The sequence below is a fragment of the Streptomyces sp. NPDC050433 genome (assembly GCF_044458565.1).
GTDB lineage: Bacteria > Actinomycetota > Actinomycetes > Streptomycetales > Streptomycetaceae > Streptomyces.
The window spans coordinates 1-57,450 of sequence record NZ_JBITIB010000038.1; the positions used below are offsets into that span (position 1 = coordinate 1).

48 protein-coding genes, 2 pseudogenes and 1 riboswitch (1 of these 51 only partly in view) are annotated in these 57,450 nt (G+C 69.6%); of the genes and pseudogenes, 12 read left to right on the forward strand and 38 right to left on the reverse strand.

The features are described from left to right. From ACIBLA_RS33145 to ACIBLA_RS33160, 4 genes and pseudogenes are all read right to left on the reverse strand, one after another. Window positions 1–116, reverse strand: a pseudogene (locus ACIBLA_RS33145) (4-hydroxy-3-methylbut-2-en-1-yl diphosphate synthase); the annotation flags it as partial. Between the two features lie 253 nt (window positions 117–369). Further along, window positions 370–1,671, reverse strand: coding sequence for a site-2 protease family protein (locus ACIBLA_RS33150; protein ID WP_363246353.1), 1,302 nt, complete (start codon window positions 1,669–1,671; stop codon window positions 370–372). Next, a complete protein-coding gene (dxr, locus tag ACIBLA_RS33155) occupies window positions 1,668–2,930 on the reverse strand; it encodes a 1-deoxy-D-xylulose-5-phosphate reductoisomerase (RefSeq protein WP_399200777.1) in 1,263 nt (420 codons plus the stop codon). The genes ACIBLA_RS33150 and dxr overlap by 4 nt, the downstream gene beginning before the upstream one ends. A gap of 95 nt (window positions 2,931–3,025) precedes the next feature. Then, on the reverse strand, window positions 3,026–3,823 hold the full coding sequence (locus tag ACIBLA_RS33160) for a hypothetical protein (RefSeq protein WP_399200778.1): 798 nt from the start codon (window positions 3,821–3,823) through the stop codon (window positions 3,026–3,028). 479 nt (window positions 3,824–4,302) lie between these two features. On the opposite strand from ACIBLA_RS33160, the gene ACIBLA_RS33165 reads away from it, so the two are divergent. Continuing rightward, a complete protein-coding gene (locus tag ACIBLA_RS33165) occupies window positions 4,303–5,499 on the forward strand; it encodes a glycoside hydrolase family 64 protein (RefSeq protein ID WP_399200779.1) in 1,197 nt (398 codons plus the stop codon). Window positions 5,500–5,639: 140 nt separating this feature from the next. On the opposite strand, the gene ACIBLA_RS33170 is transcribed toward ACIBLA_RS33165, so the two are convergent. The 4 genes from ACIBLA_RS33170 to ACIBLA_RS33185 all read right to left on the reverse strand — a co-directional run bounded on the left by ACIBLA_RS33170 (window position 5,640) and on the right by ACIBLA_RS33185 (window position 13,754). Next, a complete protein-coding gene (locus tag ACIBLA_RS33170) occupies window positions 5,640–7,601 on the reverse strand; it encodes an acyl-CoA dehydrogenase family protein (RefSeq protein WP_399200780.1) in 1,962 nt (653 codons plus the stop codon). A gap of 251 nt (window positions 7,602–7,852) precedes the next feature. Beyond that, window positions 7,853–9,298 carry an aldehyde dehydrogenase family protein gene (locus ACIBLA_RS33175; protein ID WP_363246358.1) on the reverse strand — a complete coding sequence of 482 codons (1,446 nt, stop codon included), beginning with the start codon at window positions 9,296–9,298 and terminating at the stop codon, window positions 7,853–7,855. Between the two features lie 292 nt (window positions 9,299–9,590). Beyond that, window positions 9,591–11,165, reverse strand: a complete 1,575-nt coding sequence (locus tag ACIBLA_RS33180) for a PucR family transcriptional regulator (protein WP_399200781.1) — start codon at window positions 11,163–11,165, stop codon at window positions 9,591–9,593. A 180-nt stretch (window positions 11,166–11,345) separates the two neighbouring features. Next, on the reverse strand, window positions 11,346–13,754 hold the full coding sequence (locus ACIBLA_RS33185) for an ATP/GTP-binding protein (RefSeq protein ID WP_399200782.1): 2,409 nt from the start codon (window positions 13,752–13,754) through the stop codon (window positions 11,346–11,348). A 282-nt stretch (window positions 13,755–14,036) separates the two neighbouring features. On the opposite strand from ACIBLA_RS33185, the gene gabT reads away from it, so the two are divergent. Together gabT and ACIBLA_RS33195 are read left to right on the forward strand one after the other, a co-directional pair. Then, the gene (gene gabT / locus ACIBLA_RS33190) at window positions 14,037–15,371 is read left to right on the forward strand and encodes a 4-aminobutyrate--2-oxoglutarate transaminase (protein ID WP_363246348.1); all 1,335 of its coding nucleotides are present in this window, start codon (window positions 14,037–14,039) and stop codon (window positions 15,369–15,371) included. Between the two features lie 534 nt (window positions 15,372–15,905). Then, complete coding sequence (locus ACIBLA_RS33195) at window positions 15,906–16,346, forward strand: phosphatase PAP2 family protein (protein ID WP_363246347.1); 441 nt, start codon at window positions 15,906–15,908, stop codon at window positions 16,344–16,346. A 21-nt stretch (window positions 16,347–16,367) separates the two neighbouring features. Here the strand turns inward: ACIBLA_RS33195 and ACIBLA_RS33200 are convergent, their stop codons facing one another. The 8 genes from ACIBLA_RS33200 to ACIBLA_RS33235 all read right to left on the reverse strand — a co-directional run bounded on the left by ACIBLA_RS33200 (window position 16,368) and on the right by ACIBLA_RS33235 (window position 26,172). After that, on the reverse strand, window positions 16,368–18,191 hold the full coding sequence (locus tag ACIBLA_RS33200; RefSeq protein ID WP_399200783.1) for a chitinase: 1,824 nt from the start codon (window positions 18,189–18,191) through the stop codon (window positions 16,368–16,370). A gap of 88 nt (window positions 18,192–18,279) precedes the next feature. After that, the gene (locus ACIBLA_RS33205) at window positions 18,280–18,819 is read right to left on the reverse strand and encodes a hypothetical protein (RefSeq protein ID WP_399200784.1); all 540 of its coding nucleotides are present in this window, start codon (window positions 18,817–18,819) and stop codon (window positions 18,280–18,282) included. Between the two features lie 130 nt (window positions 18,820–18,949). After that, complete coding sequence (locus tag ACIBLA_RS33210; protein WP_399200785.1) at window positions 18,950–20,365, reverse strand: NAD(P)/FAD-dependent oxidoreductase; 1,416 nt, start codon at window positions 20,363–20,365, stop codon at window positions 18,950–18,952. Window positions 20,366–20,390: 25 nt separating this feature from the next. After that, window positions 20,391–21,185 carry an ABC transporter permease gene (locus ACIBLA_RS33215; protein WP_363246344.1) on the reverse strand — a complete coding sequence of 265 codons (795 nt, stop codon included), beginning with the start codon at window positions 21,183–21,185 and terminating at the stop codon, window positions 20,391–20,393. Beyond that, window positions 21,185–22,120 carry an ABC transporter permease gene (locus tag ACIBLA_RS33220; protein ID WP_399200786.1) on the reverse strand — a complete coding sequence of 312 codons (936 nt, stop codon included), beginning with the start codon at window positions 22,118–22,120 and terminating at the stop codon, window positions 21,185–21,187. The genes ACIBLA_RS33215 and ACIBLA_RS33220 overlap by 1 nt, the downstream gene beginning before the upstream one ends. Continuing rightward, window positions 22,117–23,283 (reverse strand): ABC transporter ATP-binding protein, encoded by a 1,167-nt coding sequence (locus ACIBLA_RS33225; protein WP_399200787.1) that lies wholly within the window; start codon window positions 23,281–23,283, stop codon window positions 22,117–22,119. The genes ACIBLA_RS33220 and ACIBLA_RS33225 overlap by 4 nt, the downstream gene beginning before the upstream one ends. 81 nt (window positions 23,284–23,364) lie before the next feature. After that, on the reverse strand, window positions 23,365–24,612 hold the full coding sequence (locus ACIBLA_RS33230; RefSeq protein ID WP_363246341.1) for a spermidine/putrescine ABC transporter substrate-binding protein: 1,248 nt from the start codon (window positions 24,610–24,612) through the stop codon (window positions 23,365–23,367). Between the two features lie 39 nt (window positions 24,613–24,651). Then, window positions 24,652–26,172 carry a gamma-aminobutyraldehyde dehydrogenase gene (locus tag ACIBLA_RS33235; protein WP_363246339.1) on the reverse strand — a complete coding sequence of 507 codons (1,521 nt, stop codon included), beginning with the start codon at window positions 26,170–26,172 and terminating at the stop codon, window positions 24,652–24,654. 233 nt (window positions 26,173–26,405) lie between these two features. Here ACIBLA_RS33235 and ACIBLA_RS33240 point away from each other — a divergent pair, with 233 nt between their 5' ends. Continuing rightward, window positions 26,406–26,966: an NADAR family protein gene (locus ACIBLA_RS33240; RefSeq protein ID WP_399200803.1), complete on the forward strand. Its 561-nt coding sequence runs from the start codon at window positions 26,406–26,408 to the stop codon at window positions 26,964–26,966. A gap of 52 nt (window positions 26,967–27,018) precedes the next feature. On the opposite strand, the gene ACIBLA_RS33245 is transcribed toward ACIBLA_RS33240, so the two are convergent. Further along, window positions 27,019–27,735: a DUF4190 domain-containing protein gene (locus ACIBLA_RS33245; RefSeq protein WP_363246338.1), complete on the reverse strand. Its 717-nt coding sequence runs from the start codon at window positions 27,733–27,735 to the stop codon at window positions 27,019–27,021. Window positions 27,736–27,896: 161 nt separating this feature from the next. Between ACIBLA_RS33245 and ACIBLA_RS33250 the strand changes: the two genes are divergently transcribed. Then, window positions 27,897–28,922 carry an adenosine deaminase gene (locus tag ACIBLA_RS33250; protein WP_363246337.1) on the forward strand — a complete coding sequence of 342 codons (1,026 nt, stop codon included), beginning with the start codon at window positions 27,897–27,899 and terminating at the stop codon, window positions 28,920–28,922. Continuing rightward, window positions 28,919–29,668, forward strand: a complete 750-nt coding sequence (locus tag ACIBLA_RS33255) for a glycerophosphodiester phosphodiesterase (protein WP_399200788.1) — start codon at window positions 28,919–28,921, stop codon at window positions 29,666–29,668. Before ACIBLA_RS33250 ends, ACIBLA_RS33255 begins: the two co-directional genes overlap by 4 nt. Before the next feature lie 589 nt (window positions 29,669–30,257). Here ACIBLA_RS33255 and ACIBLA_RS33260 read toward each other — a convergent pair. Beyond that, window positions 30,258–31,706 (reverse strand): gamma-aminobutyraldehyde dehydrogenase, encoded by a 1,449-nt coding sequence (locus ACIBLA_RS33260; RefSeq protein ID WP_363242563.1) that lies wholly within the window; start codon window positions 31,704–31,706, stop codon window positions 30,258–30,260. A 176-nt stretch (window positions 31,707–31,882) separates the two neighbouring features. On the opposite strand from ACIBLA_RS33260, the gene ACIBLA_RS33265 reads away from it, so the two are divergent. From ACIBLA_RS33265 to ACIBLA_RS33285, 5 genes are all read left to right on the forward strand, one after another. Further along, a complete protein-coding gene (locus ACIBLA_RS33265; RefSeq protein WP_399200789.1) occupies window positions 31,883–32,395 on the forward strand; it encodes an Lrp/AsnC family transcriptional regulator in 513 nt (170 codons plus the stop codon). Further along, complete coding sequence (locus tag ACIBLA_RS33270; RefSeq protein ID WP_363242458.1) at window positions 32,380–33,759, forward strand: aspartate aminotransferase family protein; 1,380 nt, start codon at window positions 32,380–32,382, stop codon at window positions 33,757–33,759. The genes ACIBLA_RS33265 and ACIBLA_RS33270 overlap by 16 nt, the downstream gene beginning before the upstream one ends. A gap of 282 nt (window positions 33,760–34,041) precedes the next feature. Further along, window positions 34,042–34,770, forward strand: a complete 729-nt coding sequence (locus ACIBLA_RS33275; protein ID WP_363242459.1) for an ATP-binding cassette domain-containing protein — start codon at window positions 34,042–34,044, stop codon at window positions 34,768–34,770. Further along, window positions 34,752–35,909 (forward strand): hypothetical protein, encoded by a 1,158-nt coding sequence (locus ACIBLA_RS33280; RefSeq protein ID WP_363242460.1) that lies wholly within the window; start codon window positions 34,752–34,754, stop codon window positions 35,907–35,909. Before ACIBLA_RS33275 ends, ACIBLA_RS33280 begins: the two co-directional genes overlap by 19 nt. Window positions 35,910–35,968: 59 nt before the next feature. After that, entirely contained in the window at window positions 35,969–37,147 is a 1,179-nt protein-coding gene (locus ACIBLA_RS33285) for a Rossmann fold nucleotide-binding protein (protein WP_363242461.1), read from the forward strand. Window positions 37,148–37,196: 49 nt separating this feature from the next. Here ACIBLA_RS33285 and ACIBLA_RS33290 read toward each other — a convergent pair whose 3' ends face one another. The 9 genes from ACIBLA_RS33290 to rpsB form a co-directional block, all read right to left on the reverse strand. Then, entirely contained in the window at window positions 37,197–38,285 is a 1,089-nt protein-coding gene (locus ACIBLA_RS33290) for an ABC transporter ATP-binding protein (RefSeq protein WP_363242462.1), read from the reverse strand. Continuing rightward, on the reverse strand, window positions 38,285–39,898 hold the full coding sequence (locus ACIBLA_RS33295) for an ABC transporter permease (protein WP_399200791.1): 1,614 nt from the start codon (window positions 39,896–39,898) through the stop codon (window positions 38,285–38,287). Before ACIBLA_RS33295 ends, ACIBLA_RS33290 begins: the two co-directional genes overlap by 1 nt. Before the next feature lie 125 nt (window positions 39,899–40,023). Further along, on the reverse strand, window positions 40,024–41,118 hold the full coding sequence (locus ACIBLA_RS33300; RefSeq protein ID WP_363242464.1) for a thiamine ABC transporter substrate-binding protein: 1,095 nt from the start codon (window positions 41,116–41,118) through the stop codon (window positions 40,024–40,026). A 79-nt stretch (window positions 41,119–41,197) separates the two neighbouring features. Beyond that, window positions 41,198–41,322: riboswitch (TPP riboswitch) on the reverse strand. A gap of 55 nt (window positions 41,323–41,377) precedes the next feature. Next, on the reverse strand, window positions 41,378–42,490 hold the full coding sequence (gene rlmN, locus ACIBLA_RS33305) for a 23S rRNA (adenine(2503)-C(2))-methyltransferase RlmN (protein ID WP_363242465.1): 1,113 nt from the start codon (window positions 42,488–42,490) through the stop codon (window positions 41,378–41,380). A 175-nt stretch (window positions 42,491–42,665) separates the two neighbouring features. After that, window positions 42,666–43,736, reverse strand: coding sequence for a phosphatidate cytidylyltransferase (locus ACIBLA_RS33310; protein ID WP_363242466.1), 1,071 nt, complete (start codon window positions 43,734–43,736; stop codon window positions 42,666–42,668). After that, window positions 43,736–44,293, reverse strand: coding sequence for a ribosome recycling factor (frr, locus tag ACIBLA_RS33315; RefSeq protein ID WP_363242467.1), 558 nt, complete (start codon window positions 44,291–44,293; stop codon window positions 43,736–43,738). Before frr ends, ACIBLA_RS33310 begins: the two co-directional genes overlap by 1 nt. Before the next feature lie 127 nt (window positions 44,294–44,420). After that, window positions 44,421–45,200, reverse strand: coding sequence for a UMP kinase (pyrH, locus tag ACIBLA_RS33320; RefSeq protein WP_399200792.1), 780 nt, complete (start codon window positions 45,198–45,200; stop codon window positions 44,421–44,423). Window positions 45,201–45,398: 198 nt separating this feature from the next. Further along, entirely contained in the window at window positions 45,399–46,259 is an 861-nt protein-coding gene (gene tsf / locus ACIBLA_RS33325; protein ID WP_399200793.1) for a translation elongation factor Ts, read from the reverse strand. Window positions 46,260–46,346: 87 nt separating this feature from the next. After that, a complete protein-coding gene (rpsB, locus tag ACIBLA_RS33330) occupies window positions 46,347–47,291 on the reverse strand; it encodes a 30S ribosomal protein S2 (RefSeq protein ID WP_399200794.1) in 945 nt (314 codons plus the stop codon). Between the two features lie 291 nt (window positions 47,292–47,582). Between rpsB and ACIBLA_RS33335 the strand changes: the two are divergent. Further along, a pseudogene (locus tag ACIBLA_RS33335) lies at window positions 47,583–48,176 on the forward strand (peptidoglycan DD-metalloendopeptidase family protein); the annotation flags it as partial. 292 nt (window positions 48,177–48,468) lie between these two features. Here the strand turns inward: ACIBLA_RS33335 and ACIBLA_RS33340 are convergent. From ACIBLA_RS33340 to lepB (ACIBLA_RS33390), 11 genes are all read right to left on the reverse strand, one after another. Then, on the reverse strand, window positions 48,469–49,029 hold the full coding sequence (locus tag ACIBLA_RS33340; RefSeq protein ID WP_363242564.1) for a helix-turn-helix domain-containing protein: 561 nt from the start codon (window positions 49,027–49,029) through the stop codon (window positions 48,469–48,471). Between the two features lie 73 nt (window positions 49,030–49,102). Continuing rightward, window positions 49,103–49,951 carry an RNA polymerase sigma factor WhiG gene (gene whiG, locus ACIBLA_RS33345; protein WP_363242473.1) on the reverse strand — a complete coding sequence of 283 codons (849 nt, stop codon included), beginning with the start codon at window positions 49,949–49,951 and terminating at the stop codon, window positions 49,103–49,105. Between the two features lie 248 nt (window positions 49,952–50,199). Continuing rightward, the gene (gene dprA / locus ACIBLA_RS33350; RefSeq protein WP_363242474.1) at window positions 50,200–51,369 is read right to left on the reverse strand and encodes a DNA-processing protein DprA; all 1,170 of its coding nucleotides are present in this window, start codon (window positions 51,367–51,369) and stop codon (window positions 50,200–50,202) included. After that, complete coding sequence (locus tag ACIBLA_RS33355) at window positions 51,366–52,994, reverse strand: YifB family Mg chelatase-like AAA ATPase (protein ID WP_399200795.1); 1,629 nt, start codon at window positions 52,992–52,994, stop codon at window positions 51,366–51,368. The genes dprA and ACIBLA_RS33355 overlap by 4 nt, the downstream gene beginning before the upstream one ends. Continuing rightward, window positions 52,994–53,356 (reverse strand): YraN family protein, encoded by a 363-nt coding sequence (locus ACIBLA_RS33360; RefSeq protein WP_363242476.1) that lies wholly within the window; start codon window positions 53,354–53,356, stop codon window positions 52,994–52,996. The genes ACIBLA_RS33355 and ACIBLA_RS33360 overlap by 1 nt, the downstream gene beginning before the upstream one ends. A 145-nt stretch (window positions 53,357–53,501) precedes the next feature. After that, a complete protein-coding gene (locus ACIBLA_RS33365) occupies window positions 53,502–53,810 on the reverse strand; it encodes a DUF2469 domain-containing protein (protein WP_003993268.1) in 309 nt (102 codons plus the stop codon). A gap of 54 nt (window positions 53,811–53,864) precedes the next feature. Next, window positions 53,865–54,356, reverse strand: coding sequence for an NUDIX hydrolase (locus ACIBLA_RS33370; protein ID WP_399200797.1), 492 nt, complete (start codon window positions 54,354–54,356; stop codon window positions 53,865–53,867). Beyond that, window positions 54,346–55,116, reverse strand: coding sequence for a signal peptidase I (gene lepB / locus ACIBLA_RS33375; protein WP_363242478.1), 771 nt, complete (start codon window positions 55,114–55,116; stop codon window positions 54,346–54,348). Before lepB (ACIBLA_RS33375) ends, ACIBLA_RS33370 begins: the two co-directional genes overlap by 11 nt. Window positions 55,117–55,176: 60 nt before the next feature. Then, window positions 55,177–56,178, reverse strand: coding sequence for a signal peptidase I (lepB, locus tag ACIBLA_RS33380; protein WP_363242565.1), 1,002 nt, complete (start codon window positions 56,176–56,178; stop codon window positions 55,177–55,179). Further along, the gene (gene lepB, locus ACIBLA_RS33385) at window positions 56,147–57,151 is read right to left on the reverse strand and encodes a signal peptidase I (RefSeq protein ID WP_399200798.1); all 1,005 of its coding nucleotides are present in this window, start codon (window positions 57,149–57,151) and stop codon (window positions 56,147–56,149) included. The genes lepB (ACIBLA_RS33380) and lepB (ACIBLA_RS33385) overlap by 32 nt, the downstream gene beginning before the upstream one ends. Next, window positions 57,144–57,450 carry the 3' end of a signal peptidase I gene (gene lepB / locus ACIBLA_RS33390; protein WP_363242480.1) on the reverse strand. Its footprint extends 470 nt past the window's final position, so only the last 307 of its 777 coding nucleotides appear in the window; the start codon falls outside the window, past its right edge; it ends in the stop codon at window positions 57,144–57,146. Before lepB (ACIBLA_RS33390) ends, lepB (ACIBLA_RS33385) begins: the two co-directional genes overlap by 8 nt.

Consider the following 57,450-nt stretch of genomic DNA (forward strand, 5'->3'; position numbering starts at 1 on the left):
ACCGACACCGGCGCATCCCCACCGACAGCCACCGAACCGACCTGGATCTGACGGCTGACCCTCCGATCGGCCAGCTTCACCGGAACATCCGGCATTCCGAGAGAAATCGCAGTCATCTGCTCAACAACCCCAAGGTGTGGATCGTGGTCCCGAGTTCGGCGGGCTCCAACCATCGAGATTACGGCACCGACTCACCGTCCGAGCACATCGCTGCGCCCAAACCACCCAACGGCTTACGGCCGGGCGCGAAGCGACACCCGGCCGTCAACCTGAAGCCGCTTGGACGGCATGTGATGTTCCACTTCCTACGAAGAGTGACGGGCGCCACCCTTCGTAGGATGCCGCGCGCCACGCTTTCCGCCGCGCCAACTAACTGATCTTGACCGGATTCACCACGTCGGCGATCAGCACCAACAGCGTGAAGCAGATGAAGATCCCCGCCACGACATAGGCGACGGGCATGAGCTTCGCGACGTCGAAAGGCCCCGGGTCCGGCCTCTTGAAGAGGCGGGCGAGTTTGCTCCGTACGGACTCCCACAGCGCCCCGGCCATGTGCCCGCCGTCGAGCGGCAGCAGCGGCAGCATGTTGAAGAGGAACAGCGAGAGATTGAATCCGGCCAGCAGGAACAGCATCATCGCGATCTGGTTCTGCGCCGGGACGTCCAGCGTCATCACCTCGCCGCCGATCCGCGCGGCGCCGACGACGCCCACGGGCGAGTCGTCCTTGCGGTCGCCGTCGGAGAAGGCGGCGTTCCAGAGATCAGGAATCTTGGAGGGCAGCGCGATGATCGACTCGACACCGGTAACGATCATGTCGCCCATGCGGTCGACGGATTCGCCGAAGGAGAGCGGAACGATCTCGGTGGCCGCGGCGAAGCCCAGGTAGCCGGCGGGCACGAACTCCTCGGGGACGACCTCCCCGTCGGCGTTCTTCTTCGCCACCATGTTCTTCGCCAGCGTCGCCTGGAGGACCTGCTCCTTGCCGTCACGTTCGACCGTGATGGTGGCGGGGCCGATCGTCTCCCGGATGAGGTTGGACAGGACGGACCACTTCTCGACGCGTTCTCCGTTGAAGGCGACGATCTTGTCGCCCTCCTTGAGACCGGCGGCGCGGGCCGGCGACACCGGGTCGCCCGCCGCGCACTTCTCGCGCGCCACGTCCTGGGAGATGACGCATTTCTGGACGCCGGCGACCTCGGTGGTCTGGGTCTGGAAGCCGAAGCTCATGGCGACGCCCATGAAGATCACGACCGCGAGGACCAGATTCATGAACGGTCCCGCGAACATCACGATCATGCGCTTCCACGGCTTGCGCGTGTAGAAGAGCCGGGTCTCGTCGCCCTCCTTCAGCTCCTCGAAGGCCGCCGAGCGAGCGTCCTCGATCATGCCGCGCCAGGGCGATGTGGACCGTGCCTCAACACGCCCGTCGGCGCCCGGCGGGAACATCCCGATCATGCGGATGTAGCCGCCGAGCGGGATCGCCTTGATCCCGTACTCGGTCTCGCCCCTGTTGCGCGACCAGATGGTGGGGCCGAAACCGACCATGTACTGGGGCACGCGGATGCCGAAGAGTTTGGCCGTCGAGAGGTGGCCCAGTTCATGCCATGCGATGGAGAAGAGCAGCCCGACGGCGAAGATCGCAATGCCGAGGACTGTCAACAGGATCGTCATGCGCGAGCCTCCGCGGGCTGTTCTTCGGCGAATTTCTCTGCCATTTCGCGGGCCCGGTTGCGTGCCCAGGTCTCCGCTTCGAGGACGTCCGCCATGGTGAGCGAGGTTCCCTTGGCGGGCTGTCCGTGCTCGGCGACGACTTCGGTGACGGTATCCATGATGCCGTTGAACGGCAGGCGTCCCGCCAGAAACGCGTCCACGCACTCCTCGTTGGCGGCGTTGAAGACCGCCGGAGCCGTACCGCCGAGCGATCCGACGTGCCGGGCGAGTCCCACGGACGGGAAGGCCTCGTTGTCGAGCGGGAAGAACTCCCAGGTCGACGCCGTGGACCAGTCGAAGGCGGGTGCGGCGTCCGGCACCCGTACCGGCCAGCCGATGCCCACGGCGATCGGACCGCTCATGTCGGGCGGCGTGGCCTGGGCGAGTGTCGAGCCGTCCGTGAATTCCACCATGGAGTGGACGTACGACTGGGGGTGGACGACGACCTCGATGCGTTCGAAGGGGATGTCGTAGAGGAGATGCGCCTCGATGACCTCCAGCCCCTTGTTGACGAGGGTCGCGGAGTTGATCGTGATGACGGGGCCCATCGCCCAGGTGGGATGCGCGAGGGCGGCGTCCGGGGTGACCTGGGCCAGCTCGGCCCTCGTACGGCCGCGGAAGGGGCCTCCGGAGGCCGTGACGACCAGCTTGCGCACATCGGCGCGGGTGCCCGCCGCGAGGGCCTGGAAGAGCGCGGCGTGCTCGGAGTCGACCGGGATGATCTGCCCCGGCTTGGCGAGCGCCTTGACCAGCGGGCCGCCGACGATCAGCGACTCCTTGTTGGCGAGGGCGAGCGTGCGGCCGGCTTCGAGGGCGGCGAGGGTCGGCGCGAGGCCGATGGATCCGGTGATGCCGTTGAGCACCGTGTGGCACGCGGACGTCGCGAGGTCGGTGGCGGCGTCCGCCCCGGCCAGGATCTCGGGGAACGGCTCGGAGCCGTACTCCGCGCCCAGCGCTTCGCGCAGCGCGGGCACGGCGTCCTCGCGGGCGACCGCGACGGTGCGGACCCGGAGCCGTCGCGCCTGCTCGGCAAGCAGCCCGACCCGCCCGCCTGCGGCGGACAGCGCGGTGACACGGAAGCGGTCGGGGTTGCGCAGGACCAGGTCGATCGCCTGGGTGCCGATGGACCCGGTGGAGCCGAGGACGACGATGTCCCGGCGGCCTTCGGACGCGTCGAAGGCGGTATGGGGGTCGGCGAGAGGGGCTGGACTGTCGCTCATGGCCCCATTCTTGCCGCATCCGGCCACGGCGCGGACAGTGACTGCCGAAAATGGGGCGCGGGGCGGCGCCTCCGGTCGTCCTCCGGGCCCGCCCGTCAGCCTTTCCCGCCCGCCTCGAACTTCTTCCACTGCGCCGCGATGACCTCTTCGGGCACCTTGCCGATGTCCTTGGTGTCCGTGATGTCGGCCCGGAAGGAGAGGGTGGTGGTGCCGGAGCGTACGACGGTGAGGTACTCGTACAGCTTCAGCGTGCCCTTCACGTCCAGGATCGTGAAGCGGTACGCCTGCGCCTCGTCGCCGAGGTCGGGTGCTTTGGCCGGCTCGACCTTCAGGTACTGGCCCTTGGCGACGGCCCGGTTCTCGACGAAGCCGCCCGCGCAGGCCTTGCCGGCGGTGCCGAGGGCCTTCATGACGGCGGTCGCGCCGTCTCCGTTGTAGGAGCGGAGCTGTACGGCGACGGTCGTGCCCACCATCTCCTCGGCGACGTCGACGTTGCGGTGGACCTCGGACGCCGGGTCGAAGGCGGTGGCGCCCTTGGCGAGGCTGACGAGCGGCTGGCAGGTGGTGGGGTCGGCGGTGTAGTCCTCGCCGAGGGGGGCGCCGAGGGTGAACTCTCCGGCGGTGTACCTGCCGATCTTCTCGCCGTCGGTGAAGGCGAGGGCCGTGAGGTCACGCTGGCTGAGGGCGCCGGAGCCGCCGGAGCCCGCGGAACCGCCGGGGTCACCGGATTCGCCTGAGCCGGCCGAGTCGGCTCCGCCTGTGGCATCTCCGGCGCCTCCGGCGGGGGTGGAGGCGGGCGGCTTGCCGTCCGTTCCCGGCTTCTTGGCGCCCTCGTCACCGTCGCTGGTCTCGTCGCCGCCGCAGGCGACCGCCCCGGTCAGTGCTGCGCCCACAAGCGCGAGCGCCGCCGCGCGGCGCAGTCGTGTGCGTCGGCCGCCGGGCCGTCCTTGGTTGCCCGCCCCGAACATGCCTGCCCCAATCGTCTGTTGATGGCGTTCTCGGTCCCGCGTCCTCGGCGGCTTCCCCCGCCGATCGCCCGGTTCACGCCGCGTGTGGTCACGTCGAGGCTCGATTGTGCTGCATGCGGGCCGCCGGGGTCACACGCGAACGGGGCGGGGATGGCGCGACGGGGTGAGACATCTTCGGCGAGTTGCGGCATCCGCATTGACACGACTCACGCGCGGCGCGATTGTGAGAGCGCTCTCAGAAAGGTCTGTACCTGAAGAGTCGCTCCCCTTCCGGTTTCCCCACTCCCGGCTACCGGTTCCGGCTCCCGGCCCTTCAGTCGCACCCGCCTCACCGGCGGCGTCCGTACGTCAGATTCCGCCCCCACTGCCCCCACTGGGATCTACCTGACGAGGAGGAAGCGCGAGTGCCTGCGATACGCAAGCTGCTGGCTTCTCTGGCCGCCGCGGTGGTCTTCACCACCGGATTCACGGCCCTGACCGCCGCGGCCCCGGCCGAGGCCGCCGTTCCCAACACCATTCCGTTCACGGTCACGAACAGCTCAGGCCGTGGCGAACAGGTCTACATCTACAACCTCGGTACGGAGCTCTCGTCCGGCCGCCAGGGCTGGGCCGACTCCAACGGCACCTTCCACGCCTGGCCCGCCGGAGGCAATCCGCCGACCCCGGCGCCCGACGCCTCCATCGCGGGGCCGCCTCCGGGCCAGAGCATGACGATCCAGCTGCCGAAGTTCTCCGGACGGGTCTACTTCTCGTACGGGCAGAAGCTCGACTTCAGACTCACCACCGGTGGCCTCGTGCAGCCCGCCGTGCAGAATCCGAACGACCCGAACAGGAACATCCTCTTCAACTGGTCGGAGTACACGCTCAACGACTCCGGTCTGTGGATCAACAGCACCCAGGTCGACATGTTCTCGGCCCCGTACGCGGTCGGCGTCAAAGGCCCCGACGGCACCACCAAGACAACGGGGCATCTGAAGGCGGGTGGCTACAACGGCTTCTTCAACGCTCTCAGGGGACAGCCGGGCGGTTGGGCCGGTCTGATCCAGACCCGTCCGGACGGCACCGTCCTGCGGGCCCTGGCGCCCGGCCACGGCATCGCGTCGGGCGCTCTGCCCGCGAGTGTCATGAACGACTACATCGACCGGGTGTGGGCGAAGTATGCCAACTCCCCACTCACGGTGACCCCGTTCGCGAATCAGCCGGCCGTCAAGTACGTCGGCAGGGTCTCCGGAAACGTCATGAACTTCACCAACACCTCGGGCGCGGTGGTCACCTCGTTCCAGAAGCCCGACGCGGACAGCATCTTCGGCTGCTACAAACTGCTCGACGCGCCCAACGACCAAGTACGGGGCCCGATTTCACGCACGCTGTGCGCGGGGTTCAACCGCTCCACGCTGCTGATCAACCCCAACCAGCCCGACGCCGGTTCGGCGGACTTCTACAAGGACTCCGTCACCAACCACTACTCCAAGAAGATCCACGAGCAGATGGTCGACGGCAAGGCGTACGGCTTCGCCTTCGACGACGTCGGGGCCCACGAGTCGCTGGTCCACGACGGCGACGCGCGGCAGGCGTACCTCACGCTCGACCCGTTCAACTGAGGCAGCGCTCCGTCACACCCCTGGGCCGCGTCTTCCATAAGGAGGACGCGGCCCTGTGGTTCTCCGTGCGGCCGATGTCCGGTGATGCTTCTTCCGCCCCGTCGGGGCCGCCGGAAGCGCCCGGCCCGGCCTGCGATCCCTCAGTGAATCGGCCGGTGGACGTTGTCCCGTTCGGAGGGCCCCGGCGTGGCGTCGGCGATCCAGGGGCCGTCGCCGCTCGGGTCGATGACGCCTTCCTCCAGCCAGGTATAGGCGCCGGCCAGCACGCCCTTCACGACCTTGCGGTCGATGTCGTCCGTGTTGGACCACAGCCGCGTGAACAGTTCCTCGACACGGATCCGGGACTGTCGGCAGAAGACATCGGCGAGCTGGTACGCCTCGCGGCCGTGCTCTCCCTCGGCGCGCAGCATCTCGGCCCGTACGCACGCCGCGCTCATCGCGAACAGTTCGGCGCCGATGTCCACGACGCGGCCCAGGAAGCCCTGTTTGGTCTCCATCCCGCCCTGCCAGCGCGACATGGCGTAGAAGGTCGAGCGGGCGAGTTTGCGCGACGTACGCTCGACGTAACGCAGGTGCGCGGAGAGATCCAGATGCCCCTTGGGGTGAAACTCCGCGTAGGAGCTCGGCAGTTGACCGGCGCCCGCGACCAGCTTCGGCAGCCAGCGCGCGTAGAAGACGCCCGCCTGCGCCCCGGCCTTCGCCTTGTCGGACAGCGTCTTGTCCGGGTCGATGATGTCGCCGGCCACCGCCAGGTGCGCGTCGACAGCCTCGCGGGCGATGAGCAGATGCATGATCTCGGTGGAGCCCTCGAAGATCCGGTTGATCCGCATGTCGCGCAGGACCTGTTCGGCGGGCACGGCTCGTTCACCGCGGGCCGCCAGCGAATCCGCCGTCTCGAAGCCCCGTCCGCCGCGGATCTGGACCAGTTCGTCGGCCATCAGCCAGCCCATCTCGGAGCCGTACAGCTTGGCCAACGCCGCCTCGATACGGATGTCGTTGCGGTCCTCGTCGGCCATCTGGGACGACAGGTCGACCACGGCCTCCAGCGCGAACGTCGTCGCCGCGATGAACGAGATCTTCTCCCCCACCGCCTCGTGGTGGGCGACGGGCTTGCCCCACTGCTCGCGTGCCGCCGTCCACTCGCGTGCGATCTTGAGGCACCACTTGCCGGCGCCGACGCACATCGCGGGCAGCGAGAGACGGCCCGTGTTGAGCGTGGTGAGAGCGATCTTGAGACCGGCGCCCTCGGGGCCGATACGGTTCGCCGCCGGAACCCGCACCTGGTGGAAACGGGTGACGCCGTTCTCCAGGCCGCGCAGGCCCATGAAGGCGTTGCGGTTCTCCACCGTGATGCCGGGCGAGTCCGCCTCGACGACGAAGGCGGTGATGCCGCCCTTGCGCCCCTCCGACTTCGGTACCCGCGCCATGACGACCAGGAGGTCGGCGACGACGCCGTTGGTCGTCCACAGCTTGACGCCGTCCAGGACGTAGTCGTCGCCGTCGCGCACCGCCGTGGTGGCGAGCCGCGCGGGGTCGGATCCGACGTCGGGCTCGGTCAGCAGGAAGGCGGAGATGTCGGTACGGGCGAGGCGCGGCAGAAAGGTGTCCTTCTGCTCCTGGGTGCCGAACATTTTGAGTGGCTGCGGTACGCCGATCGACTGATGCGCGGAGAGCAGCGCACCGATCGACGCGTTCGCCATGCCGACCAGGGCGAGTGCCTTGTTGTAGTACACCTGGGTGAGGCCGAGGCCGCCGTACTTCCTGTCGATCTTCATGCCGAAAGCGCCGAGTTCCTTGAGGCCGTTGACCACCTCGTCGGGGATGCGCGCCTCGCGCTCGATCCGGGCCCCGTCGATCTGCGTTTCGCAGAACTCGCGCAACGTGGCCAGGAAGGCCTCTCCGCGCCGTACGTCCTCGGCCGGGGGTGCGGGGTGGGGATGGATGAGATCGAGCCGGAAACGGCCGAGGAACAGCTCCTTGGCGAAGCTCGGCTTGCGCCAGCCCTGCTCACGGGCGGCCTCGGCCACCCGTCGTGCTTCACGCTCGGAGACCTTGGGCTCCGGGACCTGGGCCGTGTCGAATGAATCGGATGGAGCGGACATCGGGAACTCACCTCGCCGCGAACGTCGGGTCGATGGGCCCGACCGGCCAAGGCGTTGTCCTGTCGCCCTGGTGGGGAAGGTACCGGCCGGTACTACTCGTCCGTATCTACCCGAATACCGAGGGTGTGGCCAGTCCTGACGCGCACCGTCGGGGCGGCGGGGCGGGGCCTTTACGCATACACGCAGATGGCCGGGACCGCCGCGCGGCGGTCCCGGCCATCACTCCTCAGTACGGATGCGCGCGGCTCGTCCTAGAGGGCGAGGCCCGTGAAGACCATCACGCGCTCATACGTGTAGTCGTCCATCGCGTACTTCACGCCCTCGCGGCCGACGCCGGACTGCTTGACGCCGCCGTACGGCATCTGGTCGGCGCGGTACGACGGGACGTCGCCCACGATCACGCCGCCGACCTCAAGCGCCCGGTGGGCACGGAACGCTGCCTGCACGTCGTGGGTGAACACGCCCGCCTGGAGGCCGTACTTGGAGTCGTTCACCGTGTCGAACGCCGCGTCCTCGCCTTCGGCCTGGCTCAGAGTGAGGACGGGGCCGAATACCTCCTCGCAGGAGATCGTGACGTCCGGCGGGACGTCTGCGAGGACGGTGGGCGCGTACGAGGCACCGTCGCGCTTTCCGCCGGCCAGGAGCCGGGCGCCCGCCCGTACGGCCTCGTCCACCCAGGCCTCGACACGCTTGGCGGCGTCCTCGCTGACGAGGGGGCCGACGTCCGTGGCGTCGTCGGAGGGGTCGCCGGTGACCTGCGCCTCGACGGCGGCGACGATCTTCGGTACGAGGCGCTCGTACAGGGACGCGTCCGCGACGACGCGCTGCACCGAGATGCAGGACTGGCCGCCCTGGTAGTTGGAGAAGGTACCGATCCGGGTCGCCGCCCAGTCGAGATCCTTCTCGCTCGCGTAGTCGGCGAGGACAACTGCCGCACCGTTGCCGCCGAGTTCGAGCGTGCAGTGCTTGCGCGGCACCGAGTCCAAGATGGCGAAGCCGACCTTGTCGGAGCCGGTGAAGGAGATCACCGGCAGCCGCTCGTCCTGGACGAGGGTGGGCATCCGGTCGTTGGAGACGGGCAGCACCGACCAGGCACCGTCCGGCAGCTCGGTCTCGGCGAGCAGTTCGCCGATGAGCAGTCCGGAGAGCGGCGTCGCCGGGGCGGGCTTGAGGATGATCGGCGCGCCAACGGCGATGGCCGGGGCGATCTTGTGGGCGCAGAGATTCAGCGGGAAGTTGAACGGCGCGATGCCGAGGACGACGCCGCGCGGGAAGCGGCGGGTCAGTGCGAGGCGACCGGCACCGCCGAGGTCGGTGTCGAGTCGCTGGGCCTCGCCGCCGTTGAACCTGCGGGACTCCTCGGCCGCGAACCGGAAGACCGAGACGGCGCGGCCCACCTCGCCGCGTGCCCACTTCATGGGCTTGCCGTTCTCGGCGGAGATCAGGCGGGCGATCTCCTCGGTGCGCTCGACGAGACGCCGCGAGACGTGGTCGAGGGCGGCGGCCCTGACGTGCGCGGGCGTCGCGGCGAACTCGTCGCGCACCGCGTACGCGGCGGCGACGGCCTCCTCGACCTGAGCCTCTGTCGGGACGGCGACCTTGCCGACGATCCGGCCGTCCCACGGGGACGTGACGTCGAAGGTCTCCTCACCGGTGGCCCGGCGTCCGGCGAGCCAGAAGGCATGGGTGGCTGCCACAGTTTCGTTCGGCATTGCGAGTCCCGGCCCTTCCGAAGTGGTGGATGTCTCGTCCCACCGTAGGGGCGCGAGGCGTGCACGAGATTTGTCCGAGGTGGAGTGGTGGCAGGCACGGGCTGTGACGCTTTGGCAGACACCACGCGGGTACACCCCCGGACCGACGGGACGGCGCGGACCACCCGCACGTCGACCAGGAGCGGGCATGCGCGGTAAGTGCCGAACACGTCGCGGCAGTTGAGGCGGACAGCGTCGGACCGGCTGATCCTCAGAGCCGGACCACAGGGCAGTACAGCTACGGTCCCGGCGGCGGCGCAGAAGTGGTCTTCAGCGCCAGCCAGAGCTCCATCCGGACGTCCGGGTCGTCGAGCGTGCGGCCCAGGATCTCTTCCACACGGCGCATGCGGTAACGCAGCGTATGCCGGTGAACGCCCAGATCCGCCGCCGCGGCGTCCCATTGGCCGTGGCGGGAGAGCCAGGCCCTGAGAGAGTCCACCAGGTCGCCCCGCCCCTTGGCGTCGTGTTCGTACAGAGCTCGCAGCATGCCGTCGGCGAAGGCGCGCACAGCGTCGTCGGCGAGGAGCGGCAGTAGCGAGCCCGCGGCCATTTCCTCGTGCTCCACCAGCGCGCGGCCCCGACGGCGCGCGACGGACAGCGACTGTTCGGCCTGCTTGTACGCACCCGCCGCCGCGATCGGCCCCGTCGGGGCGGAGAGTCCGATGACGACCCCGGCGGCGTCCGCCTCCTGTTCCTTGTACGACTCACAGGCGGCGGTGACCGCGCCGGCGTCCGCCGCGAGCACGACGAGCCGTTCCTCGCCGTCGGGCACGGCGAGGACCGCCTCCCCGCCATGAGCCGCCGACGCCTCCAGCGAGTCGGTCAGCGACTGGAGCGGATGGTCGGTGGCAGGGTCACGGGGCTCGGACGGCGCCTCGGCCGGTTCCGCGATGAACAGCCGGAACGGGGCGTCCAGCAGCCCCCCGTACAGATCCCCCGCCACCGCCCGCGCGTGGTCGGGCTGTCCTGAGAGCAGCATCCGCAGCACCGCGGAGCCGAGCCGTTGCTCGGCCTCCTGGAGCGCGCGCGACCGCTCCGTCGTGAGGGTCAGGAGGGCCACCGCCGAGTGCACGGCGTACCGCTCCGCCGTGCCCAGCGCCGCCCCTGTACCGACGGCGAGCGCGCCCCGTACGCGCCGACCGGTGCCCAGCGACTGCAACTCGACCCGGTCGTCCGAATCGCCGACCACGGCGCTGGCCGGCGCGGGGCGCTCCCTCAACCGTTCCACTTCGGGCGTGAGGCGGGCGGCGCGGCGTGCGGCCCAGTCGGGCGCGGCGGCGACCACGGCGCCGGTCGCGTCATACAGCGCGGCCCAGCCGTCCACGTACGCGGCAAGGCGGGCGAGCAGCACGGCGGGGCCCTCGGAGAGCGCCGCGCGGGTCAGCTCCCGCTGCGCCTCGAAGCCCGCCGTGACGGCCCGGTACTGATCCGCGGCGATCGCCGCGGAGACAGCCTTGCTGATGGCGAGGAAGGGGGTAGGGCGCGGCACTGCGAGCAGCGGCAGTCCCTCCGCGCGCGCGGCGTCGACCAGGGCGTCCGGAATGTCCTCGTAGTTGACGCCGACGGCGAAGCCGAGCCCGACGACACCGGCGCCCACGAGGCGTCGTACGTAGCGCCGCATGGCCTCGGGGTCCTCGGCGCGCAGCGATACGGCGGTGACGAGCAGCAGTTCGCCGCCGTCCATGTACGGCACGGGGTCCTCCAGCTCGCTGACATGCGCCCAGCGCACCGGCGTATCGAGTCGGTCCTCCCCCGCGCGCACGGTGAGCTTGAGCGCCGAATGCTGGAGGAGCGAGGCGAGCGTGGGCGGCATGGCGGAACGTCGGACCTTCGTGAAGAGGACGAGCGGATGTTTTCGCCGTCCCGTAGTAACGGCGTACTCCAATTCTGCCAGGGTGTACGAGAAGAGGGGATGGGTCCGGAGGCCGGTTTCGCGGGCCGCACGGCCCCGTCCCCCACTCAGGCACCCCGGTGGCTCAGGCACTGCGCTCGCTCAGGTACGAAGGTCCACCAGCATGGGCGGCGTGTGTTCCCCGCCGACCGTGGTCAGTGAGAGCACCGCGTGTCCCGCAGGCAGGGAGTGGGCCAGCTCGGAGGCTGACCAGCGTTCGCGCTCGACCTCCCGCACCGTGACGGCCTGGGCGGTGGCGGCCTTGCCCGTCACCAGCCGCCGCATGAAGTGCAGCGCCTTGGTGAGCGGCTCGTCGGAGATGATCTGCCGGTCGGTGACGTCGCGGGTCTGGACCCACTCGGTGCCCCAGCTCTCCGCGAAGCGCCCGCCGTCCCACGGACCGAGGCCGGAGAACGCCATGCGGCAGCCCACGGCGCCGAGGAGCGGGCCCCGCAGCGGGTCGGGGACGTCTTCCAAGGTGCGCAGCGGGAGGACCACGCCGGCGTTCACCGAGCGCAGTCGCTGGATGGCGCGGACGGAATCGCCCGTCACGGTGTACGTCGCGTCGTCCAGGACGAGGCAGGCGAAGAGCGACCGGTCCGTGCGCGTATGCGCGGCGTCGGTGAACTGGGCGAGGAGGAGCCGGGCGATGATCCGGGATGCCTCGGCGTGGCCCCGTTCGGGCAGGTCGATCCTGACCCTCAGCGGATGCTCGATGGCGCGCAGCGAGAAGGACCGGCCACCGCTGCCATCCGTACGGAAGAAGTCGGCGAAGGCGGGCCGGTCGAGAAAGGCGAGGCGTTCGGCCAGGAGCACGCCGATGTCGTCGCCGCGCGTCGACTGCCGCTCACGGGCGTCGAGCTCGCGCAGTTGGGCGGCTGCGCCGGGGGCGTCGGACTCCTCCAGCGAGGTACGCAGGGCCTGGACGGCCTCAGGGGAACCACCGATCAGCTCCCGCAGTTCCGGGACGGCGGGGAAGTGGCCGTGGACGCTGCGGTACGGACCGATGAGCTGGGCGAGCGCGGTCGCGGCCCTGCGCCTGTCGCCGCCGGGGAGACCGGCCGCCAGATCCCCCACGAGGGCCTCCGACAGCGTCCTGGCGGCCTCGTCGGGGTCGTCGGCGCTCCCGTAGAGGTCGAGGTCGTGGGTGGCGCCTGGGCGGCCGACAGCGATCACGAGGTCGAAGGAGTCGTCAGGGGCGAGCGCCGCCCCGTAGGCGGTGACGGCGACGACGGCGGCGCGGTTGGCGAGCGCCTGGAGGCAGAGCGACTCGACGACGGGGCGGACCAGCCGGACCGTCTTGCCGGAGCCCGCAGGGCCGACGGCGAGCAGCGATGTGCCGAGCAGCCCCGGCTCCAGGGCGACGCCGGTGGTGCGGCGTGCGTACGGGTTGCGGGGATGGTCTGCCGCGGTGCCGATCCTGACCTGCCCGGTGGCGAGGTCATGGTTCGCGGTGCGCAGCGGCAGGTCACGCACACCCGAAGGGTGGGCGCAGGCGGCCGCGCCGTGGGCTCGGACGGTGTCGGTGAAGGCGGGCAGCCGTTCGGGCCGGGCACGGACGCCCTGCCAGGCGCGGCGGATCCGCGCGTAGTCGACATCGCTGAGGGTGCCTCGGTGTACGGCTTCGGCGAGTTTGGCGGCGGCTTCGGTGAGTCCCGCGGCGCGGAGTTCGGGCCACTCCGCAGGGTCGGCCTCGGCAGGGGGTGGCGGGGGCGGTTCGTCCGCGACGGCCATTCCGAGGCGCCTTCGTACGGATGGCCAGGTACCGACGCGCCCGACGACCGCGATCACGGCGGCGGCGAGGAGCACGTAGTAGACGTTAGACAGCCAGGTCAGTCTTTCGTCGTCCGACAACGTGCGCCAAAAGCACACCAGCACGAAGAGCGGCCACAGGGGCACCCCGTAGCGCCGCCAGACCTCGTTCCAGTTGCCGATACGGCCGAAGCCAACGGCGAGCAGGCCGATGACAAGGCCGTAGTAGAGATAGGTAGCCGCGGTGTACAGCCCGATATTCGAGCCATCCCCCCAGCTGTCGGGTGTCAGCCACTGCAGCGGCAGCAGCCACCAATTCTCGCCGAAGAGCCACCACCCTTCCAGGTAGCCGTTCCAGAGCAGTGACCAGACGAGCCAGCCGCACAGGTACGCGACGAGAGCACCGCTGAACAGCTGGCGGGCCGGCACCTGCTCCGGCTCCTCCGGCGGGCGTGGGCGGTGACCGAGGCGCCAGACGCCCGGTTCGGCCTGCGGACGGGGGATCCGCAGCCAGTCGGCCACGGACGCGCCGATGCCCGGCGCGGGCGCGTGCGTCGGCGAGGGTGGCAGCGCCGGGGGAACGGCCGAGACGGGGTGCCCCGACGGGGCCGCGTCCTTGGGCGGGGCGACCGGCGATTCCGAGTGGGCGGCGGGCGGCGGGGCCGGCGGCGGCGTGGGAGGCTCGGGCGGTGGCCCTGCCGGACGTGGCACGGGATTGGCTCGTGTGCCGCGTGAGTCGTGCGTGCCGTCGGTGTTCATGAACCCCTGTCCCCTGACCAGCCAGGTCCGCTCTGTACACGCCTCAATCTAGTGCCCACGTAGGGGGAGTTCACCGTTACGGCCGTACGGAGTGTTGATCGCCCGCCCCCGGCGTGCGCGGGGAGGTACGGCGCGCTCTATGTCCGTGGCGGACAACGACACGCCGTCGACACTCCCGAACGGCGCATGCCCGGCGCCCTCCTCCGCCCCTAGCCTGCGAAGTGAAGGCAGATGCGAGAACGCGAGACACGTAGCGTCCGGAACCACCCCCAGGAGCCCCTCATGACCGCAATCCCGCAGGAGCGGCGCGTCGTCACCGCCATCCCCGGTCCCAAGTCGCTGGAGCTGCAGAACCGCCGTACCGCCACGGTCGCCACCGGCGTGGGGTCCGTGATGCCCGTCTTTGCCGCCCGCGCAAGTGGCGGCGTCGTCGAGGACGTGGACGGCAACAGCTTCATCGACTTCGGGTCCGGCATCGCGGTGACGTCCGTCGGTTCCTCCGCCGAGGCCGTCGTGCGCCGCGCCACTGCCCAGCTCGCCGACTTCACCCACACCTGTTTCATGGTCACCCCGTACGAGGGCTACGTGGAGGTCTGTGAACAGCTCGCCGAGCTGACGCCGGGCGACCACGCCAAGAAGTCCGCGCTGTTCAACTCGGGCGCCGAGGCGGTCGAGAACGCGGTGAAGATCGCCCGCTCGTACACCAAGCGGCAGGCGGTCGTAGTGTTCGACCACGGCTATCACGGCCGCACGAACCTCACGATGGCGCTGACCTCGAAGAACATGCCGTACAAGAACGGCTTCGGCCCGTTCGCCCCGGAGATCTACCGCGTCCCCGTCGCGTACGGCTACCGCTGGCCGACCGGCCCGGAGAACGCGGGCGCCGAGGCCTCCGCACAGGCCATCGACGAGATCAGCAAGCAGGTCGGCGCCGAGAACGTCGCGGCGATCGTCATCGAGCCGCTGCTCGGCGAGGGCGGATTCATCGAGCCGGCGAAGGGCTTCCTGCCCGCCATCGCGAAGTTCGCCAAGGACAACGGCATCGTCTTCGTGGCCGACGAGATCCAGTCCGGTTTCTGCCGCACGGGCCAGTGGTTCGCGTGCGAGGACGAGGGCGTCGTACCCGACCTGATCACCACGGCGAAGGGCATCGCGGGTGGCCTGCCGCTCGCGGCCGTCACGGGCCGCGCCGAGATCATGGACGCCCCGCACTCGGGCGGCCTCGGCGGTACGTACGGTGGAAACCCGGTGGCCTGCGCCGCGGCGCTCGGTGCCATCGAGACGATGCGCGAACTGGATCTCGTCTCGAAGGCCAGGCGCATCGAGGAGATCATGAAGCCTCGTCTCAAGGAGATGGCCGAGAAGTTCGATGTCATCGGCGACGTACGGGGCCGTGGCGCGATGCTCGCGCTCGAACTCGTCAAGGACCGGGACACCAAGGAGCCGAACCCGGAGGCGACGGCCGCTCTCGCCAAGGCGTGCCACATGGAAGGGCTGTTGGTCCTCACCACCGGCACGTACAGCAACGTGCTCCGCTTCCTGCCGCCGCTGGTGATCGGCGAGGACCTCCTTACGGAGGGCCTGGACATCCTGGAGCAGGCGCTCGCCGGACTCTGATCTGACAGGCCCCGCCCCCGGGGCGGGGCCTGTGAAGAAGCTGTGGGAGGCCGATGGCGGGTTCACCTTCCCGCTGTCGGACCTGTCGGCCCTGACGTACGGTTTCGGCAGATGAAAGAAACACCCCGCTCGCAGGAGACTGCGGGCGAAGCCACGGCGGGGCGTCCCCAGCTCCGTCCTGGTCGCGTCATTGGGCGCACTGGAGCATCCAGCTCCGGAATTCCTCACCGATCGGACGGCCGCCCGCCCCAAACCCCCCGGGGCGCGCGGCGACCCGGTCCTGGCGGCCGTCTCGGAACTACCCCCCCTGTTCCGGGGCGGCCGACATTCCCCTCCGGGCCCTTCGGCCCAGTCGGCTCCTTCGGACCCTTCGCTCCTCTCGGGACGTTCGCTCTCTGCGCCGTCCTCTTCGCGCTCGTCACCTGGCAGGTCGCCGCCGGTGGCCCACTCCGTAACTCCGACGAGCGGCTGGGGCGTACGTCCTTCGGACGTGGCCCCGCCGGGCTGACGGAGTTCCTGGCAGATCTCGGCAGCATGGTGGTCGCCCTACCCGTCCTGGCCGTCGCGATCGTGTACGCCGCGTGGCGGGGGCACTGGGCGCGGGCGCTGGCGGTTGTGGCGGCCATGGCCGCCGTTCCGGCACTCGTGATGCCGCTCAAGCTGTGGATCGACCGTACTGGGCCGCTCACGGCGGAGTCCGGCTACTACCCGTCCGGCCACACGGCCACGGCGATGGTCGCCTACTGCGGCGCCGCGCTTCTGCTGCGGCCCCGTACGGGGCTCGGACGGGCGATGCCCGTCGCCGTGGTGCTCAGTGCGGCGACGGGCATCGGACTGGTACTACGGGGCTACCACTGGCCGCTGGACGTCCTCGGCAGCTGGCTGCTCTGCGGCATGGTGCTGGCCCTGCTGGTGGCGGCCCTGCGGTGGATCGACAACCGCGGGGCCGCCGGAACGGAGACGGACGTCCGGTAGCGCGCGGCGAGTTCCCTCGGCTCAGCTTCCGAAGTACGCGTCGAAGTTGCGCGAGAACTCCCACTGGTTGAAGCGGTCCCAGTTGATCGACCAGGTCATCAGCCCGCGCAGCGTGGGCCAGGTGCCGTGCGTCTGGTACGACCCGCAGTTGGTCTTCTTCGTCAGGCAGTCCAGGGCCTTGTTCACCTCCGACGGGGCGGTGTGCCCGTTGCCCGCCTGCGACGACGCCGGGAGACCGATCGCCACCTGGCCCGGATCGAGCGCCGGGAAGACCTTGGTGATGTCGCCGGCCACCGGGAAGCCGGTGAGCAGCATGTCGGTCATCGCGATGTGGAAATCAGCGCCGCCCATCGTGTGGTACTGGTTGTCGAGCCCCATGATCGGGCCGGAGTTGTAGTCCTGGACGTGCAGCAGGGTGAGGTCGTCGCGCAGCGCGTGGATGACGGGGAGGTACGCCCCGGCACGCGGGTCCTGGCCGCCCCAGGGGCCGGAGCCGTAGAACTGGTAGCCGAGCTGTACGAAGAACGTCTCCGGGGCCATCGTGAGCACGAAGTCCACCCCGTACTTGGCCTTGAGGCTCTTCACGGCGGAGATCAGATTGACGATCACGGGGCTCGTGGGGTTGCGGAAGTCGGTGTCGCCGGTATTGAGGGAGAGTGAGTGGCCCTCGAAGTCGATGTCGAGACCGTCGAGACCGTACTCATCGATGATCTTGGATACAGAGCTCACGAAAGCGTCTCGGGCCGCGGTCGAGGCCAGTTGGACCTGGCCGTTCTGGCCGCCGATGGAGATCAGGACCTTCTTGCCCGCGGCCTGCTTGGCCTTGATCGCGGCCTTGAACTCGGCGGTTGTTTCGACGTTCGGGCATTCGGCGACGGGGCACAGGCTGAAGCGGATCTCGCCCGAGGTGACCGATGTCGGTTCACCGAAGGCGAGGTTGATGACGTCCCACGAGGCGGGCACGTCGGACATGCGGGTGTAGCCGGAGCCGTTGGCGAAGCTGGAATGGAGGTAGCCGACGAGGGCGTTGGCGGGGAGGGCGGCCCCGTTGCCGCCGCCTGCCGCCTGGGTGGTGGCGGTGACGGCGGAGGAGAGCGGAGAGCGCCCTGCGGCGTTGGTGGCCGACACCTGGAAACGGTAGGCGGTCGCGGGGCTCAGCCCGGTGACGGTGGTCGACGTGCCGGTGACATCCAGGTCCGGGGCGCCGTCACGGTGCACCGTGTAGCCGGTCGCGCCCGCCACAGGCGACCAGGCGAGGCCGACCGATGACGCGGTGACCGTCGAGGATCTGAGGCCCGCGGGGGCGGCGGGCGGCTGCCCGGTCTCGCCGGCCGGCCCGACGAGGCTGAGGTCGTCCACGTGGTAGGCGGGTGCGCCGTACCAGCCGTTGGTGTACACGGTCACGGCCGTGGTGGCGGGACCTGTGCGGAACGAGGTGGTCAGTTTCTGCCAACTGGGCGCGGACGGGGCCCACGTTGAGACGTCGGTGGTGCCGGTGCCGGAGGCGCCGAGGTAGACGTAACTTCCCTGGACCCAGGCGCTCAGCGTGTACGCCGAGTCGGGTCGGACCGTGACGGTCTGGGTGCATTTCGCGTTGTCGCCGCCCGCCGGGGTGGCCTTCAGCGCGGCCGTGCCGCCGTGCACGGGGGCGCTGACGCTCACGCCGCTGCCGCCCGTGCAACTCCAGTCGGCGAGGCCGGATTCGAAGCCGCCGTTGGTGGCGACGTCGGCGTCGGCCGCACGCGCCGTCTCGGCGGACACGACGAGGCCGCCGGCGGTGAGCACGGCCGCCGCGAGAGCAGCCAGCAGTCTGGAGTACCGAGAAGGTCGTCTGTTGCGTTTCACAACTGCCTCCGGGCATGGCGGAATTGAGTGACCGAGCCGCGGCACAACATGGTCCAGACCAATCATGTTGTCAAGACCTCTGGCGCCCTTACGACTCGACCGCCCTCCCCCCCCCACTCCCAACGCTCCTTCCGCCCGCACCGTCGACGCCGCCGTCGCCGTCGCCGTCGCCCGCGATCCCGGCTGCCGCCTCGCGCATCGCCAGTTCCAGCAACGGCGGGTCGGTGAGCGTGCCCGAGCCGTCGGGCGGGACCAGCCAGCGGACGCCGCCCCCGGTGCGGCCCGGATAAGGGACGACGATCCAGGCGCCGCTGCCCGCGCCCCGCACCCCCGTACCGATCCAGTCGGCGACGGTGCCCGGCGGCACGAAGAATCCGAGGCGCGCGTCGCCGAAACCGGCCAGGACGGGGCCCGGCCGGTCGACGAGCCGGTTCAGCACCTCAAGCGTCGGATACCCCAGCTCAGCGGGGAGGATCAGGACGTCCCAGCGCTTCCCGGCGGGAAGGAGAGCAACCCCGTGCGGGTTCCGCTCCCACTCCCGCCGGCAGGCATCGGGATCGGGCGCCACCGACGCCAGCCACTCCAGCGCGGCCCTCGCCGCCGGGTTGACCTTCGAGTCAGTCATCATGCGGCCTCCGCTCCACGTTGCTGGACGGTGCGTCCACGGAGGGAGAGGGAGGTCATGCCGCATCATTACGCGACTTCCGACCGACGGCCGGTGGCGACGTGGAGGGAAAAAGGCACCCTCCCTACGGAGGTCAGCTGTCGAAGCCCAGCCCCACCCGGTCCATGGCCCTCAGCCACAGATTCCGCCGCCCGCCCCTGACGTCCGCGCGGGCCAGCGACCACTTGGTGAGCCCGATACCGGCCCAGGCGGCCGGCTCCGGCGGGAACGGCACGGGCTTCGTCCTGACCATCCGCAGCTCCGTACGCCCCGTACGCTCCCCGGCGAGCAGATCGAGCATCACGTCGGCGCCGAAGCGGGTCGCGCCCACGCCGAGGCCGGTGTACCCGGCGGCGTACGCGACCCGCCCGCCGTGCGCCGTACCGAAGAAGGCGGAGAACCGCGAGCAGGTGTCGATGGCACCGCCCCACGCGTGGCTGAACCGCAGGCCCTCCAACTGAGGGAAGCACCGGAAGAAGTGCGAGGCGAGCTTGAGATACGTCTCGGGGCGGTGGTCCAGGGCGGCGTCGAGGCGCCCTCCGTACGGATAGATCGCGTCGTAGCCGCCCCACAGGACGCGGTTGTCCGCGGTGATCCGGAAGTAGTGGAACCGGTTGGCGCCGTCGCTGAGCCCCTGCCGCTTCTTCCAGCCGATCGCGCCGAGTTGGTCCTCCGTAAGAGGCTCGGTCGTCAGGGCGTAGTCGTAGACGGGCACCGTGTACGGCCGCACACGCCGCACCAGCGACGGGAAGACGTTCGTGCCGAGCGCGACGTGGCGGGCCAGGACTCGCCCGTACGGCGTGCGGACGGCCATGCCGGACCCGGAGCGGACGAGTTCGAGACCGGGCGTGTTCTCGTAGATCCGTACGCCGAGGTCGAGACAGGCCCGCTTCAGCCCCCACGCCAGCCTGGCCGGGTTCAGCATGGCGACGCCGCGCCGGTCCCAGAGGCCGCCCAGGAACGTCGGTGAGTCGACCTCCGCGCGGACCGCCTCGCCGTCCAGGAGTTCCAGACCGCCGAAGCCGGCCGCGGTCACCTCGCCGTACAACTGGCGAAGGTCGTCGAGCTGGTGCGGCTCGGTGGCCACGGTGATGTCACCGGTGCGCTCGAAGTCGCAGTCGATGGCGTAGCGCTCGACGGCCGACTCGATGCCGTCGAGATTGCCCTCACCGAGGTCCTCAAGTGCCCGCAGCTCACCGGGCCAGCGGCTGAGACCGTTGGCGAGGCCGTGAGTGAGGGAGGCGGAGCAGAAGCCGCCGTTACGGCCGGAGGCGGCCCAGCCGACCTCGCGGCCCTCGACCAGGACGACATCGCGGCGCGGGTCGCGCTCCTTGGCGAGGAGCGCGGTCCACAGGCCGCTGTAGCCGCCGCCGACGACGAGCAGGTCGCAGCGTTCGTCGCCCGCGAGGGCGGGCACGGCGCCCGGCTTGCCGGGGTCGTCGAGCCAGTAGGCGACGGGCTGCGCGTCGGCGAGTGAGGCGGCTGCTGTGCGCATGGCTCCAGGGGCCATGTCTTCCAACTCCTTCAGGTTCCGCTCAGGGTGTTGCGGCCTTCTTGCGCCGGCTGCTGACCAGCTGGCCGCCGATCACCATCAGTACCGCGATGGCGAACATCGCCGTCCCGATGACGTTGATCTGCACCGGTGTGCCGCGCTGCGCCGATCCCCAGACGAACATGGGGAAGGTGACGGACGAGCCGGCGTTGAAGTTGGTGATGATGAAGTCGTCGAACGAGAGGGCGAAGGCGAGCAGCGCGCCCGCCGCGATCCCCGGTGCGGCGATCGGCAGGGTGACCCGTACGAAAGTCTGCACCGGCCCCGCGTACAGATCGCGCGCCGCCTCCTCCAGCTTCGGATCCATGGACATGACCCGCGCCTTGACGGCCGTCACGACGAAGCTGAGGCAGAACATGATGTGCGCGATGAGGACGGTCCAGAAGCCCAACTCCGCCCCCATGTTCAGGAATAGAGTCAGCAGCGAGGCGGCCATCACGACTTCGGGCATCGCCATCGGCAGGAAGATCAGCGAGTTGATCGCGCCGCGCGCCCGGAAGCGGTAGCGGACCAGGGCGAAGGCGATCATGGTGCCGAGGACGGTCGCCCCGACCGTCGCCCAGACGGCGATCTGGAACGAGAGCGTCAGCGACCCGCAGAGGTCCGCGACGCCGCACGGGTCCTTCCATGCATCGAGCGAGAACGTCTGCCAGGCGTAGTTGAAGCGCCCCTTCGGCTTGTTGAAGGAGAACACCATCACCACGAGGTTAGGCACGATCATGTACGCGAGCGTGAGCAGCCCCGCGACGACGACCACATTGCGTCGGATCCAGCGCATCAGACCAGGTCCTCCGTCCCTGAACGGCGGATGTAGACGGTGACCACGACCAGAACGACCGCCATGAGGATGAACGAGAGCGCCGCCGCCGTCGGATAGTCGAGCACGCGCAGGAACTGGCTCTGGATCACGCTGCCGACCATCTTGGTGTCGGTGGAGCCCAGCAATTCCGCGTTGACGTAGTCACCGCTCGCCGGGATGAAGGTCAGCAGCGTGCCGGAGACGATGCCCGGCATGGACAGCGGGACGGTGACCTTGCGGAAGGTCGTCGCCGGCTTCGCGTAGAGGTCCCCGGCCGCCTCGTGCAGCCGGCCGTCGATGCGCTCCAGCGAGGTGTAGAGCGGCAGGATCATGAACGGCAGGAAGTTGTACGTGAGGCCGCAGACGACGGCCATGGGCGTGGCCAGGACGCGGTCGTCGGCCGTCCAGCCGAGCCAGCTGGTCACGTCCAGCACCCGAAGGGCGTCCAACACCCCGACCACGGTGCCGTCGTCCGCGAGGATCGTCTTCCAGGCCAGCGTACGGATCAGGAAGCTCGTGAAGAACGGGGCGATGACCAGCACCAGCAGGAGGTTGCGCCAGCGGCCGGCCTTGAAGGCGATGAGGTACGCCAGCGGGTAGCCGAGCAGCAGACACAGGACGGTGGCGGTGCCCGCGTACAGCAGCGAGCGCACGAACTGCGGGTAGTACTCCTGGAGCGCGTCCCAGTAGGTCTGGAAGTGCCAGGTGACCTTGAAGCCCTCCTCCAGCGAGCCCGTCTGTACAGAGGTCGACGCCTGGTAGACCATCGGCAGCGCGAAGAACACGACGAGCCACAGAATGCCGGGCAGCAGCAGCCAGTAAGGGACGAGGCGTTTACGGTGCGGAACCTTGCGTACTGCCGCTTCGGTGACCGGTGGTGTGGGTGGCGCCGGAGGTGCTTCCGTGGCGGTCACGCCCCCTCCTCGTCCACCGTCTTGACTCCCGCGTCGATGTCCTGGGCGGCGTCGAGTCCGAAGGTGTGCGCGGGGTTCCAGTGCAGGACCACCCCGGCCCCGGGAACGAGCCGGCCGTCGCGCTCGATGTTCTGCGCGTACACCTCCAACTCCCCACATACGGGGCTGTCGATGACGTACTGCGTCGAGACGCCGATGAAGCTGGAGTCGACGATGCGCCCCGTGATCCGGTTACGGCCCGCGGGGACGGAACCCTCGTCGTCCGCGTGCGCCAGGGAGATCTTCTCGGGGCGTACGCCGACGAGCAGCCGGCCGCCGTTCGAGACCTGCGTCGTACAGCGGTCGGCGGGCAGCCTCAGCTTCACGCCCGCCGACATCACCACCACCTCGTCGCCCGTCTTCTCCGCGACATCGGCCTCGATGAGGTTGGAGGTGCCGAGGAAGTTGGCCACAAAGGTCGTCTGAGGATTCTCGTACAGCTCCGCCGGCGCGCCCAACTGCTCGACCCTCCCCGCGTTCATCACGGCGACCGCGTCGGCCATCGTCATGGCCTCCTCCTGGTCGTGCGTGACATGGACGAAGGTGATGCCGACCTCCGTCTGGATGCGCTTGAGCTCCAGCTGCATCTGGCGGCGCAACTTGAGGTCGAGTGCGCCGAGGGGCTCGTCGAGCAGCAGCACCTTCGGATGGTTGATGAGCGCGCGGGCCACGGCGACGCGCTGCTGCTGGCCGCCGGAGAGCTGGTGCGGCTTGCGCTTCGCGAAGTCGCCGAGCTGGACGAGGTCGAGCATCTCGCCGACCTGCTTCTTCACCGACTTGATGCCGCGACGGCGCAGGCCGAAGGCGACGTTCTCGTAGATGTCGAGGTGCGGGAAGAGCGCGTAACTCTGAAAGACGGTGTTGACGGGGCGCTTGTGCGGCGGCAGTCCCGTGACGTCCTTGGCACCGAGGAAGACCGACCCGGTCGTGGGGTCCTCCAGGCCGGCGATCATCCGCAGCGTGGTGGTCTTGCCGCAGCCCGAGGCGCCGAGGAGCGCGAAGAAGGAGCCCTCGGGGACGGTGAGGTCGAGGGGTTTGACGGCGTGGAAGGAGCCGTACGACTTGCTTATCCCGGTGAGGCGGACGTCGTCGCCGCCCCGGTCGGTGGATGCGGTGTCAGTCATGAGTAACGATCCCGGGGGCTTGGGAGGGGAGTGACGGGGCGGAGGGGGCCTGTGGACGGGCTCAATGGGACACGGCTAGGCCTAGGCACCGATGAGCTTGGCGAACTTCTCCTCGTACGCCGTCTCCTCCTTGCCGCTCAGCGAGCGGAAGGCATGGGACTTCGAGGCCATCGCCGCGTCCGGGAGGATCAGCGGGTTGGACGCCATCGATTTATCGATCTTCGCGAGTTCCGAGCGGACGCCTTCGACGGGGCAGACGTAGTTGATGTACGCCGCGAGCTGCGCGGCGATCGGAAGCTCGTAGTAGTGGTCGATGAGCTTCTCGGCGTTGGTCTTGTGCCGTGCCTTCGCCGGGACCAGCAGATTGTCGCTGGAGATCATGTAGCCGGCATCCGGGATGGCGAACTGGACGTCCGGGTTGTCGGCCTGGAGCTGCACGATGTCACCGGCCCACGCGATGCACGCCGCGATGTCGCCCTTGCTGAGGTCCGCCGTGTAGTCGTTGCCGGTGAAGCGGCGGATCTGCTTCTTGTCGACGGCCTTCTGGATACGGGCGACGGCACCGTCGAAGTCGTCGTCCGAGAACGACGCCGGGTCCTTGCCCATGTCGAGCAGGGTCAGCCCGATGGAGTCGCGCATCTCGGAGAGGAACGACACCCGCCCCTTGAGGTCCGGATCGTCCAGCAGCTGCGAGACCGACTCGATCTTCCGGCCCCCCGTCGCCTTCGTGTTGTAGGCGATGACGGAGGGGATCCCGGTCCACGGATACGTGTAGGCGCGCCCCGGATCCCAGTCCGGCGAACGGAACTGCTGGGACAGATTCGCGAACGCGTGGGGCAAGTTGGCTGGATCGAGCTTCTGCGCCCAGCCGAGCCGGATGATGCGGGCGGCGAGCCAGTCGGTGACGCAGATGAGGTCGCGCCCTGTGTCCTGGCCCGCCGCGAGCTGCGGCTGGATCTTGCCGAAGAACTCGACATTGTCGTTGATGTCCGCCGTGTACTTCACCTGGATCCCGGTGCGCCTCGTGAACGCCTCCAGGGTGGGATAGCTCTTCTCGTCCTCGCTGACATCCATGTACTCGGTCCAGTTGGAGAAGACGACGCGCTTCTCCTTCGCCGAGTGGTCGGTGGACGCGGGGCCCCCGCTCTCCCCCTTCGCGGGCGGAATCCCGCAGGCGCCGAGGCCTGCCACGCCTCCGATCGTGAGCGCCCCCGCGCCGGTGGCACGCAGCAGCGAACGGCGGCTGAGCGCGCCCCGTCCGTTGCGGAGGCTGCGACGCGTCGCGGCTATCTGGGCCGCGGAGAGACGGTCGGGCTCGTACTGCTCCATGGGCGGTGCCCTTTCGGGAGAGGAGAGGGGTGAGGCGAGTTAGTGACGGTCCCCGAAAATCGTGCGGTGCCAGTCCTTCCTGGCGACCGCGGTGTTGTCGTACATCACATGCTTGACCTGTGTGTACTCCTCGAACGAGTACGCCGACATGTCTTTTCCGTAACCACTGGCCTTGTAGCCGCCGTGCGGCATCTCGCTGATGATCGGGATGTGGTCGTTCACCCACACACAACCGGCCTTGATCTCGCGAGTGGCGCGCCCCGTGCGGTACACGTCGCGGCTCCAGACGGACGCGGCGAGGCCGTACGGGGTGTCGTTGGCGAGGCGGATGCCCTCGTCATCGGAGTCGAAGGGGAGCACCACCAGGACGGGGCCGAAGATCTCCGACTGGACGATCTCGCTGTCCTGGGCGGCGTCCACGACGAGCGTGGGGCGGTAGTACGCGCCGTCGGCGAGCCCGGCACCGTCCGGCGCGGTGCCGCCGGTGACGACGCGGGCGTATCCACGGGCCCGGTCGACGATGCCGGCGACTCGGTCGCGGTGGGCGTGCGAGATCAGCGGCCCCATGTCGGTCGACGGGGCGAACGGGTCGCCGAGGCGCACCGTCTCCATCAGAGCCGCGACGGCGCTCACGAAGGCGTCGTAGAGCGGACGTTGGACGTAGGCGCGGGTGGCGGCTGTACAGTCCTGCCCCGTGTTGATGAGTGCGCCCGCGACGGCGCCCTGGACGGCGGCTTCGAGGTCCGCGTCGTCGAAGACCAGGAACGGGGCCTTGCCGCCGAGTTCCAGATGCAGCCGCTTGACGGTGGACGTGGCGATCTCGGCGACGCGCTTGCCGACGGCGGTGGAGCCGGTGAAAGAGGTCATGACGACGTCGGGGTGGCCTACAAGGTGTTCGCCGGCTTCCACACCCGCCCCGTTGACGATGTTGATCACCCCGTCGGGGATGCCCGCCTCCTGTGCCGCCTGAGCGAACATCAGCGAGGTGAACGGCGTCAGCTCGGACGGCTTCAGCACGATCGTGTTGCCCGCGGCGACCGCCGGGAGGATCTTCCAGGCGGCCATCTGGAGCGGATAGTTCCAGGGGGCGATCGAGCCGACGACGCCGATCGGTTCGCGGCGTACGTAGGAGGTGTGGTCGCCGCTGTACTCGCCCGCCGACGCGCCCTCCAAATGACGAGCGGCGCCGGCGAAGAAGGCGGCGTTGTCAACGGTCCCCGGAACGTCGAACTCCGTGGACAGCTTGATCGGCTTTCCGCACTGAAGCGACTCGGCCTCGGCGAATTCCGTGGCCCGTTCGGCGAGTACGGCGGCGAAACGGTGCAGCGCGTCCGAGCGCTCCCCCGGCGTGGCGCCCGCCCAGCCCGGATACGCCGCGAGCGCGGCGGCCACGGCGGCGTCGACATCGTCCGCTCCCGCCAGTTCGTACGTGAGCAGTTCCTCGCCCGTCGCCGGGTCGACCACGGTGTGCGTACGGCCCGAGGTGCCGGGACGCAGCCGACCGTCGATGAACTGCGCACCGTCCGCGAAGCGGTCCCGCGCGGGGAAGCGGTTGCCCATGGCGCCCTCCGTGTTTCCGGCTGTCGCCGCGGTTGACCCGAAGCCGTCATTGTTCTTCTGAGTTGTTCTGGCTTGAATTGAGTGCCGATACTGACAGAGCAGTGGGCGTCCAACAAGTGATTCCGTTGTTGCCTTTTGGTTACGCGACGGAATCGGTTGACCATGTGTCGCTCTTACCCCTTGATCGGCTTACGGACTGTCAGTGGTCGCTGGCAGACTCACTTGGCATGGGGATGATCACGGTTGCCGAGCTGATCGACCGTACGGGGCGCGGTGCGAAGCTCAAGTATCTGTACTTCTGGGGGCACACCCCGCGGCGGGACGGCGTAGTCGGAGCAAGCTGCCTCAGCCAGTGGTGGCAGTCACCGTTCACCGTCGACGGGGTCGAATACGCGACGGCGGAGCACTGGATGATGGCCGCCAAAGCCCGCCTTTTCCACGACGCGGAGGCCGAGCGGTCGGCTCTGACCGCGTCAGGTCCGGCGCTGGCCAAGAAGGCCGGGCGGCTGGTGCGAGGATTCGACGAGACCGTATGGGAGCGCGAGCGGTCCGGCATCGTCGTGGAGGGCAGCGTCCACAAGTTCCGGCAGGACGACCGGCTGCGCGACTATCTTCTGGGAACCGGTGACCGGGTGCTCGTCGAGGCGAGCCCGACGGACCGGATATGGGGCATCGGGCTGGCGGCGGACGACGAACGGGCGCAGGATCCTGCGCACTGGCGAGGGCTGAATCTGCTCGGATTCGCTCTCATGGAAGCGCGTGAACGGCTCCGCGCGGAGGCGGCGAGCGCCTGACACCACGCCCGTCCGCCGACCAGGCGGGCTGCCGGGCGGGCCTTCGGCGGGATCAGTGGCGGGTGTCCACGAGGAGCATGGCGGAGTAGTCGTCGGTGCCGCTGTCGTAGTCACTGTTGTCGTTGTTGATCGCGTCGGTGATGCCCCAGACGATCAGACCGATGACGACCGCCCCGATGACAATCCCGATGGTGCCCATGATGATCCCTGAGAGGGCCTGACCGCTGTTGGTGGCCTCACCCCGTTCGGCGCGCTTCCTACCGACGACGCCGAAGATCACGGCGAGGATGCCGAGGACGATGCCGACGACGCCGTACAGGCAGAACAGACAGATGGAGAGAATGCCGAGCGTCATCGCGGCGACGCCCATGCCGTTCGCCGGAGCGGGCTGCCAGCCGCCCTGGCCGTATCCCGGATAGCCCGGATACCCCTGGTAGCCGGGATACGACGCGCCGGGGTACGCGGAGCCGGCGGGCGTGCCCGGATAGCCGTACGGACCGGAAGTCGTGGGGGCCGGTCCTCCGGGGGCTATCGGCGGCGGCGGTACGGCTCCGGAGGCCGGCCCGGCACCGTAGGGGGAACCGCCCGACCCCGGCTCCACACCGGGCATCGAGGTGACGGTCGGCAGGTTGTGAACGTGCCCGACCGGCGGCTGGTCCTGGACCGGCGGCGCCTGCGCCGGCTTGTCCAACGGCACCGCGCGCTCCGGCGGCGCCCAGGGATCGTTCGGCTCGTGGGCGCCCGGCGGCTGAGCGCTGCTGTCTGACATGGTCCTCCCCCATCGTGATTCCGTCATGCTAAGGCCTCTGCCGGGCGCTCCCTCCGCCCCGCCTACGATGATCCCTGTCCGGTAAAGCCCGGGGCAGGGGGACGTCCTGCCCGGCGGACGGCGACACCCATTCCGCCGCCGCTCAGCAAGCGGAGGACCCGATGACCGACCTTCACCCCTTCATCGCAGGGCTGCCCAAGGCGGAGCTGCATGTCCATCACGTCGGCTCGGCGTCGCCCCGTATCGTGTCCGAACTGGCGGCCAGGCACCCGGGCTCCAAGGTGCCGACCGACCCCGAAGCGCTGGCCGACTACTTCACCTTCACCGATTTCGCGCACTTCATCGACGTCTACCTGTCCGTCGTGGATCTGCTGTGCACCCCGGAGGACATCCGGCTGCTGACGTTCGAGATCGCCCGCGACATGGCCCGGCAGAACATCCGCTACGCCGAGTTGACGGTCACCCCCTTCAGCTCGACCCGACGGGGCATCCCCGAAGTGGCCTTCATGGAGGCCATAGAGGACGCCCGCAAGTCGGCCGAGGCCGAGTTCGGCGTCGTACTGCGGTGGTGCTTCGACATTCCGGGCGAGGCCGGTCCGGAGGCCGCGGACGAGACGCTGCGGCTGGCGGTCGACCTCCGCCCCGAGGGTCTGGTGTCCTTCGGTCTCGGGGGCCCCGAGATCGGCGTGCCGCGGCCTCGGTTCAAGCCCCACTTCGACCGGGCGATCGCCGAAGGGCTGCACTCCGTGCCGCACGCGGGTGAGACGACGGGGCCCGGCACGGTGTGGGACGCGCTGAAGGACCTGAGCGCCGAACGGATCGGTCACGGCATCAGCTCCGCCCAGGACGCGGAGTTGATGGCGTACCTCGCCGAACATCGCATCCCGCTGGAGGTCTGCCCCACCTCCAACATCGCCACGCGGGCCGTCACCGACATGGAGTTGCACCCGATCAGGACGCTCGTGTCCGCGGGCGTGCTCGTGACGGTCAACAGCGACGACCCGCCCATGTTCGGAACAGACCTCAACAACGAGTACGGGGTCGCGGCACGGCTGCTGGAGTTGGACGAGCAGGGGGTGGCCGGGCTGGCTAAGGGCGCCGTCGAGGCGTCGTTCCTCGACCGGGCGGGCAAGGACCGGCTGAACGCCGAGATCGACACGTACACGGCCCAGTGGCTCGCCAAGTGACAGCCGCAGAGGGCGCCGTCGGCGACGCTTCGCTGCGCGCCGTCGTGGCCGTGGGGCACCGAGGCGATCCGTACCGCGTGCGTGAGAACACCCTCCCCTCGGTGCGCTCCGCCTTGGAACGGGGCGCCGACGCCGTGGAGATCGACGTACGCGTCACGCGGGACGGGGTGCCGGTGCTGCTGCATGACGCCTCGCTGAAGCGGCTCTGGGGACATGACCGGCCGGTAGCGGACGTCAGCCACGAAGAGCTGAGCGCCTTGACACGGGGCGGCGTGCCGACGCTCCGGGAGCTGCTCCTGGCGCCGGGGCCGGTGGCAGACGCGCGCCTCATGATCGACCTGCCGGGCGCCACCCCCGAGTCGGTGCGCACGATCCTCGGGGCGGTGCGCGAGTGCGGCGCCGCGGAGCGCGTGTACTACTGCGCGGGCGCCGACGCGATGCTCGCCGTACGCGCCGCCGATCCGGGCGCCGAAATCGCCATGACGTGGCAGTCGTTGGCGCCGCCGCGCCCCGCGTTGCTCGAAGCGGTACGGCCCCGCTGGCTCAACTACCGCTTCGGCCTGGTGAGTCGGGAGCTGACGGAGCGGGTCCACCGTGACGGCCTGCTGGTCTCCGCCTGGACGGCCGATACGGGACGGAGCATGCGACGCCTGGTCGGAGCGGGCGTCGACTCAATCACCACCAACCGCGTCGACACACTCGCGAAACTGCTCCGCGCCGGCCGACCGGGCAGCGCAGACGCGTAGGGCGTCAGGCGCAGGGAAGGCAGAGCGGAGCAGTGGCGGGGCGGGCCTCCGGCGATCCAATGGGCCGCAGGCCGCTCGCCCCAACCGCCGAGAACTGGGCCGGAGTTCAGCGGCCACGGCGACGCTGAGCGCGACGGCGTGAGAGACAGCGGTAGGGCCCGCTGCCCCGGCAGGTCCCATCGCGACGTCGCATACCCGCAGGGCTTCAGCACCCCGGCCCCGTACGGTGCCCCGCGTCGGCGGCGGAACCGACGAACATGGCCATCACCCCCAGGGCCACGGCGAACGCACCCAGCTCGACGGCAGCCCTTGCACCCCACGGGGGCTGCCGGTCGCCGCAACGCGTATCACCGTCACGTCTCCGCCGCCTCGGACGCGCATCACGACAAACGGGGCGGGGCGCGGACACACTACGTGTCCGCGCCCCGCCCAAAGTGAAGCAACTCAGGCAACGTAAGTGGCCAGTTGGCGAGTTGACGACCGATTGCGGTCGATCGCGACGCGGCGGCGACCACGCGTCGATCAGATGACGACCCGCCGCCGATCACGCCCGCCCATCACCGCCACCCGCGACGCCGCGGCGCGTACCTCACGCGTCGAGCGACGTCATCACGTGCTTGATCCGCGTGTAGTCGTCGAAGCCGTACGCCGACAGGTCCTTGCCGTAGCCCGACTTCTTGAAGCCGCCGTGCGGCATCTCGGCCACCAGCGGGATGTGCGTGTTGATCCACACGCAGCCGAAGTCCAGGTTCCGGGACATGCGCATCGCACGCCCGTGGTCCTTCGTCCACACCGAGGAGGCGAGGGCGAACTCGACCCCGTTCGCGTACGACAGCGCCTGCGCCTCGTCCGTGAACGACTGGACCGTGATGACGGGCCCGAACACCTCGTTCTGGATGATCTCGTCGTCCTGCTTGAGGCCCGAGACGACGGTCGGCGCGTAGAAGTACCCCTTGTCGCCGACCCGGTGACCGCCCGCCTCGACCTTCGCATGGGCCGGCAGCCGCTCGATGAAGCCCGAGACGTGCTTCAGCTGGTTGGCGTTGTTCAGCGGCCCGTACAGCACGTCCTCGTCGTCCGGACCCCCCGTCCTGGTCTCGGCTGCGGCCTTGGCCAGCGCGGTCACGAACTCGTCGTGGATCGACTCGTGCACCAGGACGCGGCACGCCGCCGTACAGTCCTGCCCGGCGTTGAAGAAGCCGGCCACCGAGATGTCCTCGACGGCCTTGGCGATCGCCTCGCTGTCGAGGTCGTCGAAGACCACGACGGGCGCCTTGCCCCCCAGCTCCAGATGCACGCGCTTGACGTCCCTGGAGGCGGACTCGGCGACCTGCATCCCGGCCCGTACGGAGCCGGTGATCGAGACCATCGCCGGAGTCGCGTGCTCGACCATGGTGCGCCCGCTGTCGCGGTCGCCGCAGATCACGTTGAAGACACCCTTGGGCGCGATCGCGCCGATGATCTCCGCCATCAGCAGCGTTGAAGCGGGAGTGGTGTCCGACGGCTTCAGTACGACGGTGTTGCCCGCCGCGAGCGCCGGGGCGAACTTCCACACGGCCATCATCATCGGGTAGTTCCACGGCGCGACCTGCGCGCAGACGCCCACCGGCTCACGCCGCACGATCGAGGTGAAACCGTCCATGTACTCGCCCGCCGAGCGGCCTTCGAGCATCCGCGCCGCACCCGCGAAGAACCGGATCTGGTCCACCATCGGCGGGATTTCTTCGGTGCGGGTGAGTTCAAGCGGCTTGCCGGTGTTCTCCGACTCGGCGGCGATCAGGTCCTCGGCGCGCTCCTCGAACGCGTCCGCGATCTTGAGCATCACCTTCTGGCGCTCGGCCGGAGTGGTGTCGCGCCAGGCCGGGAACGCCGCGGCTGCCGCCTCCATGGCGGCGTCGACGTCGGCCTGGCCGGAAAGCGGGGACGTGGCGTAGGCCTCGCCCGTGGCCGGGTTGACCACCTCGATGGTCCGCCCGTCGGCGGCGTCCCGGAACTCCCCGTTGATGTAGTTACGCAGACGGCGCAGCTCGGTGGTCACTGCCACCCCTCCTTACAGAAGTCATGCCGGATGTGTCCGATGGGTGAGACACCCACCTTAAGCGCTCCTCCGACGCTTTCGACAGACCTACCCCCTCCCAACTTCGGATTCAGTCATATTCCAACCCTCTCGCAACGAATTTCATCGCTTCGGGGTTGCAAGACAGACGAGTCGCGGTGCACAGTGAACGGGTGGCCAGTCGTAGCGCAGACTCCAGGAACGGGCACGGAAACGGATCGTCGCCGACGATCGACGCCGTGTCCCTCGCGATCATCGAACAGCTTCAGGAGGACGGCCGACGGCCGTACGCCGCGATCGGCAAGGCCGTGGGCCTCTCCGAGGCGGCCGTACGCCAGCGCGTCCAGAAGCTGCTCGACCAGGGGGTCATGCAGATCGTGGCCGTGACCGACCCGCTGACTGTCGGTTTCCGGCGCCAGGCGATGGTCGGCATCAACGTCGAGGGCGACCTCGACTCCGTGGCCGACGCGCTGACGGACATGGCCGAGTGCGAGTACGTGGTGGTGACCGCGGGCTCCTTCGACCTGATGGTGGAGATCGTCTGCGAGGACGACGACCACCTGCTGGACGTCATCAACAGACGGATCCGCGCGCTCCCCGGCGTGCGCTCCACCGAGAGCTTCGTCTACCTCAAGTTGAAGAAGCAGACCTACATGTGGGGAACCCGATAGCCGTGAGCAAGGACCTCTCCAAAACCGCTTACGACCACCTGTGGATGCATTTCACCCGCATGTCGTCGTACGAGAACGCACCCGTGCCCACCATCGTGCGTGGTGAGGGCACCCACATCTACGACGACCAGGGCAAGCGTTACCTGGACGGCCTCTCCGGCCTGTTCGTGGTCAACGCGGGCCACGGCCGCCACGAGTTGGCCGAGACCGCCTACAAGCAGGCTCAGGAACTCGCCTTCTTCCCCGTGTGGTCCTACGCCCACCCGAAGGCGGTCGAGCTGGCGGAGCGGCTGGCCAACTACGCGCCCGGGGACCTCAACAAGGTCTTCTTCACCACCGGCGGCGGCGAGGCGGTAGAGACCGCCTGGAAGCTCGCCAAGCAGTACTTCAAGCTGACGGGCAAGCCCACCAAGTACAAGGTCATCTCGCGCGCCGTCGCCTATCACGGCACGCCGCAGGGGGCGCTGTCCATCACCGGACTGCCCGCTCTCAAGGCCCCGTTCGAGCCGCTGGTGCCCGGCGCGCACAAGGTGGCGAACACCAACATCTACCGCGCCCCGCTCCACGGCGACGACCCGCAGGCCTTCGGCCGCTGGGCCGCCGACCAGATCGAGCAACAGATCCTCTTCGAGGGCCCGGACACGGTCGCCGCGGTCTTCCTGGAGCCGGTGCAGAACGCGGGCGGCTGTTTCCCGCCCCCGCCCGGCTACTTCCAGCGGGTCCGCGAGATCTGCGACCAGTACGACGTTCTGCTCGTCTCGGACGAGGTCATCTGCGCCTTCGGCCGGCTCGGCACGATGTTCGCCTGCGACAAGTTCGGCTACGTGCCGGACATGATCACCTGCGCCAAGGGCATGACGTCGGGCTACTCCCCGATCGGCGCCTGCATCGTCTCCGACCGTCTCGCCGAGCCCTTCTACGAAGGTAACAACACCTTCCTGCACGGCTACACCTTCGGCGGCCACCCCGTCTCGGCCGCCGTCGGCCTCGCCAACCTCGACATCTTCGAGCGCGAGGGCCTCAACCAGCATGTGCTGGACAACGAGGACGCCTTCTTCTCAACGCTGCGCAAGCTCCACGACCTGCCGATAGTCGGCGACGTACGGGGCAACGGCTTCTTCTACGGCATCGAACTGGTCAAGGACAAGGCCACCAAGGAGTCGTTCACGGACGAGGAGACGGAGCGCGTCCTGTACGGCTTCCTCTCCAAGGCTCTGTACGACAACGGGCTGTACTGCCGCGCCGACGACCGCGGTGACCCGGTCGTGCAGCTGGCACCACCGCTGATCTCCGAACAGTCGACGTTCGACGAGATCGAGCAGATCCTGCGCACCGTCCTGACCGAGGCTTGGACAAAGCTCTGATCACTGCGGCGTACGAGGTTACGGGGCGGCGAACGGCACGTACGGGGCGACGTACACCGCCCCGTGGCCCCGCCGTGTAGCCCCCGCCCCGCGCCACCATCCGCGTCACGGCCCGGGTGCCCCCGTTCGAGTGCAAAGGGGCGCATCCGGGCCGCGTGCTGTCCGCACACCTCGTTATCGATCTCTACGGTGCATTGACCGATCGGCTTCGCCTCTGTTCCCCCGGACGGGGCGGGGTACGTCAGCTCTGAACCGAGCCCGATCCGAACCGAGGTGTACGTCATGGTTGCCCCGCCGGACAACGACGTGCTGTGGGCGCGTTCCCTGCACCACTCGCACAACGGCTCGCCCGCGCTCAGTGGCGTCTCCCTCGGTGTGCGCGAAGGCGAGATCGTCGCCATCAGCGGCGCGCGCGGCAGCGGCAAGACGACCCTGCTGCGTTGCCTCTCGGGCCAGCTCGTCCCGGAGGAGGGCGAAGTCTGGTTCAACAGCACCGCCGTCCACACAATGCCGCCGATGCTCCGTGATCGGCTCCGGCGCGACCGTTTCGGCTGGATCGACTCCGATCCGGTCCTGGTCCCGGAGCTCAACGCATGGGAGAACGCCGCCCTGCCGCTGCTGCTGCGCGGCTCCTCACGCCGTGCGGCGAAAGCCGCGGCCGTGGAATGGCTGGAACGCCTCGATGTCGGCATGTGCGCCCGCAGGCGTCCGCACGCCCTGCTGCAGTCGCAGCGCCAGCGCGTCGCCGTCGCCCGCGCCCTGGTCAGCACGCCCGCCGTACTCTTCGCCGACGAACCGACGGCGCCGCTGTACGCCGCCGAACGCGCACAGGTCCTGCGCACGTTGACGACCGCGGCACGCTCGCACCGCATCACCGTCGTACTCGCCACCCTTGACGAGGAGGTCTCGACCCTCGCCGACCGCACCGTTGTACTGGTCGACGGCCGCCGTGTGGGCGCCCTCAGGCCGGCCGAGGCGGAAGGCCAGGCAGCGTGCTCGCTCTCCGTCTAGCCCGCGGCAGCCACCCCCTCGTCCTGCTGCGCAGACTGCTCGTCGCCGCGGCGTCGGGGGGCGTCGGCTTTCTCCTGCTGTGCACGCTCGGCTGGGCCATGAACCACCCTGACGGATCGCTGCTGCGCCTGCTGTGGTGCGTGCTCCCGCTCGCCGCGACGGTGCAGTTCGCCGTCGCCGTGGCGCGTACGGATCCGAGCACACGGCCGCGCCCGGGTCTCTCGGCGGTGGGCCTCGGCAGGGGGCGGCTGACCGCCCTGGCCGCCACGTCGACCGCCCTGTCCTGCACGCTCGGCAGCGTGGTGGCGCTGTTGTTCTTCCTTCATCTGCGCGGTGACCTCACGGGGCTGCCCTTCGACGGAGCCGCGCAGGATCTCCTCGGCGCCGGACAGCCCCTGCCGCTGGCCGCCGCGCTCACCCTGCTCGCCGTCGTACCACTCCTCGCCACCGTGGCCACCGGCCTCGCCCTGCGTCCGCGCAGGACGGGGCCCGTCGACTCCAGCGATCCGGAGGCGCCCGCGACGCCCAAGCCCGCCCCGTCGGGGCTGCCTTGGGGCGTGGCGCTCACCGCGGCCGGGCTCGCTGTCGAGACCTACGCGAGCCGGGGCGGCTCGGGGGCACCGCTGCCGCTGCCGGGACGTTTCGAGGGCAGCCCGGCCGGTGTCCTGGCCGGCTGGTCGCTGACCGCGCTCGGTCTGGCCCTGGCGGGCCCCGGCATCGCGCACCTCTGCGGCCGACTCCTCCAGATGCTGCGCCCGGGCGCGACCCGGCTGCTCGCGGGGCGCGTCCTCATGGAGGAGGCGGTACGGATCGGCCGCCCGCTGGGCGTGGTCTGCGCCGTCGTCTCCGGCGGATTCGCCGCCGCGGCGTTGTACGGCCCCGGCGACCCGCGTCCTTTCGGGCCGCTCACCGGCCTCGGCGCCACGCTCATCGTGGGCTGCACCGTCGCGACGCTGCTGACGGCGGCCCTGGAGGCCAAGCACGCCCGCACCGACACGACGGCGGCGTTGGTACGCGTCGGCGCGCCAGTAGGGCTTCTGCGTACCGCGGCGGCGCTGCGGGCGGGTGCGCTGCTGGCCGTGTTCGGAACGCTGACGTGGTTGATCGCCGCGCTGGCCGCCGTACCGCTCACCGGCTGAGCCGGTTCGCCCGCCGGGACTCCAACTCCCCACCCGTAGGCGGGGCCTATCGTGTCCGCATGGCGTACGACGAAGGACACGACGGACATGAAGCACGACAGCCGACGGCGCAGGGCCCGCAGGGGCCTTGGGACCACCGGGCGGACGGCCTGGACCGCGAGATCGAAACCCTCGACGAGTTCGACCAGGTGATCCTGGGCGGGACGCTCAGCGGCTTCCGCATCCAGTCGGTCGATCTGACGGACCGTACGCTCGCTCTGCTGTCCACCGACACCTCCGAAACCGTCTTCCTCGGCTGCCCGATGGCACCGGACGCCGCGGCGAAGATACGGGCGGACGGGGCGCTGGTCTTCCCTCCCGTCCCGCATCTCCCCTTCGACCCGTACCGAGGCCTGCTCTACTCGCCCGAGCAACTGTTCGCGGGGCTGGACGAGGGCGGGTACGAGGCGACGCCGGACGCGCTCGCGTACGAGTGGTTCCAGCGGACCAAGGCCGACGGCGACATACTCGCGTCGATGCTGCGGGCGGTCCACGACGACGCGATCTCGGACGCGCTGGACGAACTCCTCGTCGGCGCACGCGTCGTCGGCGTGATGGGCGGCCACGCCATGGCACGGGGCACCGACGCGTACGCGGGCGCGGCGCGTCTGGGCCGCGATCTGGCCCGTACGGGGCTGACGGTCGCGACCGGTGGCGGCCCCGGCGCCATGGAAGCCGCCAACCTCGGTGCGTACGCCGCACCGCATCCCGACGAGATGCTGGACGAGGCGCTCGAAATCCTCGGCAAGACCCCGTCGTTCAGTCCCTCGATCTCGGACTGGGCGCGTGCCGCCTTCGAGGTACGGGGCCGCTGGCCCGGGGGTGATGGCTCCGTGGGTATACCCACCTGGTTCTACGGCCACGAACCGCCGAACCCCTTCGCCGGCCACATCGCGAAATACTTCGCCAACGCGACCCGCGAGGACGGCCTGCTCGCCCGCTGCAACGCCGGCGTCATCTTCCTGCCCGGCGCCGCTGGCACCGTCCAGGAAGTCTTCGACAACGCGACGCCGAATTACTACGAGTCGCGCGGTGAACCGACGCCCATGGTCCTCGTCGACCGCGCGCACTGGACCGAGCGGTTGCCTGCCTGGCCGCTGCTCACGTCGCTGGCGCGGGAGCGCTCGATGGAATCCCGCATCGCGCTTGTCGACTCGGTGACCGAGGCTCCCGAGGCTCTGGCCCGGCTCTCGGCCTGACCGACCGCGCGCACCGACCGGATGGCGGCTCGTCAGTCCGTCCGTGTCGTCAGTCCGCCCCGTTGTCGCCCGTTGAAGCCGTGCGCTCCTCGGTGTCCGCCGAGGGCGGCTCTCGGTCGTCCAGGACCACCACGTCCTCGGCCGCGAAGGAGACTCCGACCGTCGCTCCCTCGTCGGGCACGTCGCGAAGACCGCACTCCGCCTCCACCTCCGGCCCATCCACGGGGCGGAGCACGACGGCGACGTGGCTGCCGCGGAAGGTGCGCGCCCCGACGGTGCAGCGCAGTCCGTCCTCGGGTTCGCCGAGTCGTACTCCGGCGGGACGTACCAGCAGCGTGCCCGGACCCTGAGGCGAGCCGGCGGGCACCGGGATCTTGCCCCAGGGCGTATCGGCGGCGTCGCCGTGCACCGTGGCAGGCACGACGTTGTCGAAGCCGAGGAAGCGCGCCACGAACGCGGAGGCGGGCCGCTGCCAGACGTCCATCGGGGTGCCGGTCTGGGCGACGTGCCCGTCGCGCATCACCACGACCCGGTTCGCAAGGGCGAAGGCCTCGCCCTGATCGTGCGTGACGGCGAGCACCGTCGTTCCCAACTGCTCGAACACGCCGCGCAGTTCCACGACCAGCCGCTCGCGCAGGCCTCGGTCGAGCTGGCCGAGCGGTTCGTCGAGCATCAGCAGGCGGGGCCGGGGAGCGAGCGCCCGTGCCAGTGCCACACGCTGCTGCTCGCCGCCGGACAGTGTGGCGACGGCGCGGCGCTGGGCGCCAGGCAGGCCGACGAGGTCGAGCAACTCGGCGACACGTCGCCGCTGTTCACCGCGCGACTCACCGCGCATGCGCGGTCCGAAGGCGACGTTGCCGCCGACGTCACGCTGCGGAAAGAGCTGGTGATCCTGGAACATCAGTCCCACACCGCGCCGGTGCACCGGCACCCCCGCCTGGTCGGTGCCCTCCAGCAACACCCGTCCGGCATCCGGCGGCTGAAGACCGGCGACGACGCGCAGCAAGGTGGACTTGCCACTGCCGCTCGGCCCCAGGACGCAGACGATCTCGTGCGCGGCGATCTCCAGATCCACCGCGTCGAGCGCCGTACGCCGCCCGAACCGTACGGTCACGTCCTCAAGAGTGAGCAGGGCCATCAGAACTCTCCGGAACGATCGGTACGGATACGTTCGAGCACCAGCAGAGCTACGGCGCACACCACCATCAGCACCGTGCTCAGCGCCATCGCCTGCCCGTAGTTGAGGTCGCCGGGCCGCCCCAGCAGCCGCGCGACGGCGACCGGCAGTGTCGGCCGGTCCGGTCGGGCGATGAAGACCGTGGCACCGAATTCGCCGAGCGAGACGGCGAAGGCGAATCCGGCGGCCACCAGCACCGCTCGCCGCACCATCGGCAGATCCACCTCTCGCCACGCGCGAAGCGGAGACGCCCCGAGAACGGCGGCGGCCTCACGCAGCCGCCCGTCCACGGCACGCAGCACAGGCAGGATGGTCCGTACGACGAACGGCACCCCGACCAATGCCTGGGCAAGCGGCACCAGGATCCACGACGCCCGCAGGTCAAGCGGCGGCTTGTCCAGCGTGATCAGGAAACCGAAGCCGACGGTCACCGCGGAGACGCCCAGAGGCAGCATCAGCAGCGCGTCGAAGCCCCGTACGAGGCGCCCCGCCCGCCGGGTGAGCGCGGCAGCGGCCAGCCCGCCGACGACCAGGGCGATGACCGTGGCCATCAGGGCGTAGCGCAGGGAGTTCCAGACCGCTTCCAACGGCGGTACGAGGAACGTGCCGCCGCTCGCCTCCACCGAACGGAGCGCCCGGTAGTAGTCGAAGCCGTAGCCGCCGGGGCCGTCGAGCGACCGCTCGATGAGCACGCCGAGGGGCAGCAGGAGCAGGAGGAGGACGGTGCCGAGCACACCTGCGAGCAGCACCCACTGGCCGGCTCCGCGCGGCCTGCGCACCGTCTGTGCGGGGTCGACCAGCTTCAGAGCGGTCTCCCGCCTCCGTACGGTCCAGGCGTGGAGCGCCAGGACCGCGCCGACGGCGGCGAACTGCACCATGGTCAGAACGGCGGCGGTGGGCAGATCGAGCAGTTGCGCGGTCTGCCGGTAGATCTCCACTTCCAGGGTGGCGTAGGCAGGACCGCCGAGGATCTGGACGATGCCGAAGGAGGTGAACGTGAACAGGAAGACCATCAGCGCCGCGGCGGCGACGGCGGGGCCGAGCGCGGGCAACGTGACGCGCCACCACGCCGCGAACCGCCCGGCGCCGAGCACCCGTGCGGCCTCCTCCTGACGTGGGTCGAGCTGCGCCCAGAGGCCGCCCACGGTGCGGACGACCACCGCGTAGTTGAAGAAGACATGCGCGAGGAGGATCGCCCATACCGTCGTGTCCGCCCGCACGCCCCACAGTTCGTCGAGCAACCCGCCGCGCCCCAACAGCGCGAGGAACGCCGTGCCGACGACGACGGTCGGCAGAACGAACGGCACGGTCACGACGGCGCGCAGGAGCTGTTTGCCGGGGAACTCGAAGCGTGCGAAGACATAGGCACCGGGGAGCGCGATCAGCAGGGTGAGCGCGGTGGAGACCGCGGCCTGCCACGTCGTGAACCAGAGCACCTGCCCGATGTCGGGCCGGCTCAGCACGTCGCCGAACCTGCCCCAGTGCCACGCACCGTCAGCCGTCAGCCCGCGGCCGACGATCGCGGCGACGGGGTAGGCGAAGAAGACCGCGAAGAACGCGACGGGCACGGCCATGAGGCAGATTCGTACGGCGCTCCCCCGGCGCCGTACGACGCGCACCGCGAGCCCCGCCCCCCGTCCTCGCCCGACCGGACCGGCAGCAGCAGTGGTCCCCTCGCTCTTCCGGGCGGCGTCCGCGCCTACTTGACGACGAGCGAGGACCACGACTGGATCCACTCGTCACGGTTCTTGGCTATCTTCTCCGGGGCCACGGTCTCCGGGTTGTCGACGACGGCGCCGTGGTCGGTGAAGAGCGCGGGCAGCTTCGCGCCGTCGACGACCGGGTTCACGAACATGTTGAGCGGCATGTCCTCCTGGAAGGGCTTGCTCACCAGGAAATCGAGCAGGGCCTTGCCACCCGCCTCGTTCTTCGCCCCCTGGAGCAGCCCGGCGAACTCGATCTGCCGGAAGCAGGTCCCCGCGGCGACACCGGTCGGCGCCTCCTTGGGCTGCGGGTCGGCGTACAGGACCTCGACAGGCGGGCTCGACGCGTACGAGACGACGAGCGGGCGCTCCCCCTTCGCCTTCTTGCCGCCCGCCGAGCCGGAGAATTCCTCGTTGTAGGCCTGCTCCCAGCTGTCAACGACCTGGACACCGTTGGCCTTGAGCTGCTTCCAGTAGTCCTGCCAGTCGTCGTCCCCGTACGCGGCGACGGTGCCGAGGAGGAAGCCGAGGCCCGGTGAGGACTGCTCGGCGTTCTCGACGACGAGGAGGTCCTTGTAGGCGGGCTTCGTCAGGTCGGCGAAGGACTCCGGCGGCGCCAGTTTCTTGTCGGTGAAGTACTTCTTGTCGTAGTTGACGCAGATGTCGCCGGTGTCGACGGGGGTGACACGGTGCTTGGCGTCGTCGAGCCGTACGTCGGCACGTATCTGGTCGAGGCCCTTCGCCTCGTACGGCGTGAACAGGCCGTTGTCGAGTGCGCGGGAGAGCAGGGTGTTGTCGACGCCGAAGAAGACGTCACCCTGCGGCGAACCCTTGGTGAGGATCTCCTTGTTGAGCGCCGCGCCGGCCTCGCCGCTCTTGAGCACCTTGACGGTGTAGCCCGTCTGCTCGGTGAACTCCTTCAGTACGGAGTCCGAGGCGGCGAACGAGTCGTGGGCGACGAGCGTCACGCTCTTGGACTTCTCGCCGTCCGGCGACGTGGAGTCTTCGGACCCGCCCCCGCACGCGGCAAGCGCGGAGACTCCCAACGCGGCGGCGACGGCGCCGGTCGCCATCTTCTTCGTGGTACGCACTTAATTCCTCCTGGGATGTCCAGGAGAAGACGCGGCCCTGCCCTGCACCGGTGGACCGGAGCAGGGCAGGGCGCAACAGCTTGAGTGATGACCGAACTTCCTACCCAGAATGACCTGGGCAAGGTTCAGAGGGTCTGCGACCGTGAGGTTCTTCTCGAACCTCTGCCGCACTCTCAGCGCTGTGGCGCTCCCCTGTCGGAATATGTAATTCGTTCGAGCCCCAGCGTACATGGGCCCCGACGAGGCCCCCGCGCAGTGCTCAGCGCTCCGTCGCCGCCAGCTGACCGCACGCCCCGTCGATCTCCTGGCCGCGGGTGTCGCGCACCGTCACGGGGACCCCGTGGGACGCGACGGCCTCGACGAAGGCCTTCTCGTCCTCGGGGCGGGAGGCCGTCCACTTGGACCCGGGCGTCGGGTTGAGCGGGATCAGATTGACGTGCACCCGCTTGCCCTTGAGTAGCCGCCCCAGCAGATCGCCCCGCCACGCCTGGTCGTTGATGTCGCGGATCATGGCGTACTCGATGGAGATCCGGCGGCCCGACTTCTCGGCGTACTCCCACGCGGCGTCCAGCACCTCCCGCACCTTCCAACGGGTGTTGACCGGTACGAGGGTGTCGCGCAACTCGTCGTCCGGCGCGTGCAAGGAGACAGCGAGGCGGCACTTGAAGCCCTCGTCGGCGAATCGCAGCATCGCGGGCACCAGGCCCACCGTCGAGACGGTGATGCCGCGCTGCGAGAGGCCGAGACCGTCCGGCTCCGGGTCGGTCAGCCGGCGGATCGCCCCCACGACGCGGCGGTAGTTGGCCAGCGGTTCGCCCATGCCCATGAAGACGATGTTGGACAGCCGGGCGGGGCCGCCGGGGACCTCGCCGTCGCGCAGCGCGCGCATGCCGTCCACGATCTGGTGCACGATCTCGGCCGTGGACAGATTGCGGTCGAGACCCGCCTGCCCCGTGGCGCAGAACGGGCAGTTCATGCCGCAGCCGGCCTGCGAGGAGATGCACATGGTGACCCGGTCCGGGTAGCGCATCAGAACGGACTCGACGAGCGTGCCGTCGTGCAGCCGCCACAGCGTCTTACGGGTGGTGTCGTCGTCGCAGGAGATGTGCCGCACCACGGACATCAGGTCGGGCAGCAGCTCCGTGGCGAGCTTCTGGCGCGCGCCCGCCGGAATGTCCGTCCATTCCGCGGGGTCGTGCGCGAACCGCGCGAAGTAGTGCTGCGACAGCTGCTTGGCCCGGAACGCCTTCTCACCGAGCGCCGCGACAGCCTCGCGACGCTCGTCCGGTGTGAGGTCGGCGAGGTGCCTCGGCGGCTTCTTGGCGCCACGGGGCGCGACAAAGGTGAGCTCTCCGGGATTGGGCGGTGCCATGAGCTGTTTTCTCCTCGGTACGACGAGGCCGGTGCTCCCCGCCGGCTGCGGGAGGGACATGGGCACACTGCCGGTGCCAGGAGACCTCATGTGGCAGGCCCCGCGACCGCGGAGCGCAGTAAGGCCCGCCGTCCAGGACTGCGGGCCTTACCAGGGTAACCGGTACGGATACGGCTCAGCCCGAGCCGACGAACACCACGAGCAGCAGCCACACCACCGGGGCCGTCGGCAGGAGCGAGTCGAGGCGGTCCATGATGCCGCCGTGACCGGGCAGCAGCGTGCCCATGTCCTTGATCCCGAGGTCCCGCTTGATCATCGACTCGCCCAGGTCGCCGAGCGTGGCACTGGCAGCCACGGCGAGGCCGAGCAACAGGCCCTGCCACCAAGTGCCGTCGTCGATGAGGAACTGCATGCACAGCGCGCCGGCCGCCATGGCGAACGCCACTGCGCCGAACAGCCCTTCGCGGGTCTTGCCGGGGCTGATGCGGGGTGCCAGCTTGTGGCTGCCGAAACGCCAGCCGATCGCGTACGCACCGGTGTCGCTGACGATGGTCAGCACCAGGAAGGTGAGCACGCGCTGCGCGCCGTCGTCCGCCGTGAGCATCATCGCGACGAACGTCGCCAGGAAGGGCACGTAGAACGCCGCGAAGACGCCCGCCGTCACATCCTTGAGATAGCCCTCGGGCGGCTCCGTCATGCGCCAGGCGAGCACGGCGAGCGCGGTGAGCGCGGTCGCGACCCAGGCACCTTCCGCGCCCCGTACGTACCCGGCGATGACCATCGCGGCGCCACCGACCGCGAGCGGGACGAGGGGTGCCTTGATGCCCTTCTTCTCGTCGAGCCGGGAGGTCAACTCCCAGAGCCCGACCACGACCGCGACCACTATGACGCCGATGAAGACGGCCTTCACGATGAAGAGGGACGCCACGATCACCGCGCCGAGCCCCACACCGACCCCTATGGCCGCGCGGAGGTCGCGGCCTGCCCGCTTCTTCGGCGGAGGTGGCGGAGGGGCGGACATGGGCTCCTGCGGCGTCTCGTCACGGAACGGGGGGCCGCCCGGCCGAGCAGCCCCCCGGTCGTCATCCTGGGCCCCGCCGCTCGCGGGTACGTCGGGCACGATGGGCATGGGCCGAGTCTGCTGTGCGTCAAGCTCATCGTATGCGGGACCCGCCGGGGCAGCCCCCTGGTCAGGTGGTCCCCAGTAGCCGGCGGTCGGCGGGGCCCCCCAGGAAGAGTCGTTCATCAGACCTCGAGCAGCTCGGCTTCCTTGTGCTTGAGCAACTCGTCGACCTGGGCGACGTATTTCGCCGTGGTGTCGTCGAGCTCTTTCTCCGCGCGGCGGCCCTCGTCCTCGCCGACCTCGCCGTCCTTGATCAGCTTGTCGATCGCCTCCTTGGCCTTGCGACGCACGGAACGGATCGAGATCTTCGAGTCCTCCGCCTTGGTCTTGGCGACCTTGATGAACTCCTTGCGGCGGTCCTGCGTGAGCTCGGGGAACACCACCCGGATGATGTTGCCGTCGTTGCTCGGGTTCACTCCGAGGTCGGAGTCGCGGATGGCCTGCTCGATGTTGCGCAGCGCGCTCTTGTCGAACGGGGTCACGACCGCCATGCGCGGCTCGGGCACCGAGAACGAGGCCAGCTGGTTGATCGGGGTCAGGGCACCGTAGTAGTCCGCCACGATCTTGTTGAACATCGCCGGGTGCGCACGACCGGTGCGGATCGCGGCGAAGTCGTCCTTGGCGACCAGGACGGCCTTCTCCATCTTCTCCTCTGCTTCGAGGAGGGTCTCTTCGATCACCACTTGCTCCTGCGTGTCTTGAGTGGGCCCGGTGCTAACAGGGCCGGCGGAACCTGCGTCGCGTCTTCTTCCTGCACGGTGTCCGACCGGCAGGGCTTTGTCCATCCCCGTGCGGGGCAGCCCGAGTTCAGGCCCGGGTGCCCTGGTCGCTCACGAGAGTGCCGATCTTCTCACCCTTGACGGCGCGCGCGATATTGCCCTCCGTGAGGAGTTCGAAGACAAGGATCGGCAGCGTGTTGTCGCGGCAGAGAGTGACGGCCGTGGCGTCGGCGACCTTGAGGTTGCGGGTGATCACCTCGCCGTACTCCAGCGCGTCGAACTTCACCGCGTCGGGGTTGGTCTTGGGGTCGGAGTCGTAGACTCCGTCCACGCCGTTCTTGCCCATCAGCAGCGCTTCGGCGTCGATCTCCAGAGCGCGTTGGGCGGCGGTGGTGTCGGTGGAGAAGTACGGCATCCCCATGCCGGCGCCGAAGATGACGACGCGGCCCTTCTCCAGGTGACGTACGGCGCGCAGCGGGATGTACGGCTCGGCGACCTGCCCCATGGTGATGGCGGTCTGGACGCGGGAGTCGATGCCTTCCTTCTCCAGGAAGTCCTGGAGCGCCAGGCAGTTCATGACCGTACCGAGCATGCCCATGTAGTCGGAGCGGGCCCGGTCCATGCCGCGCTGCTGGAGTTCGGCACCGCGGAAGAAGTTGCCTCCGCCGATGACGACGGCGATCTGCGCCCCGTCCCGTACGACGGCGGCGATCTCGCGGGCGATGGCGTGTACGACGTCGGGGTCGACGCCGAGCGCTCCGCCGCCGGCGAACGCCTCACCGGACAGTTTCAGCATGAAGCGCCCGGCCCTCTTGCCTGGGTCGCTGTTGTCGTCGGTGGACTGGGTGGCGTCCGCGCCCTTGTTCATGGGGATCTCCTCGTGCACATACGAAGAAGGCCATTGCCGGTGGGTCTGTGTCCCTAGCGGCAATGGCCTCCTCGTCAGATCTGCGGCCGTCCGGCGCGTGTTCGGCCGGCGGCTGCAGTAGACCCTAGCCGGGTCCACCGTCGATCGCGTACGACTGCGCTGTCCCGGGGTGGTCGGCCCCGGAACGGTGTCCGGAACTCAGGCGCCGACGCGGATGCGCGCGAAGCGCTTCAGCGTGACACCGGCCTCGTCCAGGACCTTCTTGACGGACTTCTTGTTGTCCTTGGCGAACGGCTGGTCGAGGAGGGTGACCTCCTTGAAGAAGCCGTTGACCCGACCCTCGACGATCTTGGGCAGTGCGGCCTCGGGCTTGCCCTCCTCACGGGAGGTGGCCTCGGCGACGCGGCGCTCGTTCTCGACGACGTCGGCCGGAACGTCCTCACGGTTGAGGTACTTCGGCGCGAACGCGGCGATGTGCTGGGCGACGTCCTTGGCGACGGTGGCGGCCGTGGCTTCGTCGGCACTGCCCTTGTCCAGCTCGACCAGGACACCGACCTGCGGCGGAAGGTCGGGCATGGTGCGGTGCATGTACGTGCCCACGAAGCTGCCGTCGCCCTGGAACTGCGCGAAGCGGTCGAGGACGATCTTCTCGCCGAGGTTGGCATTGGCCTCGTCGACGAAGGCCTGGACGGTCTTGCCGGGCTCGATCTCGGAGGCGCGCAGCACGTCGATGTCGGCGGGGCTGGTCGCGGCCACGTGCGCGGCGAGCGCGTTGGCCGCGGCCTGGAACTTGTCACCCTTGGCGACGAAGTCCGTCTCGCACTTCAGCTCCAGCAGAACGCCGGCGGTGTTGTCGTCGGAGACGAGGGAGACGACAGCGCCGTTCTCCGCGCTGCGGCTCTCGCGCTTGGCGACGCCCTTCTGGCCCTTGACGCGGAGTACCTCGACGGCCTTGTCGACATCGCCGTCGGCCTCGACCAAGGCCTTCTTGCAGTCCATCATGCCGGCGCCGGTGAGCTCGCGGAGCTTCTTGACGTCAGCGGCGGTGTAATTCGCCATGTCTGTGAATCTCTCTCGGAAGTCGAAGATCTACGGGTGGACGGCGGGGGCCCGTGGCCCCCGCCGTCAGCAACCGAACCTTTGAGGTCAGGCCTTGTCGGCGTCCGCGGCCGGAGCCTCCGCGGCGGGGGCCTCGGCCGGAGCGGCGGCCTCGTCGGCCTGCTCCGCGTCGGCGACCTTCGCGGTCTCGGCGGAGGACTGGACCTCGGCCGGCGCCTCGGCGGCGTCCGCGGACTTCTCGGTGTCGCTCTTCTTGTCACCTTCGAGGAGGTCGCGCTCCCACTCGGCGAGAGGCTCGCCGGCGGCCTTCTCGCCCGGCTTGGAGTCGCCGGTCGCGGCGCCGGAGCGGGCGATGAGGCCCTCGGCGACGGCGTCGGCGATCACACGGGTGAGCAGGGTGACGGAGCGGATCGCGTCGTCGTTGCCCGGAATCTTGTAGTCGACCTCGTCGGGGTCGCAGTTGGTGTCGAGGATCGCGACAACCGGGATGTGGAGCTTGCGCGCCTCGCCGACGGCGATGTGCTCCTTCTTGGTGTCGACGATCCAGACGGCGCTGGGCACCTTCTGCATCTCGCGGATACCACCGAGGGTCTTCTCCAGCTTGGCCTTCTCGCGGGAGAGGACCAGGAGCTCCTTCTTGGTGAGGCCGGAGGCGGCCACGTCCTCGAAGTCGATCTGCTCAAGCTCCTTGAGACGCTGAAGGCGCTTGTAGACGGTGGAGAAGTTGGTGAGCATGCCGCCCAGCCAGCGCTGGTTGACGTACGGCATGCCAACGCGCGTCGCCTGCTCGGCGATGGCCTCCTGGGCCTGCTTCTTCGTACCCACGAACATGATGGAACCGCCGTGGGCGACGGTCTCCTTGACGAACTCGTAGGCGCGGTCGATGTACGACAGCGACTGGAGCAGGTCGATGATGTAGATGCCGTTGCGCTCCGTGAAGATGAAACGCTTCATCTTCGGGTTCCAGCGACGGGTCTGGTGACCGAAGTGGACGCCGCTTTCCAGCAGCTCCCGCATCGTGACGACGGCCATGGCCGTACTCCTTGAGGTACTCGGTTGTCGCGTCCACCGGACGGCGGTCGCGCCTGACGCCCCGGAACGCTTTGCCACTAGGGACCGAGAAGCGCGGACACCGGCGAAGAGGCCGGCGGCGGGGCGTGCGAAGTCGATCCGGTGACCCGGATCGCCACAGGAAGTGTACGGGACCCGCACTGTGCCCGACGACGGAGTGCGAGGGTGACGGAGTTATGCACAATGGGCCGGTTATCCACAGAATCCGAGCATGATCCACACGGATCCGCCGATTGCGGCAGCGTGAACGACATGATCACTGTCCACGAACTGCTCATTCACGCCTCCGCCCGGCCCGGCCGCCGTGGTCGGCGGGGGGTCATCTCTCTCTGCGTCTCCGTCGGCGTCGCCGCGCTCGCGGGGGTGGTGGCGGCTGTCCTGTTCGGTCCCTCGCCCGAAGCGCGGGCCGCGGACAACGAGGAGTCGAACACCGGCACCGGTGCCGGTGCGGAGGCGCCCGCGGCCACTTCGGGCGGCAACGCCGGCGCCGCGGCCGATACCGCCACGGACGCCGGGACCGACAGCGGTGTCAGCGGTGACCGGGCCTGGCCGGTGGGTCCGCGACAGACTCTCCTACGGGGGTGGGAGCCGCCCGCCTCCCCGTACGGCCCCGGACACCGGGGCGTGGATCTCGCCGCGGCTCCCGGCACTCTCGTCCGCGCCGCCGCTCCGGGCCGGGTGTCCTTCAGCGGCAGGGTGGCGGGCCGCGGCGTCCTCTCCATCACGCTGACCGGCACGGGCCAACCACCACTGCGGACCACCTACGAACCGGTGACCTCGGTTGTCGCCGAAGGCGAGGAGGTGGTGGCGGGCCAGGTCGTCGCCGTCCTCGGGCCGGGACCGTTCCACTGCGCGGGCGGATGTCTGCACTGGGGTCTGCTGCGTGGCGAGACCTATCTCGACCCGCTGTCCCTGCTGCCCGACGACCTGCTCCTCCGCGGCCCGGCCCGTCTTCTGCCGGTGTTCGGCGTCCCGGAGCCGACCGCCACTCAGGTGCCGACCGCATCAACGTCGCCCTTCCTGCCGGACGATGTCGCGATCATGGCCGAGGAGACCGCCTCCGTGGCCGGCGACGCTCTGCACGCCGCCGCCCTGCTCGCGGCAGCCGCGTGGGTGCGGCAGGGGAGTCGTACGCGGGTCAGGTACCGCGTACGCCTCGGAGCACCATGGACACCGCCGCCTCGGCGATCACCACGGGGTCCTCGGCCGCGCCCAACTCGATCCGCCGCACAGCGGCGTCCACCACGCCCTGGAGCAGCATCGCGGCCAGCCTCGGCTGCTCGTGGCCCAGTTCCGAAAGGGCGTCGACGATCATCACGATGAGTCCGCCGTGCGCCGCTCGGATCTTCTCCCGGGCTCGCGCGTCCAGTTCGCTCGCGGAGATGGCGACCACCGCGCGGTGACGGCGGTCGCCCACGAGGCTCAACTGCCTGCGTACATACGCTTCGATCTTGGACTCAGGGGTCGTCGCCTCCGCCATGGCGAACTCGATCTCGGCGGCCCAGACGGGGAAGTCGACGGCGCAAAGTTCCTCGACGACGGCCGCGCGCGAGCGGAAGTACTCATAGACCGACGACCTGGCGAGCCCCGTGCGCTCGGCAAGGGCGGGGAAGGTCAGCGCCTCCGTGCCGCCTTCGGACAGGAGGGAACGTGCGGCGTCCAGCAGGGCGCCGCGCTGCATGGTCCGGTGCTCGGCCACGGAGGCCGCTCGAATCTTGGGCACGGGTTCACTGTACGGCCGGGACCGCTCCCGCAGGCGGGGCAGGGACGATTCAGCGCCCTGCGTCGGCCAGTTTCGCTCGGAGCTGGAGCACGGACTTCGTGTGGATCTGGCTGACTCGGCTCTCGGTGACGCCGAGGACGTTGCCGATCTCCGCCAGCGTGAGCCCCTCGTAGTAGTAGAGGGTGACCACGGTCTTCTCGCGCTCGGGAAGGGTGTTGATCGCGCGGGCGAGCAGTCGTCGCAGCTCGCGGTCCTCCGCGACCTCGACCGGATTGTCGGCCGCTGTGTCCTCCAGCGTGTCCATCAGGCTGAGCCGGTCGCCGCCCTCTCCGCCGACATGCAGCAGTTCCTCAAGCGCCACGACGTTCGCGAGCGACAACTGGCTGAAGACAGCGTGCAGTTCCTCGACGGCGATGCCCATCTCGGCCGCGACCTCGGTCTCCGACGGGGTACGTCGCAGTTTCGCCTCCAGCGTGGCGTACGCCCGCTCGACCGCCCTTGCCTTCTGGCGTACGGAGCGTGGGATCCAGTCCAGCGCGCGCAGTTCGTCGATCATCGCCCCGCGAATGCGTGTGATGGCGTAGGTCTCGAACTTGATCGACCGCTCGATGTCGAACTTCTCGATCGCGTCGATGAGCCCGAAGACTCCGGAGGAGACGAAGTCCGCCTGCTCGACGTTGGACGGCAGTCCCACACTCACCCGGCCCGCGACGTACTTCACCAGCGGCGAGTAGTGCAGGATCAACTGCTCACGCAGCCGCTCGTTGCCCGTGGTCTTGTACGACCGCCACAAGGTGTCAAGCGCCGAGGGAGCGGAGGGTCGCACTTCGCCGCGGGCCGCTTGGGGCACCACGGGGGGCGCCGCCGCACGGTCGGACCCGGAGGTGTGCTGGGGCATGCGTTGCCTTGAGCCGTTCTGCCGTGAAGTGAGGGGAGGTATGTCTGGGCCGGATTCCCGGTGAGCGTAGCGTGACAGTGCGGTCGCGATGCGCGAGTAGGTGGGGCTGGTGCCGGTCCGGGCACGCGCCGTCGGCCGTCGCTGAGATGTCGCGGTCCGGCGCCGACACCGCGCGTATCGGCCACCGTCGTGCCGCCGGAAGAACTGCGAGGTTCATCCGCCTCACCTTTTCACCCGAATGCCCCAGGTCAAGGACCGGCTCGCCGCGCACGGCCGTCATGTGTCGTCCGCGGCGTCAACTGCCAGCCGTCGCCGTGCCGTTCGACGAACCCGAGGGAGTGAAGTTCGTACAGTTTGCCGAGAGCCTCGTCGGCCGTGGTCGCGACCGCCAGTGCGATGTCCCGACGATCGAGGGCGCCTCGGGCAGGCAGCGCGTCAAGGATCCGCCGGCCGAGGGGGTCGAGCAGGTCCCTGGCCAGGACGGGTCCTCGCCTGGTGGGTGCGAGGTCACCCATGTCTCCCACCAGCTCTGCCACTTCGGCGGCGTCCGTGACCAGCACGCCTTCGCCTCGCAGCAGTTCGTGCACCCCGGCGGAGAGCCCGCTCGTCGCGGGGCCGGGCACGCCCATGGTGAACCGCCCGAGCCGTTGCGCACTGCGAGCGGTGACCAGTGAGCCGCTGCGGTACTCGGCCTCCACCACGACCGTCCCCCGCGTGAGTGCCGCGATCACGCGGTTGCGCAGGACGAACCTGCTACGGGTCGGATGATCACCGGGCGCCAACTCCCCCACGACGAGCCCCTGTTCAGCGATGCGGCGCACCAGCTCCGCGTGTCCGGGCGGATAGACCACGTCGACGCCGCAGGCCAGGACGGCGACGGTCGCACCGCCGGAGGCGAGTGCACCCCGGTGGGCGGCTCCGTCGACCCCGTACGCCGCGCCCGACGTCACCACCCAGCCCCGCTCGGCCAGACCTGATGCGATGCTCGCCGACATGTGCGCCCCGTACGGCGTGCAGGCCCTGGCTCCTACGACGGCCACGGAGCGCAGGGCCCAGAGCCTCAGGTCGGGCCTGCCGCGCACCCACAGCCCGATGGGACGCGCCGTGCCCAGGTCGTCGAGCTGGGTCGGCCACTCCTGGTCGCCGGGGCAGACGAACCGGCCGCCGATCTCTGCGATGACCGACAGATCGCGCTCGGGGGCTGCGGCCTCCGCCCGTGCGCGAAGGCCGCGGATACGGCGTTGACCGACTTCCCCCAAGACCTCCTCGTCGGTCCCCTCGGGGGAGGTGAGGAGTGCCATCAGCCCCTGGGCGCCGTACTTGCGGAGCCACCGCCCGCCGTTCTCGTCGCCCGGCTCGATGACACGTGTGAGGGCTGCGCGCGCCAGTCGCTCATCGGCCCCGATGTCCTTGGTCATGACACGCCGCCGATCATGGCCCCTGCGCCCCGGGCGATGCCCGTGCGCAGCTCCAGCGCCAGACCCACGTCGCGCCCGTCGGGACGGTCCCGTCCGGCGAGGTCGGCGACCGTCCATGCGACCCGCAGCACCCGGTCCAGGCCGCGAGCCGTCAGGAGTCCCCGTTCGAGGTCCCGCTCGGCGGCGTCGAGGGCCCCGGGGGCGGTGAGCCATCGGGTGCGCAGCTCATGACCGGGCACTTCGCTGTTGACCGTCCATGGCGTTCCCGCCAGCCGTTCCGCCGACCGCAGCCGGGCCTCCCTGATCCGCCCGGCGACGACCGCCGAGGTCTCGCCCCGGCCGCCGTGGCCCATGAGGTCGGCGCGGTGCACCGGCTGGACCTCCACCCGCAGATCGACCCGGTCGAGCAGCGGACCGGACAGACGCGACTGGTAGCGACGGATCGCCGAGGGCGGGCACTCGCATCCGGCGCCGTGCAGAGTGTGCCGCCCACAGGGGCACGGGTTGGCGGCGAGCACCATCAGGAAGCGGGCGGGCAGCCGTACGACGCCGGCGCTGCGCGCGATAACCACCTGTCCCGATTCGAGGGGCTGGCGCAGTGCGTCGAGAGCCTTGCCCGAGAATTCCGGCGCCTCGTCCAGAAAAAGCACACCCTTGTGGGCCAGGGACACCGCTCCCGGCCTCGCCAGCCCGTTGCCGCCTCCGACGAGGGACTGCATGGTCGCCGAGTGGTGCGGGGCGCAGTACGGGGGCGTACGCACGAGCGGTTCGCCGGGCGGCAGGATCCCGGCGACCGAGTGCACCGCGGTGACCTCCACGGACTCCTGTCTCGTCAACGGCGGCAGCAGCGCGGGCAGCCGCTCGGCCAGCATCGTCTTGCCCGCTCCCGGCGGGCCCTGCAGCAGCAGGTGATGTCCGCCCGCCGCGGCGACCTCCAGGGCCGTACGCGCCCCCTGCTGCCCCGCCACGTCGGCGAGATCCGGGCAGTGGGCGTCCCGCTGCCCGAAGCCGGGCGCCAGTCCCGTCCCGCCTCCGGCGCCAGGAACCATGAGTCCGGCGAGCATGGGATCGGGACGGCCCTCCTCGGTGACGGTCGGCTCCTCCGGCACCGGTTCGCCGGTCAGCACCGCGATGAGCTGGCGCAGGCTTCTCACACCGAGCACGGACACCCCCGACACCAGGGACGCCTCGCCCGCCGTCTGCTCCGGCACGACCACCTGGTGGTAGCCGGCCTCGGCCGCCGCGAGCACGGCCGGGAGGATGCCCCGTACCGGTCGGACCCTGCCGTCGAGACCCAGCTCCCCGATCAGCACCAGGTCTGCGATGGCCCGCGCCTCGATCCGCTCGGCCGCCCCCAGCACGGCTACCGCCACCGCGAGGTCGAATCCGGATCCACTCTTGGGTACCGAGGCCGGGCTCAGCCCCACGGTGAGCTTCTTCTGCGGCCATTCCCCTCCGGAGTTCACGACGGCCGCCCTGACCCTGTCCCGGCTCTCCGACAGGCTCTTGTCGGGCAGCCCGACCAGGGTGAAGGCCGCCACACCCGGTTCGAGATCCGCCTGAACCTCCACCACGACGCCCTCGACGCCCACCAGCGCCACCGAACACGCACGCGCGAACCCCATCAGGCCACCCCTCGGGCATGCTCGACCACGGGAGCGCCGCGTCTGGGCAGCACCACCCCGATCAGGTCGATACGCACGCCGCCCGGCGGCGGTCCGCCGCACGCCTCCAGCCAGCAGGCCGCGAGGCGCCTCAGCCGGTCCACCTTCACCGGGGTGACCGCGGCCATCGGGTGCTCGAAAGCTCCCTCCCTGCGGGTCTTGACCTCGCAGACGACCAGCACGTCCCCGTCGCGGGCCACGATGTCGATCTCGCCCGTCCTGCCGCACCGCCAGTTGCGGTCCAGGACGGTCATCCCTGCCGCCGCCAGCCGCCGGGCGGCGAGCCCTTCGCCGTACCGCCCGAGTGCCCTCGTCGCGTTCATGTCGGCACCACCTCCGGCACCGACTCTGAGGCGGGGACCCACAGTGAGTGGATCTTGGTGGACAACTCACCGATTGTGGATAACTCCGTCACCCACCAGCGCACCAGAAATCACACGTGCCTCAGCAGCCACGCAGACCCCGGCTTCAGCCGCTCGGCAGCTCCAGGTCGCTCTTGTTCAGCTCCTCGATATTCACGTCCTTGAACGTGAGGACCCTCACCTGCTTGACGAACCTGGCCGGCCGGTACATGTCCCAGACCCACGCGTCCGCCATCGAGACCTCGAAGAAGACCTCACCCTGCACCGAGTGCACCTGCATCTCGTAGTCATTGGTGAGATAGAAGCGTCGTTCGGTCTCGATCACGTACTTGAAAAGACCGACGACATCGCGGTACTCCCGGTAGAGCTTCAGCTCCATCTCGGTCTCGTACTTTTCGAGGTCCTCGGCGCTCATGGCATGTTCCCCTTCAGCCGTACGTCCCCCCATTGTGCTCCGGCCCGTGCGCCCCTAGACGATTTCAGAGGCGAGAAGCACCGGTGCACCCGGAGGACCCTCGTCGAGCAGCGTGCGCAGCAGCCCGGCGAGCCTGGTCGGATACACCGTCTCACGCGCCGTCGACAGTTCGGCGGAGGTCCACCACCTCAGACCCGCGACACTGCGCCTCTCCAGCTCCGTCTGCCCCTCGACGGTCGTCTCGGTCTGCGCCGTACGTGCCAGGAAGTACCACTCGTCCTGCTCCCAGCGCCGCCCGTCGAACGGAAAGGAGCAGGTACGGCGCCAGAGAACCGGCCCGAGTTCCACGTCTGTGATGCCAGTCTCCTCGGCCAGCTCACGCAGCGCGGCCTCCTCCCGTGTCTCCTCGCCCTCCAGGCCGCCGCCGGGTGTGAACCACCAGTCCCTGGTGGGATCATCCGGCTCGTACCCGTGCATCAGCAGGATGCGGTCGTCCGGGTCGAGCAGTACGACCCGCGAGACCTTTCGCAGCGCGTCACCGGACACCTGTCGACACACCCCCTCCGGCCCGCCCCGTCGGCTCCGTACGCCGCCGCCCGCCCATCCTCCGTACGACGGGCCCGTACGCCGCACCGCCCAGGATCAGCACCGCCCCGAGGACCACGGAGCCCAGCAGCAGCGTCACGGGCCCCGGCTCCGACACCCCGCCGGGCAGCTCCGCGAACCCCTGCGGGCGCTCGACCAGACTGCCCGGCGGCCACGCCACGGCGTCGATCCGTGCGGTCACCGTCGAGCGCGGCACCGATCCCTGCCCCTGGTCCTGGAGGTGGACCCGTGAGTCCAGCGACCCACTACGTTCGTCACCGAGAAGGAACAACTGTCCCTTCGGGACCGTCGCCCCGAAGCCGGTGGTCGACGCGAGCCCGCCCGGCATCCGCTGGACGTACGGTTCCTCGACCGGTTTCCCGTTGACGGTCAGCCGCCCCTTGGAGTCGCAGCAGGCGACCTTGTCGCCCCCCACGCCGACGACCCGTTTCACCATCGGCATATCGGCCCACTGCACGTCCTTGAAAACCACGACATCGCCGCGCCGCACCTCGTCCCCGGATATCCGCTGCGCCAGGACCCGGTCGCCGGCCTTCACCGTCGGGTCCATCGAGTCCGTCGGCACCGTGTACGGCTGGTACTCCACCGCTCCCCAGACGAACCCGCCGAGGAAGAGCACACAGCCGACGGCCACGGCCAGCCCCGACAGCACACTGCCGAGGCGGCCGTGGCCGCTGTTCGTACGTCCTGTTCCGCTCATCCCAGCCGTCCCCCGTCCCGGAGAATGATCATCGCCGAATCGGCGATCTGGGACGGCACCCTACCCGTCGGTACGGCCGCCGGTCAGCCTCCGCCTGCGCCAGAACACCAGCGGTAGGGCGCCGGCGAGACCCAGCACGGCCGGGGCGCCCGCCGTCGCCACAGCCGCCGCGTTGAGGCCCGACTGGTCGAAGGTGTCGGGCACAGGGAGCGTCGCCAGCCGGTCGAGCGGCCAGGCGATGACGATCGCGCGGCCGACGACCTCGTCGGTGGAGACGGTGCCGTGCCCCGGCAGTTCCTGGTGGTAGCGGGAGTCGAGCGAATTCTGACGGTGGTCGCCCATCACCCAGATCCGGCCGTCGGGCACCGTGATCGGCCCGAACGGCTCGTCGTCACAGGCGGTGTTTCCGGGAAAGATGTACGACGTCTCGTTGAGCGCCTTCCCGTTGACCTGGACGCTGCCGCCCTTCTTGCACTCCACCGTGTCGCCGCCGACCGCGATGACCCTCTTGATGAGGTCCTTCTCCTCGGAGGACGGCATGAGGCCGATGAAGCTGAGGAACTTCTGTGCCACGTTGGGCTCGGGGGCCTCCGTACTGTCGAGCCAGCCACCCGGGTCGTGGAAGACCACGACCTCGCCGCGCTCCGGCTCCGCGCCGAACCACGGCGTGAGCTTGTCCACGAGCACGCGGTCCCCGCGCTGCAGGGTGTCCTGCATCGAGTCCGAGGGGATCGAGAACGCCTGTACCAGGAAGGTCTTGATCAGCAACGCGAGCAGCAACGCGATACCGATCAGCAGAGGCAGCTCCTTCCAGAACGAACGCGGCTTCCGTACGTCCGAAGCCCCGTCGCCCCCGTGCCCACCGTCCTGCGGCCCTCCGTCCTCCGTCCCACCGCCCTGCGGCTCACCGACCGGCCGCTCCACCGCCTGGTCCTTCATCCATGCGGACGCGCCTGCGGATGGGGTCTCCGCGGCGGAACCAGCAGAACCGACGGAAGGCTCGGCGAGCTGCTCGGGCCTGTCCTCGGGCTCACCGTGTCCGGATCGTGCGCCGACGGCCAAATCCCCCACATCCACTCCTCACTCCGTGCAACCGCCCGCTCCGGAGACGGAGCAGGCCCACTACTCCCATAACGAGCGGGAGTTCCGCAGGGGTCGGGAGCAGGATCATTCCGTTCGGATCCTGAGAGGACACACTATTCGACGGGCCGTGCGCCGTGGTCGGTGCGGCGCGCGCGTCCGGTACGGAGGCGTACGTCTCGGGCTCCTCCAGCCGGCGCCAGTGACCCAGCGGCCAGGCGATGACGACGGCCCGTCCGACGACTTCTTCCTCCGAGACGGTGCCGCGGAACTTCTCGTCGAGATGGAAGCGCGAGTCGGCCGAATTCGACCGGTGGTCGCCCATCACGAAGAGCCGCTCCGCCGGCACCTTCACCTCGAAGTCGAGTTTCGACGGCGGGTTGCCGGGATTCAGATACGGCTCGGTGAGCGGTACGCCGTTGACGACGATGCGCCCGTCCTTGTCGCAGCACTTCACGGTGTCGCCGCCCACCGCGACCACGCGCTTGATCAGGTCCTGCTCGTCGGCGGACGGCAGCAGTCCGATGAAGGTGAGGGCCTGCTTGACCTGCTTGACGACGACCGGGTCGTCCGGGGGGACCTCGGTCTCCTCCTGGAGCCAGCCGCCGGGGTCCTTGAACACCACGACGTCGCCGCGCTCGGGGCGGGAGCCGAACCAGGGCGTGAGCTTGTCCACGAGCACCCGGTCGTCGATCCGGATCGTCTGCTCCATGGAGCCGGACGGGATCACGAAGGCCTGCACGAGGAAGGTCTTGAGTACGAGCGCGATCAGCAGCGCCACCGTGATCAGAAGGGGGATCTCCGTCATCGCGGAGCGGCGACGGCGCCGTTTCACCTTGCGGGCGAGCTTGCGTCGCTCCGCGCGCCCCGGCAGGGCGCGTCCCGTGGTGGGTCTGGTACCGGTCGGCAGCCGGGTGTCGGACCGGTGACCCCCGGGCCGTCCTCGGTTACCCATGGGCGCCGTCCGGATCCTGTACGTCCCTGAAGGCGTCGGTGCGCTCCATCGAGGCCCAGCGGCCCAGCGGCCAGCCGATCCAGTCAACCCGCCCGATGACCTTGTCCACGGGCACCGCGCCGCCGCCGGGCCGGCCCAAGTAGTCACGCGAGTCGCGGGAGTTGCTGCGGTGGTCGCCCATCACCCACAGAGTGCCGGAGGGTACGACGATGTCGAAAGGTGCGCTGGACGGCGCGTCACCGAAGTACACGTACCGCTCCTCGATCGCACGGCCGTTCACCTCGACCTTGCCCCCCTCG

Excerpts from the sequence above, each read along its gene's own strand:
- ACIBLA_RS33150 (WP_363246353.1), bottom strand. The coding sequence starts at position 1,671 with ATGACGATCCTGTTGACAGTCCTCGGCATTGCGATCTTCGCCGTCGGG.
- dxr (WP_399200777.1), bottom strand. The coding sequence starts at position 2,930 with ATGAGCGACAGTCCAGCCCCTCTCGCCGACCCCCATACCGCCTTCGAC.
- ACIBLA_RS33170 (WP_399200780.1), bottom strand. The coding sequence starts at position 7,601 with ATGTCCGCTCCATCCGATTCATTCGACACGGCCCAGGTCCCGGAGCCC.
- ACIBLA_RS33180 (WP_399200781.1), bottom strand. The coding sequence starts at position 11,165 with ATGCCGCCCACGCTCGCCTCGCTCCTCCAGCATTCGGCGCTCAAGCTC.
- ACIBLA_RS33185 (WP_399200782.1), bottom strand. The coding sequence starts at position 13,754 with ATGAACACCGACGGCACGCACGACTCACGCGGCACACGAGCCAATCCC.
- gabT (WP_363246348.1), top strand. The coding sequence starts at position 14,037 with ATGACCGCAATCCCGCAGGAGCGGCGCGTCGTCACCGCCATCCCCGGT.
- ACIBLA_RS33195 (WP_363246347.1), top strand. The coding sequence starts at position 15,906 with ATGGTGGTCGCCCTACCCGTCCTGGCCGTCGCGATCGTGTACGCCGCG.
- ACIBLA_RS33205 (WP_399200784.1), bottom strand. The coding sequence starts at position 18,819 with ATGATGACTGACTCGAAGGTCAACCCGGCGGCGAGGGCCGCGCTGGAG.
- ACIBLA_RS33210 (WP_399200785.1), bottom strand. The coding sequence starts at position 20,365 with ATGGCCCCTGGAGCCATGCGCACAGCAGCCGCCTCACTCGCCGACGCG.
- ACIBLA_RS33215 (WP_363246344.1), bottom strand. The coding sequence starts at position 21,185 with ATGCGCTGGATCCGACGCAATGTGGTCGTCGTCGCGGGGCTGCTCACG.
- ACIBLA_RS33225 (WP_399200787.1), bottom strand. The coding sequence starts at position 23,283 with ATGACTGACACCGCATCCACCGACCGGGGCGGCGACGACGTCCGCCTC.
- ACIBLA_RS33230 (WP_363246341.1), bottom strand. The coding sequence starts at position 24,612 with ATGGAGCAGTACGAGCCCGACCGTCTCTCCGCGGCCCAGATAGCCGCG.
- ACIBLA_RS33235 (WP_363246339.1), bottom strand. The coding sequence starts at position 26,172 with ATGGGCAACCGCTTCCCCGCGCGGGACCGCTTCGCGGACGGTGCGCAG.
- ACIBLA_RS33240 (WP_399200803.1), top strand. The coding sequence starts at position 26,406 with ATGATCACGGTTGCCGAGCTGATCGACCGTACGGGGCGCGGTGCGAAG.
- ACIBLA_RS33245 (WP_363246338.1), bottom strand. The coding sequence starts at position 27,735 with ATGTCAGACAGCAGCGCTCAGCCGCCGGGCGCCCACGAGCCGAACGAT.
- ACIBLA_RS33250 (WP_363246337.1), top strand. The coding sequence starts at position 27,897 with ATGACCGACCTTCACCCCTTCATCGCAGGGCTGCCCAAGGCGGAGCTG.
- ACIBLA_RS33275 (WP_363242459.1), top strand. The coding sequence starts at position 34,042 with ATGGTTGCCCCGCCGGACAACGACGTGCTGTGGGCGCGTTCCCTGCAC.
- ACIBLA_RS33285 (WP_363242461.1), top strand. The coding sequence starts at position 35,969 with ATGGCGTACGACGAAGGACACGACGGACATGAAGCACGACAGCCGACG.
- ACIBLA_RS33290 (WP_363242462.1), bottom strand. The coding sequence starts at position 38,285 with ATGGCCCTGCTCACTCTTGAGGACGTGACCGTACGGTTCGGGCGGCGT.
- ACIBLA_RS33295 (WP_399200791.1), bottom strand. The coding sequence starts at position 39,898 with ATGGCCGTGCCCGTCGCGTTCTTCGCGGTCTTCTTCGCCTACCCCGTC.
- rlmN (WP_363242465.1), bottom strand. The coding sequence starts at position 42,490 with ATGGCACCGCCCAATCCCGGAGAGCTCACCTTTGTCGCGCCCCGTGGC.
- ACIBLA_RS33310 (WP_363242466.1), bottom strand. The coding sequence starts at position 43,736 with ATGAACGACTCTTCCTGGGGGGCCCCGCCGACCGCCGGCTACTGGGGA.
- pyrH (WP_399200792.1), bottom strand. The coding sequence starts at position 45,200 with ATGAACAAGGGCGCGGACGCCACCCAGTCCACCGACGACAACAGCGAC.
- tsf (WP_399200793.1), bottom strand. The coding sequence starts at position 46,259 with ATGGCGAATTACACCGCCGCTGACGTCAAGAAGCTCCGCGAGCTCACC.
- rpsB (WP_399200794.1), bottom strand. The coding sequence starts at position 47,291 with ATGGCCGTCGTCACGATGCGGGAGCTGCTGGAAAGCGGCGTCCACTTC.
- whiG (WP_363242473.1), bottom strand. The coding sequence starts at position 49,951 with ATGCCCCAGCACACCTCCGGGTCCGACCGTGCGGCGGCGCCCCCCGTG.
- dprA (WP_363242474.1), bottom strand. The coding sequence starts at position 51,369 with ATGACCAAGGACATCGGGGCCGATGAGCGACTGGCGCGCGCAGCCCTC.
- ACIBLA_RS33355 (WP_399200795.1), bottom strand. The coding sequence starts at position 52,994 with ATGGGGTTCGCGCGTGCGTGTTCGGTGGCGCTGGTGGGCGTCGAGGGC.
- ACIBLA_RS33360 (WP_363242476.1), bottom strand. The coding sequence starts at position 53,356 with ATGAACGCGACGAGGGCACTCGGGCGGTACGGCGAAGGGCTCGCCGCC.
- ACIBLA_RS33365 (WP_003993268.1), bottom strand. The coding sequence starts at position 53,810 with ATGAGCGCCGAGGACCTCGAAAAGTACGAGACCGAGATGGAGCTGAAG.
- lepB (WP_363242478.1), bottom strand. The coding sequence starts at position 55,116 with ATGAGCGGAACAGGACGTACGAACAGCGGCCACGGCCGCCTCGGCAGT.
- lepB (WP_399200798.1), bottom strand. The coding sequence starts at position 57,151 with ATGGGTAACCGAGGACGGCCCGGGGGTCACCGGTCCGACACCCGGCTG.